The sequence below is a fragment of the Streptomyces plumbidurans genome, from assembly GCF_019857225.1.
Taxonomy (GTDB): Bacteria; Actinomycetota; Actinomycetes; order Streptomycetales; family Streptomycetaceae; genus Streptomyces; species Streptomyces plumbidurans.
The window spans coordinates 1-53,396 of record NZ_JAFJSY010000067.1 but is presented as its reverse complement, the minus strand read 5'-3'; the positions used below and the strand labels follow the sequence as shown (position 1 = coordinate 53,396).

General features: G+C 71.5%; 52 protein-coding genes and 1 pseudogene. 28 read left to right on the top strand and 25 right to left on the bottom strand.

Annotated features, from left to right (window positions below; translation table 11 throughout):
* The first annotated feature begins 680 nt into the window (after positions 1-680).
* Both JYK17_RS31405 and JYK17_RS31400 read left to right on the top strand, forming a co-directional pair.
* Positions 681-3,482: a SpoIIE family protein phosphatase gene (locus JYK17_RS31405; protein WP_222811688.1), complete on the top strand. Its 2,802-nt coding sequence runs from the start codon at positions 681-683 to the stop codon at positions 3,480-3,482.
* Positions 3,483-3,632: 150 nt separating this feature from the next.
* Positions 3,633-4,472: a chitosanase gene (locus JYK17_RS31400; protein ID WP_108015883.1), complete on the top strand. Its 840-nt coding sequence runs from the start codon at positions 3,633-3,635 to the stop codon at positions 4,470-4,472.
* A gap of 52 nt (positions 4,473-4,524) precedes the next feature.
* Here JYK17_RS31400 and JYK17_RS31395 read toward each other — a convergent pair whose 3' ends face one another.
* Complete coding sequence (locus JYK17_RS31395; protein ID WP_108015884.1) at positions 4,525-5,457, bottom strand: CU044_5270 family protein; 933 nt, start codon at positions 5,455-5,457, stop codon at positions 4,525-4,527.
* Positions 5,450-6,130 carry an RNA polymerase sigma factor gene (locus JYK17_RS31390; RefSeq protein ID WP_372465341.1) on the bottom strand — a complete coding sequence of 227 codons (681 nt, stop codon included), beginning with the start codon at positions 6,128-6,130 and terminating at the stop codon, positions 5,450-5,452. Before JYK17_RS31390 ends, JYK17_RS31395 begins: the two co-directional genes overlap by 8 nt.
* A 204-nt stretch (positions 6,131-6,334) precedes the next feature.
* Between JYK17_RS31390 and JYK17_RS31385 the strand changes: the two genes are divergently transcribed.
* The 4 genes from JYK17_RS31385 to JYK17_RS31370 all read left to right on the top strand — a co-directional run bounded on the left by JYK17_RS31385 (position 6,335) and on the right by JYK17_RS31370 (position 11,094).
* Positions 6,335-7,699 carry an FAD-dependent oxidoreductase gene (locus JYK17_RS31385; RefSeq protein ID WP_222811687.1) on the top strand — a complete coding sequence of 455 codons (1,365 nt, stop codon included), beginning with the start codon at positions 6,335-6,337 and terminating at the stop codon, positions 7,697-7,699.
* 115 nt (positions 7,700-7,814) lie between these two features.
* Positions 7,815-8,969, top strand: a complete 1,155-nt coding sequence (locus JYK17_RS31380) for an FAD-dependent oxidoreductase (RefSeq protein WP_222811686.1) — start codon at positions 7,815-7,817, stop codon at positions 8,967-8,969.
* Positions 8,970-9,092: 123 nt separating this feature from the next.
* Positions 9,093-9,584: a lamin tail domain-containing protein gene (locus tag JYK17_RS31375; protein WP_128801038.1), complete on the top strand. Its 492-nt coding sequence runs from the start codon at positions 9,093-9,095 to the stop codon at positions 9,582-9,584.
* Between the two features lie 298 nt (positions 9,585-9,882).
* On the top strand, positions 9,883-11,094 hold the full coding sequence (locus JYK17_RS31370; RefSeq protein ID WP_222811685.1) for a hypothetical protein: 1,212 nt from the start codon (positions 9,883-9,885) through the stop codon (positions 11,092-11,094).
* 65 nt (positions 11,095-11,159) lie between these two features.
* Here the strand turns inward: JYK17_RS31370 and JYK17_RS31365 are convergent, their stop codons facing one another.
* Positions 11,160-12,200, bottom strand: coding sequence for a hypothetical protein (locus JYK17_RS31365; protein ID WP_222811684.1), 1,041 nt, complete (start codon positions 12,198-12,200; stop codon positions 11,160-11,162).
* 210 nt (positions 12,201-12,410) lie between these two features.
* Between JYK17_RS31365 and JYK17_RS31360 the strand changes: the two genes are divergently transcribed.
* From JYK17_RS31360 to tgmB, 3 genes are all read left to right on the top strand, one after another.
* Positions 12,411-12,704, top strand: coding sequence for a DUF1232 domain-containing protein (locus JYK17_RS31360; protein ID WP_128801041.1), 294 nt, complete (start codon positions 12,411-12,413; stop codon positions 12,702-12,704).
* 131 nt (positions 12,705-12,835) lie between these two features.
* Positions 12,836-13,027: a putative ATP-grasp-modified RiPP gene (gene tgmA / locus JYK17_RS31355; protein ID WP_016430618.1), complete on the top strand. Its 192-nt coding sequence runs from the start codon at positions 12,836-12,838 to the stop codon at positions 13,025-13,027.
* Positions 13,028-13,044: 17 nt separating this feature from the next.
* Positions 13,045-14,043: an ATP-grasp ribosomal peptide maturase gene (tgmB, locus tag JYK17_RS31350; protein ID WP_108015891.1), complete on the top strand. Its 999-nt coding sequence runs from the start codon at positions 13,045-13,047 to the stop codon at positions 14,041-14,043.
* Between the two features lie 78 nt (positions 14,044-14,121).
* Here tgmB and JYK17_RS31345 read toward each other — a convergent pair whose 3' ends face one another.
* Positions 14,122-14,340 (bottom strand): hypothetical protein, encoded by a 219-nt coding sequence (locus JYK17_RS31345; RefSeq protein WP_108015892.1) that lies wholly within the window; start codon positions 14,338-14,340, stop codon positions 14,122-14,124.
* A 109-nt stretch (positions 14,341-14,449) separates the two neighbouring features.
* The gene (locus tag JYK17_RS31340; RefSeq protein ID WP_108015893.1) at positions 14,450-14,905 is read right to left on the bottom strand and encodes a hypothetical protein; all 456 of its coding nucleotides are present in this window, start codon (positions 14,903-14,905) and stop codon (positions 14,450-14,452) included.
* Positions 14,906-15,081: 176 nt separating this feature from the next.
* On the opposite strand from JYK17_RS31340, the gene JYK17_RS31335 reads away from it, so the two are divergent.
* The gene (locus tag JYK17_RS31335; RefSeq protein WP_108015894.1) at positions 15,082-16,050 is read left to right on the top strand and encodes a GlxA family transcriptional regulator; all 969 of its coding nucleotides are present in this window, start codon (positions 15,082-15,084) and stop codon (positions 16,048-16,050) included.
* A 39-nt stretch (positions 16,051-16,089) separates the two neighbouring features.
* On the opposite strand, the gene JYK17_RS31330 is transcribed toward JYK17_RS31335, so the two are convergent.
* The gene (locus JYK17_RS31330; RefSeq protein ID WP_108015895.1) at positions 16,090-16,329 is read right to left on the bottom strand and encodes a DUF5133 domain-containing protein; all 240 of its coding nucleotides are present in this window, start codon (positions 16,327-16,329) and stop codon (positions 16,090-16,092) included.
* A 170-nt stretch (positions 16,330-16,499) separates the two neighbouring features.
* Here JYK17_RS31330 and JYK17_RS31325 point away from each other — a divergent pair, with 170 nt between their 5' ends.
* Positions 16,500-16,835, top strand: coding sequence for a hypothetical protein (locus JYK17_RS31325; RefSeq protein WP_108015896.1), 336 nt, complete (start codon positions 16,500-16,502; stop codon positions 16,833-16,835).
* 12 nt (positions 16,836-16,847) lie between these two features.
* Here the strand turns inward: JYK17_RS31325 and JYK17_RS31320 are convergent, their stop codons facing one another.
* The gene (locus JYK17_RS31320; protein ID WP_108015897.1) at positions 16,848-17,705 is read right to left on the bottom strand and encodes an aldo/keto reductase; all 858 of its coding nucleotides are present in this window, start codon (positions 17,703-17,705) and stop codon (positions 16,848-16,850) included.
* 276 nt (positions 17,706-17,981) lie between these two features.
* Here JYK17_RS31320 and JYK17_RS31315 point away from each other — a divergent pair, with 276 nt between their 5' ends.
* On the top strand, positions 17,982-18,875 hold the full coding sequence (locus tag JYK17_RS31315) for a Gfo/Idh/MocA family protein (RefSeq protein ID WP_222811683.1): 894 nt from the start codon (positions 17,982-17,984) through the stop codon (positions 18,873-18,875).
* A gap of 88 nt (positions 18,876-18,963) precedes the next feature.
* Positions 18,964-20,073, top strand: coding sequence for a PP2C family protein-serine/threonine phosphatase (locus JYK17_RS31310; protein WP_222811682.1), 1,110 nt, complete (start codon positions 18,964-18,966; stop codon positions 20,071-20,073).
* Here the strand turns inward: JYK17_RS31310 and JYK17_RS31305 are convergent.
* Complete coding sequence (locus JYK17_RS31305) at positions 20,045-22,306, bottom strand: MMPL family transporter (protein WP_222811681.1); 2,262 nt, start codon at positions 22,304-22,306, stop codon at positions 20,045-20,047. The genes JYK17_RS31310 and JYK17_RS31305 overlap by 29 nt on opposite strands.
* 156 nt (positions 22,307-22,462) lie before the next feature.
* Here JYK17_RS31305 and JYK17_RS31300 point away from each other — a divergent pair, with 156 nt between their 5' ends.
* Together JYK17_RS31300 and sthA are read left to right on the top strand one after the other, a co-directional pair.
* Complete coding sequence (locus JYK17_RS31300; protein WP_108015901.1) at positions 22,463-22,669, top strand: hypothetical protein; 207 nt, start codon at positions 22,463-22,465, stop codon at positions 22,667-22,669.
* A 129-nt stretch (positions 22,670-22,798) separates the two neighbouring features.
* Positions 22,799-24,202, top strand: coding sequence for a Si-specific NAD(P)(+) transhydrogenase (sthA, locus tag JYK17_RS31295; protein ID WP_108015902.1), 1,404 nt, complete (start codon positions 22,799-22,801; stop codon positions 24,200-24,202).
* 22 nt (positions 24,203-24,224) lie between these two features.
* On the opposite strand, the gene JYK17_RS31290 is transcribed toward sthA, so the two are convergent.
* Positions 24,225-24,728: a DUF5709 domain-containing protein gene (locus JYK17_RS31290; RefSeq protein ID WP_164932110.1), complete on the bottom strand. Its 504-nt coding sequence runs from the start codon at positions 24,726-24,728 to the stop codon at positions 24,225-24,227.
* 333 nt (positions 24,729-25,061) lie between these two features.
* Between JYK17_RS31290 and JYK17_RS31285 the strand changes: the two genes are divergently transcribed.
* Together JYK17_RS31285 and JYK17_RS31280 are read left to right on the top strand one after the other, a co-directional pair.
* Positions 25,062-26,534 carry an APC family permease gene (locus tag JYK17_RS31285; RefSeq protein WP_222811680.1) on the top strand — a complete coding sequence of 491 codons (1,473 nt, stop codon included), beginning with the start codon at positions 25,062-25,064 and terminating at the stop codon, positions 26,532-26,534.
* Between the two features lie 11 nt (positions 26,535-26,545).
* Entirely contained in the window at positions 26,546-27,505 is a 960-nt protein-coding gene (locus JYK17_RS31280) for a hypothetical protein (RefSeq protein WP_128801044.1), read from the top strand.
* Between the two features lie 29 nt (positions 27,506-27,534).
* On the opposite strand, the gene prcB is transcribed toward JYK17_RS31280, so the two are convergent.
* The 4 genes from prcB to JYK17_RS31260 form a co-directional block, all read right to left on the bottom strand.
* Positions 27,535-28,389 carry a proteasome subunit beta gene (gene prcB / locus JYK17_RS31275; RefSeq protein ID WP_222811679.1) on the bottom strand — a complete coding sequence of 285 codons (855 nt, stop codon included), beginning with the start codon at positions 28,387-28,389 and terminating at the stop codon, positions 27,535-27,537.
* An 84-nt stretch (positions 28,390-28,473) separates the two neighbouring features.
* Positions 28,474-30,816, bottom strand: a complete 2,343-nt coding sequence (locus JYK17_RS31270) for a glycoside hydrolase family 65 protein (RefSeq protein ID WP_108015906.1) — start codon at positions 30,814-30,816, stop codon at positions 28,474-28,476.
* Positions 30,813-31,553, bottom strand: a complete 741-nt coding sequence (locus JYK17_RS31265; RefSeq protein ID WP_222811678.1) for a beta-phosphoglucomutase family hydrolase — start codon at positions 31,551-31,553, stop codon at positions 30,813-30,815. Before JYK17_RS31265 ends, JYK17_RS31270 begins: the two co-directional genes overlap by 4 nt.
* Positions 31,554-31,642: 89 nt before the next feature.
* Positions 31,643-32,038, bottom strand: a complete 396-nt coding sequence (locus JYK17_RS31260) for a YybH family protein (protein ID WP_222811677.1) — start codon at positions 32,036-32,038, stop codon at positions 31,643-31,645.
* A 104-nt stretch (positions 32,039-32,142) separates the two neighbouring features.
* On the opposite strand from JYK17_RS31260, the gene JYK17_RS31255 reads away from it, so the two are divergent.
* The 6 genes from JYK17_RS31255 to JYK17_RS31230 all read left to right on the top strand — a co-directional run bounded on the left by JYK17_RS31255 (position 32,143) and on the right by JYK17_RS31230 (position 39,591).
* Complete coding sequence (locus tag JYK17_RS31255; RefSeq protein ID WP_222811676.1) at positions 32,143-32,796, top strand: nucleoside/nucleotide kinase family protein; 654 nt, start codon at positions 32,143-32,145, stop codon at positions 32,794-32,796.
* A gap of 204 nt (positions 32,797-33,000) precedes the next feature.
* Positions 33,001-34,695 carry an ArnT family glycosyltransferase gene (locus JYK17_RS31250; protein WP_128801047.1) on the top strand — a complete coding sequence of 565 codons (1,695 nt, stop codon included), beginning with the start codon at positions 33,001-33,003 and terminating at the stop codon, positions 34,693-34,695.
* Between the two features lie 124 nt (positions 34,696-34,819).
* Positions 34,820-35,743: a MurR/RpiR family transcriptional regulator gene (locus tag JYK17_RS31245; RefSeq protein ID WP_164932111.1), complete on the top strand. Its 924-nt coding sequence runs from the start codon at positions 34,820-34,822 to the stop codon at positions 35,741-35,743.
* Between the two features lie 311 nt (positions 35,744-36,054).
* The gene (locus tag JYK17_RS31240; RefSeq protein ID WP_108015912.1) at positions 36,055-36,423 is read left to right on the top strand and encodes a hypothetical protein; all 369 of its coding nucleotides are present in this window, start codon (positions 36,055-36,057) and stop codon (positions 36,421-36,423) included.
* Positions 36,424-36,479: 56 nt separating this feature from the next.
* On the top strand, positions 36,480-37,046 hold the full coding sequence (locus JYK17_RS31235; protein ID WP_222811675.1) for an antibiotic biosynthesis monooxygenase: 567 nt from the start codon (positions 36,480-36,482) through the stop codon (positions 37,044-37,046).
* A 211-nt stretch (positions 37,047-37,257) separates the two neighbouring features.
* Positions 37,258-39,591, top strand: a complete 2,334-nt coding sequence (locus JYK17_RS31230) for a SpoIIE family protein phosphatase (RefSeq protein ID WP_222811689.1) — start codon at positions 37,258-37,260, stop codon at positions 39,589-39,591.
* Here the strand turns inward: JYK17_RS31230 and JYK17_RS31225 are convergent.
* Positions 39,576-40,244, bottom strand: a complete 669-nt coding sequence (locus JYK17_RS31225; protein WP_222811674.1) for a peptidoglycan-binding domain-containing protein — start codon at positions 40,242-40,244, stop codon at positions 39,576-39,578. The two genes, JYK17_RS31230 and JYK17_RS31225, sit on opposite strands and share 16 nt — an antisense overlap.
* 217 nt (positions 40,245-40,461) lie before the next feature.
* On the opposite strand from JYK17_RS31225, the gene JYK17_RS31220 reads away from it, so the two are divergent.
* Both JYK17_RS31220 and JYK17_RS31215 read left to right on the top strand, forming a co-directional pair.
* Entirely contained in the window at positions 40,462-41,130 is a 669-nt protein-coding gene (locus tag JYK17_RS31220; RefSeq protein ID WP_181362672.1) for a TetR family transcriptional regulator, read from the top strand.
* Between the two features lie 136 nt (positions 41,131-41,266).
* Positions 41,267-41,680: a Zn-ribbon domain-containing OB-fold protein gene (locus tag JYK17_RS31215; RefSeq protein ID WP_108015916.1), complete on the top strand. Its 414-nt coding sequence runs from the start codon at positions 41,267-41,269 to the stop codon at positions 41,678-41,680.
* Positions 41,681-41,827: 147 nt separating this feature from the next.
* Here JYK17_RS31215 and JYK17_RS31210 read toward each other — a convergent pair whose 3' ends face one another.
* The 3 genes from JYK17_RS31210 to JYK17_RS31200 are packed head-to-tail and all read right to left on the bottom strand — an operon-like array spanning position 41,828 to position 44,215.
* Complete coding sequence (locus tag JYK17_RS31210; protein WP_108015917.1) at positions 41,828-42,214, bottom strand: PPOX class F420-dependent oxidoreductase; 387 nt, start codon at positions 42,212-42,214, stop codon at positions 41,828-41,830.
* A gap of 9 nt (positions 42,215-42,223) precedes the next feature.
* Entirely contained in the window at positions 42,224-42,982 is a 759-nt protein-coding gene (locus JYK17_RS31205) for a type 1 glutamine amidotransferase domain-containing protein (protein WP_222811673.1), read from the bottom strand.
* Between the two features lie 54 nt (positions 42,983-43,036).
* Entirely contained in the window at positions 43,037-44,215 is a 1,179-nt protein-coding gene (locus JYK17_RS31200) for a MalY/PatB family protein (RefSeq protein ID WP_222811672.1), read from the bottom strand.
* 173 nt (positions 44,216-44,388) lie between these two features.
* Between JYK17_RS31200 and JYK17_RS31195 the strand changes: the two genes are divergently transcribed.
* Positions 44,389-45,216, top strand: coding sequence for an SAM-dependent methyltransferase (locus JYK17_RS31195; protein WP_108015920.1), 828 nt, complete (start codon positions 44,389-44,391; stop codon positions 45,214-45,216).
* A gap of 150 nt (positions 45,217-45,366) precedes the next feature.
* Positions 45,367-46,716 (top strand): S1 family peptidase, encoded by a 1,350-nt coding sequence (locus JYK17_RS31190; RefSeq protein ID WP_443742967.1) that lies wholly within the window; start codon positions 45,367-45,369, stop codon positions 46,714-46,716.
* Between the two features lie 155 nt (positions 46,717-46,871).
* On the opposite strand, the gene JYK17_RS31185 is transcribed toward JYK17_RS31190, so the two are convergent.
* The 3 genes from JYK17_RS31185 to JYK17_RS41295 all read right to left on the bottom strand — a co-directional run bounded on the left by JYK17_RS31185 (position 46,872) and on the right by JYK17_RS41295 (position 48,388).
* Entirely contained in the window at positions 46,872-47,057 is a 186-nt protein-coding gene (locus JYK17_RS31185; RefSeq protein WP_108015922.1) for a hypothetical protein, read from the bottom strand.
* Between the two features lie 100 nt (positions 47,058-47,157).
* Positions 47,158-48,318: an ROK family transcriptional regulator gene (locus JYK17_RS31180; RefSeq protein WP_222811670.1), complete on the bottom strand. Its 1,161-nt coding sequence runs from the start codon at positions 48,316-48,318 to the stop codon at positions 47,158-47,160.
* Positions 48,275-48,388, bottom strand: a complete 114-nt coding sequence (locus tag JYK17_RS41295) for a hypothetical protein (RefSeq protein ID WP_372465342.1) — start codon at positions 48,386-48,388, stop codon at positions 48,275-48,277. Before JYK17_RS41295 ends, JYK17_RS31180 begins: the two co-directional genes overlap by 44 nt.
* Positions 48,389-48,477: 89 nt before the next feature.
* On the opposite strand from JYK17_RS41295, the gene JYK17_RS31170 reads away from it, so the two are divergent.
* Positions 48,478-49,680, top strand: a complete 1,203-nt coding sequence (locus tag JYK17_RS31170) for a Gfo/Idh/MocA family protein (protein ID WP_222811668.1) — start codon at positions 48,478-48,480, stop codon at positions 49,678-49,680.
* 32 nt (positions 49,681-49,712) lie between these two features.
* Here JYK17_RS31170 and JYK17_RS31165 read toward each other — a convergent pair whose 3' ends face one another.
* The 5 genes and pseudogenes from JYK17_RS31165 to JYK17_RS31145 all read right to left on the bottom strand — a co-directional run.
* Complete coding sequence (locus JYK17_RS31165) at positions 49,713-50,411, bottom strand: L,D-transpeptidase family protein (protein ID WP_108015925.1); 699 nt, start codon at positions 50,409-50,411, stop codon at positions 49,713-49,715.
* Positions 50,412-50,557: 146 nt separating this feature from the next.
* Complete coding sequence (locus JYK17_RS31160; protein WP_222811667.1) at positions 50,558-51,355, bottom strand: SDR family NAD(P)-dependent oxidoreductase; 798 nt, start codon at positions 51,353-51,355, stop codon at positions 50,558-50,560.
* 73 nt (positions 51,356-51,428) lie between these two features.
* Positions 51,429-52,343 carry an SDR family oxidoreductase gene (locus tag JYK17_RS31155; RefSeq protein WP_222811666.1) on the bottom strand — a complete coding sequence of 305 codons (915 nt, stop codon included), beginning with the start codon at positions 52,341-52,343 and terminating at the stop codon, positions 51,429-51,431.
* A gap of 121 nt (positions 52,344-52,464) precedes the next feature.
* A complete protein-coding gene (locus tag JYK17_RS31150; RefSeq protein ID WP_108015928.1) occupies positions 52,465-53,094 on the bottom strand; it encodes an MBL fold metallo-hydrolase in 630 nt (209 codons plus the stop codon).
* Positions 53,094-53,396, bottom strand: a pseudogene (locus tag JYK17_RS31145) (S-(hydroxymethyl)mycothiol dehydrogenase); the annotation flags it as partial. The pseudogene JYK17_RS31145 and the gene JYK17_RS31150, both read right to left, overlap by 1 nt.

Below are 53,396 nucleotides of genomic sequence, written 5' to 3'. Positions count from 1 at the left end.
CACCCCGACGCCATGGCCCACCTCCCGGCCACCCGCAAAACGACCAACGGGCAGCGCCACTGAGCCGAACACCGGCACCGCGGGGCGGGGGCAGCGCCGACACACCACCCCGGCAGACCCCGCCCCGGAACCGACCACCACACCGGTGCGGCTCGCCCTGCCACGGCAACCCGAACAACCCCACCCCGCGATCGACCCACTGAACAGCCCGGCCCGCCGCGCCTCGGCCCACCCCGACGCCATGGCCCACTTCCCGGCCCTGGGTCGCGTACCACCCCGACCACCCCTGCCGTCGAGGCACCGCACCTTCCGGGGACGATCGGCCGCGACCCCGCCCTCAGCCGGCGCAGCCCACCCCTCGCCCGCATCGACGACACCGCCCTTCCCCCGGCCACACGCCGCACAACAAACGGCGACCGGCCTTGGCGCCGACACACCGGCCCCGGGCACGATCGACCACGCCCGCACCCTCGAACGCCCTCACCCCGAAACCGCCCCCCACCACAAACACTGTCCGCCGCACCCCCACCCCCCAGAACAAACCACCACCGCCCACCAAAAGCCCCCCGCCCGCCCCAGCACACCCGCCCCCAAAGCACCCCCACCCGCCAAAGCGCAAGCCCTGTGACCGTCTGTGACGCCTCTCGCCTCATGCGGCGCGGCAGTGTAGACATGGGCACATGGTCCGACTTCCGGATCGTTCCGGGGCCCGGTCGCATCGTCGCCCCGGCGGTCCCCGTGCCCGCCGCGCGAGCGTTCGTGCCCACGGAGTGCACGGGCAGCGAGCGACGCGGACGCCGGCGGGGGTGATCAGCCGGCGCAGGGCCCAGGCGGGTGAATCCGAGCCGGGGCGTTTCGGGGCCCTGCGGTCGGCGCTGACCGGACGCAGCATCGCCCGGCAGGTGTTCGTCCTGCAAGTGGTGATCGTGCTGCTGCTGGTGGTCGCCGCGGTGGTGGCGCTGTATCTGCAGGCCCGGCACGACAGCACGCAGGAGGCCCGCAACCGCTCGGTCGCGGTCGCCGAGTCCTTCGCCAACGCCCCCGGCACCCGCGCGGCCCTGACCGCCCCCCATCCCACGGCCATCCTGCAGCCGCGCGCCGAGGCCGCCCGCAAGGCGACGGGCGTGGACTTCATCGTCGTCATGAACACCGACGGCATCCGCTACACGCACCCCAAACCGGACCGCATCGGCAAGAAGTTCGTCGGCACGATCGCGCCCGCGCTGGCCGGGCACACGGTGACCGAGGAGATCAACGGCACGATCGGCCGGCTGGTGCAGGCCGTCGTACCGATCCGGGCCCCCGACAACAAGGTCGTCGGCCTCGTGTCGGCCGGCATCACCACCAAGAACGTGGGCGGCGCCGCCAACCGCCAGCTCCCGCTCGTCCTGATGGCCGCCGCCGTGGGTCTCGCCCTGGCCACGGCGGGCACCGCGCTGGTCAGCAGACGTCTGATGCGCCAGACGCACGGCCTGGGGCCGGACGAGATGACGCGCATGTACGAGCATCACGACGCGGTGCTGCACGCCGTACGCGAAGGGGTCCTCATCGTCAGCGGCGAGGGCCGCCTGCTGCTCGCCAACGACGAGGCGCACCGCCTGCTCGACCTGCCCACGGACGCCGAGGGCCGGCACGCACTCGACCTGGGCCTCGCTCCCGACACCGCGGAGCTGCTGGCCTCCGGGCGCGTGGCCACCGACGAGGTGCACCTGGTCAAGGACCGGCTGCTGGCGGTCAACCAGCGGCCCACCGACCTCGAGGGCGGCCCGCCGGGCGCCGTCGCCACGCTGCGCGACTCGACCGAGCTGCGGGCCCTGTCCGGTCGCGCCGAGACCGCGCGCGAACGCCTCGACATGCTGTACGACGCCGGAGTCGGCATCGGTACGAGCCTGGACGTCACCCGTACCGCGGAGGAGCTGGCGGAACTCGCCGTGCCGCGCTTCGCGGACTTCGCGACGGTCGACCTGTTCGAGGCGGTGCTGGCCGGGGGCCAGCCGGAAGGGTCGACGTCCGTGCGGCGCACCGCCCTGAGCGGCGTACGGGAGGACGCCCCGCTGTACAAGGTGGGCCGGCAGACCAAATTCGTCGACACCTCGCCGCAGGCTCGCAGCCTGCGTTCAGGGCAGGCCGTGCTGGAGCCGGACCTGCGCGTGGCGCCCGGCTGGCACGCGCAGGACCTGGAGCGCACCGCGCAGGTCGTGGAGTACGGCATCCACTCGCTGATCACGGTGCCGCTGCGCGCCGGGACCCTGGTGCTGGGCGTGGTCAGCTTCTGGCGCTCGGACCGGCCGGACCCCTTCGACGCGGAGGAGCTGGCCCTCGCCGAGGAGCTGGTGACCCGCGCCGCGGTCTCCATCGACAACGCCCGCCGCTACACCCGCGAGCACAGCATGGCCGTGACCCTGCAGCGCAGCCTGCTGCCCCGCACACTGCCCGACCAGAGCGCCCTCGACATCGCCTACCGCTATCTGCCCGCGCAGGCGGGCGTCGGCGGCGACTGGTTCGACGTACTGCCGCTCTCGGGCGCCCGCGTCGCCCTCGTCGTCGGGGACGTGGTGGGGCACGGGCTGCACGCGGCGGCCACCATGGGGCGGCTGCGCACCGCGGTGCACAACTTCTCCGCGCTGGACCTGCCGCCCGAGGAACTCCTCGCGCTGCTGGACGAGTTGATCGGCCGCATCGACCAGGACGAGACCACGGACGACAGCGCTCCGGTCATCGGCGCCACCTGTCTGTACGCGATCTACGACCCGGTGACGAGGAACTGCACGATCGCCCGCGCGGGCCACCCGCCGCCCGCTCTGGTGCGGCCCGACGGCACCGTCGACTTCCCCGACGTGCCCGCGGGACCCCCGCTCGGCCTCGGCGGTCTGCCGTTCGAGACGGCCGAGCTCACCCTCGAGGAGGGCAGCCGGCTCGTCCTGTACACGGACGGGCTCGTGGAGGACCGGGAGCGGGACATCGACGAGGGGCTGGCCCTGCTGCGCGGTGCGCTGGAACGTTCCGGTGAGTCGCCGGAGGAGACCTGCCGGACGGTGCTGGACTCGCAGCTGCCGGCCAAACCGAGCGACGACGTCGCCCTGCTCGTCGCCCGCACCCGGGCACTGCCCGCCGACCACATCGCCGAATGGCAGGTGCCGCCCGACCCGGCGAAGGTCGCCGAGGTACGGGCCTCGGTGAGCCGCCGGCTCGACGCGTGGGGGCTCGACGAGCTGGCCTTCACGACGGAGCTGGTCCTGAGCGAGCTGGTCACCAACGCCATCCGCTACGGCACCGACCCCATCCGGGTCCGCGTGCTGCTGGACCGCACCCTGATCTGCGAGGTCTTCGACAGCAGCAGTACCTCGCCGCATCTGCGGTACGCGGCGATGACGGACGAGGGCGGCCGCGGTCTGTTCCTGGTGGCGCAGCTCGCCGAGCGCTGGGGCACCCGGTACACCCCCGAGGGCAAGGTCATCTGGGCCGAGCAGCCGCTGCCCTGACTCACCCCCTTTTGGTCCGTACCTTCCTCGTACATCCCTACGAACTTGTCCCGCGACGGGTGTGCTTCGCGCGCGGCCTCTGATAGGAAACCTTCCTATCAGTGTCTTGCACGGCCAACTCCCCACCCCCCACCACGACTTGGAGCCCCCGTGAGGCATCCCTCGAGCGACCCCGCACGCCCTGCCCGCATATCGCGCCGCACCCTCCTCGTGGCGGCCGGCGCCTCTCTGGCCGCGGTCCCCCTCCTTCGGCCCTCGCACGCGTCGGCGGCCGCCGACTGCGCCGGGCTCGACGACCCGGCGAAGAAGGAGATCGCCATGAAGCTGGTGTCGAGCGCGGAGAACTCCTCGCTCGACTGGAAGGCCCAGTACCAGTACATCGAGGACATCGGCGACGGCCGCGGCTACACCGCCGGGATCATCGGCTTCTGCTCCGGCACCGGCGACATGCTCGACCTGGTCCAGCTCTACACCGACCGCGAGCCGGGCAACGTCCTCGCCAAGTACCTCCCGGCGCTGCGCGAGGTCAACGGCTCCGACTCGCACGACGGCCTGGACCCGGACTTCCCCGGTGACTGGCGCAGGGCCGCCCAGGACGGCGCCTTCCAACAGGCGCAGAACGACGAGCGCGACCGCGTGTACTTCAACCCGGCCGTCAGCCAGGGGAAGACCGACGGCCTGGGCACCCTGGGCCAGTTCGCCTACTACGACGCCATCGTCATGCACGGCGACGGCGACGACCCCACCAGCTTCCGCAGCATCCGCAGGCGCGCCCTGAACAGCGCGCAGCCGCCCGCGCAGGGCGGCGACGAGACGGCGTACCTGAACGCCTTCCTCGACGCGCGCGTGTGGGCGATGAAGCAGGAGGAGGCCCACAGCGACACCAGCCGGGTCGACACCGAGCAGCGGGTCTTCCTGGACGACGGCAATCTGTGCCTGGACACTCCGCTGGACTGGCAGACGTACGGGGACAGTTACCACATCGGCTGAGCACCGGCCGGGCCGCCGCACCGCCCCCCGCGCGGTGCGGCGGCCCCCGGCCTCAGGGGAGTTGGCCGATGCGGTCCACGACGCCCGACTCCTGCAGGCCCCGCATCTCGTAGTACCAATGGGTCTGCCGCCATGCGCCGTCGATCTTCTCCGGACTGCTTCCCTTCAGCCGCAGGCCCAGGTAGGCGTAGGTCTTCGGGTCGAAGACGAACGAGAAGCTGACCTTCGGGTACGAGACCCCGATGCCGTGCCGGCCGAGGGCGTCCACGTCGTGGTGGTCCAGCTTGATGCCGGGGAGCTTCGCGACGGCTTCGAAGGTGGCGGCCTCCAGGCCGGGCGGCATGACGCGCGGCCCCATCATCAGCATGCAGGCGTTCACGAACGCCATGCGTCCGGCGGTCGGTGAATCCTTGTCGGCCATCCTGAGCACATCGAGCAGCTTGTCCGGGTCGGTCGGCCACTTCGCCAGCTCGGCGTACTCGGTCGGCGGCCACCTGACCTCGTGCTTGCCCAGCGGGGGATCGTGGTGGACCTTGCCGTACTCCTCACGCCACGAGGGCTTTCGGCCGTCCACGGACATCCAGCTCTGGTCGGTCCAGGTCTTGGTCCTCTTGCCCTTCACATACGTCCGCGTGATGTAGGTCTTCGTGTACAGGTACTGGTCGTCGCGCGGAATCCGCAGACCGGTCTCCGAGGAACGGGACCGGCTCGCGGCCGTACGGAGCAGGCGCTCCGCGCTCAGCGGGGTCATCCGCGAGGCATCCGTGCCCCCGTCGCGCCCCACCGCGACCACGATGCCCCCCGCGACCGCCGCCGCGGCCGTCCCGGCGACGGTCGCCCTGAGCATCAGCCGCCGGGAGAGCGCATGTGGACGGCGTTCCTGGAGGACCGCGCGCTGCAGGCGGACGCGGGCGGCCGCGCGCGCGTCGTCGGTCAACTGGGGTACGTCGTCGTGCAGTTCGCGCACCGCGGTGAGGTCATCCACGATCGGTCTCCTCCATCGCCTCGGTCGTACCGACCTTGGTGGTCTTCTCGGTCTCCTCATGCAGGGCCGTGGGATCCGACCCGCCCAGCGCCTGCCGCAGCCCGGTCCGCGCCCGGTGCAGCCGCGAACGCACGGTCCCCACCGGCACTCCCAGGGCTTCCGCCGCCTCCGCATAGTCGAGATCGCCCCAGGCGATCAGCAGCAGTACGTCCCGGTGACGGGCCGACAACCCCGCGAGGGCGCCCGCCAGTTGGGCTCGTGAGTGCTCGGCGCTGACCCTGGCGGCCACCCGGTCCGCGAGGGGCTCGGCCTCCGCCGGGGAGAGCACCGCGACGCGCGCGAGGGCCCTGAGCCTGCGGGCCTCCGAACGCCGGTGCCGGCCGACGAGGTTGGTGACGATTCCGTACAGCCAGGGGCGGGCCTGCGGCCGCGACAGGTCGTAGCGGCGGCGCTGCTGGAAGGCGATCACAAAGGTCTCGGCCATCAGGTCGTCGGCCGCCTCGGTGCCGAGGCGCCTGGCCGCGTAGCGGTGGATGTCGTCGGCGTAGCGGTCGAAGAGGACGGCGAACGCATCGGGGTCGTCCCAGGACTGCTCGATGACATGGGCGTCGGAGCGCTCGTCGCCGGACGGGCCGCGGGCCGGGCGGGCTCTGAGGCCCGGCAGGGCGGTCACCTCTCGCCTTTCGGGTTCATGGATGTCCTTCGGGTCGCGGGCATGGTCGACTGTTGTTGGCCGATGCCCGCAGTCGAGTTCCATCCTCAGCTCATAAAGTTGACTTATGGCCTCATAACCGGGACCCGCGTACCGACTTAGGCTTGCCTTAGTTTAGGCTTCCTGTTCGAGTCGATCTTTTTGCCGCTCGAAGGGAACCTGATCATGCCCCGCCCCCTGCGGGTAGCCATCGTCGGAGCCGGCCCCGCCGGGATATACGCCGCCGACGCGTTGCTCAAGTCCGACGTGGCCGCCGACCCCGGTGTGTCCATCGACATCTTCGAGCGCATGCCCGCGCCGTTCGGGCTGATCCGCTACGGCGTAGCCCCCGACCACCCGCGCATCAAGGGCATCGTCACCGCCCTGCACCAGGTGCTCGACAAGCCGCAGATCCGCCTCTTCGGCAACGTCGACTACCCGAACGACATCAGCCTGGACGACCTGCGGGCGTTCTACGACGCCGTGATCTTCTCCACGGGCGCGACCGCCGACCGCGAGCTGCGCATCCCCGGCATCGACCTCGACGGCTCCTACGGCGCGGCCGACTTCGTGTCCTGGTACGACGGCCACCCGGACGTGCCGCGCACCTGGCCGCTGGAGGCGGAGAAGGTCGCGGTGCTCGGCGTCGGCAACGTCGCCCTGGACGTGGCCCGCATCCTCGCCAAGACGGGCGACGAGCTGCTGCCGACCGAGATCCCGCCGAACGTGTACGAGGGCCTGAAGGCCAACAAGGCGCTGGAGATCCATGTGTTCGGCCGCCGCGGCCCGGCGCAGGCGAAGTTCTCCTCGATGGAGCTGCGGGAGCTGGACCACTCCCCCAACATCGAGGTCATTGTCGACCCCGAGGACATCGACTACGACGCCGGTTCGATCGAGACGCGGCGCGGCAACAAGCAGGCCGACATGGTCGCCAAGACGCTGGAGAACTGGGCGATCCGCGACGTCGGCGACCGCCCGCACAAGCTGTTCCTGCACTTCTTCGAGTCGCCCACCGAGGTCCTCGGCGAGGACGGCAGGGTCGTCGGCCTGCGCACCGAGCGCACCGCCCTGGACGGCACCGGCAACGTCAAGGGCACCGGCGAGTTCAAGGACTGGGACGTCACCGCGGTCTACCGCGCGGTCGGCTACCTCTCCGACAAACTCCCCAAGCTGCCCTGGGACATCGAGACGGGCACCGTCCCGGACGCGGGCGGCCGGGTCATCCAGGAGTCCGGCGAGCACCTGCAGTCCACCTACGTCACCGGCTGGATCCGGCGCGGCCCGGTGGGCCTGATCGGCCACACCAAGGGCGACGCCAACGAGACCGTGGCCAACCTGCTGGCCGACCACGCGAGCGGCCGCCTGCACACTCCCACCGCGCCGCAGCCCGAGGCCGTGGAGGCGTTCCTGGGCGAGCGGAACATCCGCTTCACCACCTGGCAGGGCTGGTACGAGCTGGACGCCGCGGAGAAGGCCCTCGGCGAGCCCCAGGGGCGCGAGCGCGTGAAGATCGTCGAGCGCGAGGACATGCTCCGCGCGAGCGGCGCCTGATCACGGGCCGGATCGACCGGATCATGGGGGCAGCGCGGAACCCGCGCTGCCCCCTGGGCGTTTGCACAGGTGCGGGTACGACCACGGGGGCCGTACGGAGACGAACGGGGTGGGTGTGGCTCGCGTACTGGTCATCGGAGGCGGAATCGCCGGTTCGGCGACGGCTCTCGCACTGCACAGGGCGGGACTCGACGTCGAGGTGCACGAGGCCCATCCGGACTCGGCCGAGGACCTGGGCGCCTTCCTCACGCTCGCGAGCAACGGCATGCGCGCGCTCGCGCAGCTCGACGCCTCCGCCGTCGTCACCGCGCTGGGCTTCCCGCTGACGTCGATGCGCGTCCTCGACGCCAGAGGCGCGGAGCTGGCCCACACCCCCATCGGCGAGGCGGACGATCCCCTGCTGCGGTACCGCTGCCTGCGCCGCGGCGACCTCAGTTCGGGCCTGCAGGCGGAGGCGGCACGCCGGGGCATCGCCGTGCGCCACGGTGCCCGGCTGACCGACGTCCGCCAGGACACCGACGGCGTCACCGCGCTCTTCGCCGACGGCAGCACCGCCACCGGCGACCTGCTGATCGGCGCCGACGGCCTCGGCTCCACCGTCCGACGCACCGCCCTCGACGCCGTACAGCCGCTGTACGCCGGCCAGTTCGTCTTCTACGGCCGCACCGACGCTGCCCCCGTGCCGGACGGGGACGCGTGCATCACCATGATCCGCGGCAGCGGTGCCGCCTTCGGCGTGGCGGTGTCGCCGGACGGGGAGGCGTACTGGTTCGCGCGTGTGTCCGGCGACCCGCTGTCCGCCGAACAGCTCGCCCAGGGCACCCCGGCCGGCCGGCGCGCGATGCTGCTCCCGCTGCTGCGCGAGGACGCCACCCCCGCCGCGGACATCGTCGCCGCGACCGGCGAGGACGTCCTGGTCACCAACGCCACCGAGCTCCCCACCGGCACGCCGTGGCGGTCCGGGCGCGTCCTGCTCGTCGGGGACGCCGCGCACGCGGCCTCGCCCGCCACCGGACAGGGCGCGTCGATGGCCCTGGAGGACGCGGTGATCCTCGCCAAGTGCCTGCGCGACGCCCCAGACACCGGCTCCGCGCTCACCCGCTACGAGGAGCTGCGCCGCCCGCGCGTGGAGCACAACATCACCGTCAGCGGCAACATCTCCCGCGGCGTGCGCCCCACGTCCCCCGCAGGCCGGGGCGCGGCCCCTTCGCGGCCCGGCGAGGACGCTCTCGTACGACTGCTGGAATGGGACGCGGACATCTGGGTCTGACGGCCCCTCAGCACAAAACACCCCTGCCGCGCAGCCATTTCGAGGAAGTCCACCCCCCCATACGACCCAGTCGTATAGTCTCCACGTTCTTCACCGAAAATCCACATTGGGGGGAAGATTTACATGCGTATACGTGTTGTCGCCGCGACCGCGGCAGCGGGTGCCCTGGCCGTACTGGCCGCCGTCCCGGCCCACGCCACCGAGTACTCCTCGGCACTGAAGATCAGGGGCGTCCAGTACGACGCACCCGGCAGAGACTCCAACAGCTGCTCGACCGGGAACACGAAGAACGAGTACCTGACGATCAAGAACTACTCGGCCCACACGACCGTGAACCTCAAGGGCTACGTGGTCAAGGACAAGGTCGGCAACCACTTCACGTTCAGCCACACCCACTACCTGCAGCCCGGCGACTACGTGAAGCTCCGCGGCGGCCGCGGCACCGAGTCCGACGCCAAGAACGTCGCCTACCGCAACAACTGCAACTTCATCTGGAACAACGACAAGGACTCGATCTACCTCTACAAGTCCTCCGGCGCGCACGCCGACTCGCACGCGTACACCAAGGCGTCCAACGACCGCGACGGGAACGGGTACATCACGTTCCACGGGTGACGCGCCCGACGCTGAGCGATCCGGTCGGCGAGGGGCGGTGCCGGCCGGACTCCGGCACCGCCTCGGTGTGGCGCGAACAGGCCCCGCCCCGAAGCGGATGGTGGGCGGGTCCTGTTCGCGGCCGCCATTGTGGCGGGCCCGCCGTACGGGGGAACACGCGTGAACTGTCATGTCCTGGAGTGGATCGCTCGCACCCCGTGTGCGCCGCGCACATCCCGTGTGCGGACCCCGTGTGATCCGCGCCGACTCGCCCGGACGATACTGGTGTACGCACGTGCCCCCGCCTTCAGATGGACCCATGCGCATTTCCACCAGCGTCCGACCGGCCCCGTCCCCCACACTGTGGCTCGCCCGGGGCCGCCATACCGGCAGCGACGCCGAGGACGTCGTACGTACGAATCTGCAGCGGCTCAAGGAGCGCACGGTCCTCGACGACCAGCGCGAGCTGCCCCCGCCCGCCGAGGAGTCAGGACCGGCGGGCGGCGAGTACGGCCCCTCGCGGATCTTCGAGGCGCGCTGGAAGGCCGCCGGGACGGTGACGGTGCGGGCCCGGCTGACGCTCACCCCCGCCCCGCAGGGCGGCCACGACTGGGTGCTGGCCGCCGAGGCCGAGCGCTCCTGGAACCAGGAGTGGCCGTCGCCCGTCACCATGTTCTGGCCCGACGACCCGGCCGGCCTCTGGGACCACGAGCCGGAAACGGGGCTGCGGGTGCGGGAGGTCAATCACCTGCCCACCGAGGACAAGGACATCCGGCGCCTGCTGAAGAGCTGTGTGCGCGGCGGCTGGTACATCAACATCGTGGTGCACGAGGCGATGACGCCCGACGAGAAGGGCAGCCGCCCGCTCGGCCCGCTGCTGCCGCCGAGCCTGCGCCACCGGGTGCTGGAACACCGGGCCGCACCCGAGCAGCTGCGCATCGTCAACCGCGCCCTGCGCCCGTTCAAGGTGCAGGTGCCACGCGGCGGCGCCGTACTGCTGCCGCCGGACCCCGCGCCGGAGGGTTTCGCCGCGGACGAGTACTCCGTGCGCACCGTCTTTCTCGACGGCTCGCGACCCGCGGACCTCGTCGACGCCCTGTCCCGTTTCGCCGCCCTGCCCCCGCTGCTCCCGGACGGCGGGGAGGCGGCCGTACGCGCGCTGCGGGACGACTGGCAGCTGATGACGCTGGAGGAGGAACTCGACCACGAACGCCGCCTGGTGGCGATGTACTCCGAGGCGCTGGAGGCGATGACGAAGTCGCGTGACCTGTATCGCGAGGCGGCCGAGCGCGCCCACGAGGCGCTCACCGCCTACCGCGAGTCCGGCGCCGAGGCTCCCGCCCCTGCACCACCCCCGCCACCCGCCCCCGCGCCGGCCGGCTCCCCCTTCCAGCAGCTCACACGCACCTTCGGCCGCCTGAAGGACTCGGCGAAGGCGCTGCGCCCACCGGCCTCCACCGGCCGCGCGCCCGCGCCTGAGCCCGCGCCCGCGCCCGGGCCCGACGACCGGTCCGAGTCACCCGGGAGCTGAGGCACGGATGTCCGGGCGACCCCACGGCCGCCCGGACACCACTGGTCGCCTGCTCCGCTGGTCCCCTACTCCGGTCGGCCCGCCGTCGCCAGGGGCCGGCGCGTCGGTGCGTTCTCGGCCGGCGGGTTCGAGGCGAGGCGTACGACGAAGGCCGTCAGCGCCGCCAGGGCCGCCGTCACGGCGGCCAGACCCGCGACCCAGCTCGGCGCGAGCGTCAGGTCGAGCGCCCGCGAGAGCCACGCCGAGTGGAACCGGCCCTGGTACAACTGGGCCGCCGCGAGCACGCCCGACACCAGCATGGCGAGGGCGAGAGCGGGCGGGACGGGCCGCAGGGTCACCACCACGGCCAGCAGCGCGCACAGGGCCGACACCGCGACCGAGGAGACGTAGAGCGCGACGGGCTCGCCCTCCTGGTACATCGGGAACCACAGCATCGCGCAGAGCAGGAGCGTGCCTGCCGCCACCAGGCCCGGCCACGACAGGCGCTCGGACGGGTTCTTCGGCACTCGGGGCGGCCGGTGGGCCGTCTCGGCGGCGGGGAGGGCGGGCGGGGCCTGGGGAACGGGCGGCGGGAAGGCGCCGGGACCCCACTCGGTCAGACCGTGCGGCGGTGCCGCCGGCTCCGTCTCCGGCAGGGCGGCGAGCGCCTCGCGCTCCTCGCGCTCCTCGCTCAGTCTGCCTATGAGTTCGACGAGTTCCTCGACGGGCCGGGCCAGTGCGGCGGCCCGGGCCGCCTCCTGTCCGAAGTGGCGCTCCGTCTGCGTCCGGTGCAGCAGCGCCATCAGCTGGGTCACTTCCGCCACCGGTCGGTGCTCCGCCGCCGCGCGGATGGCTTCGTCGGCACTGGCCGCGTCGCGCGGTGGACGGGTCAGCAGGGTGACCAGACGGGTGATGTCCTCCACCGAGCGGTCCGTGCCGACCGCGCGCAGGGCGTCGACGGTGGCCTGGGCGTACTGGGGGGACTCCTCCAGCATCGTGATCAGGTTGGCGACCTCCTCCAGCGGACGGTCGGCGACCGCTGCGTGCACCAGAGCGCTGACGGGGTCGTCCAGCGTGGCGGCTATGGAGGGGTCGTTGGACGTGGATGATGACGAGCGGATGCTCATGACTCTCCTCCATGGAAGAGACGAAAAGGTACGCCAGGCCCCGCGTCCTTCGACGCTGGTCACGACGTTGCAGTGCAGTGCCATTACTAGGGGCAGCCCCTGACCCGTGCCACCCGGGTGGGCCACAGGTATGAAGGCGGGCTCTACGAACGCCGGATGCGGGAATCCGCAAGGAGAGCGCCCGCTCGCCCCGCCCGACGAGGAGGTCCCGTGAAACCGTCCACGACGGTGATCGTCATCACACTTTCCATCGCCGCCCTCCTCATCCTCGCCACAGCCGTCGTCCTGTTCACCAGGCTGCTGCGGGCCCGGCGCGATCTGCGGCGCGCGGGGCTCCCGGCCGGTCCGCGGTGGGTGTTTTGGGGCGCTGTCCTTTACTTTTTCCTGCCGACTGACCTGTTGCCCGATCCGATCTATCTGGACGATGTCGGCGTCCTCCTTCTCGCTCTGCGCACGATGCACACCTCCCTCAGCGGGCCGAATCGTCACGAATCTTCCCTGTGATTACGGAGAGTAAGGAAACCAATCACTCGTTCGATTCGTATAACTGACTGGAAGGGCAAGGCAGTCGGCGGGCCGGGCCGCGCCGTAGCGGGTGGGGCGCTCGGTCGCGCAGCACTGACGAGGGAGAGACCATGCAACCGTTCGCGCTCAACTACGCACGTCCGGCGGTGAAGTTGGAGGCTACGACTCCGTATGTCTACGACCCCGGGCTGCAGTTGAACGTGCTCATGGACGGCCGGGTCGCCGCGGGTGACCACGCCCTGCTCAGAGAGCTGGGCACCACGACGTCCACCGCGGGGTCCAAGACACACTTCGACGACTGAACGCATCACAGCCGACCATGACCGTCCTGATCCTCACCTCTGAAGAGGACGTGACCGCCGACATGGTGGTCGTGCACCTGAACGCAACCGGGGTCCCGGTCGTCCGCCTGGACCCCGCCGACCTCCCCGGCGGTGTCGCGCTGTCGGGCGAGTTCGTGCACGGCGCCTTTCGCGGGCATCTCCAGTCCGCCGGACGTCTGGTGAGCATCTCCGGGCTGCGGTCGGTGTGGGTGCGCAGGCCCGGGCAGGCCGCCGCACACGTCGCGGAGCCCTCCGCCTGGTTGAGCGAGGAGTCCTCCCAGGCGCTCTTCGGCATGCTGCGCGGCTGCGACGCCCGCTGGATGAACCACCCCGACGCGGCCCACCGGGCCCGCCACAAGCCTTGGCAGCTGCGGCACGCCCAGCGCTGCGGACTGCCGGTCCCTGCCACCCTCATCACCACGTTTCCGCAGGCGGCCCGCGAGTTCGCCGACCGCTTCCCCGATCTGGTGGTCAAGCCGGTCTCCGGCGCACACCCGCAGGATCCGCCACGAGCCGTGCCGACCAGCCGAGTTGCGCCCGGCACGGACTTCTCCGCCGTGGCGTACGGGCCCACGCTGCTGCAGCGCAGGGTCGGGAAGAAGGCCGACATACGGCTGACCGCGGTCGGCGACGAACTGCTGGCGGCCCGCAAGGAGGTCGACGCCGACGCGGACCCCGACGACCCGGGCGCCGTGGACGTCCGCTTCGCGTCGTCCGACATACCGTGGCGCCCGACGGACGTACCGCCGCGCATCGCCGACGCCGTCCGCCGCTATCTCCGTGATGCCGAACTGGCCTACGGCGCCTTCGACTTCGCCGAGGACGCCGACGGGACCTGGTGGTTCCTGGAGTGCAATCAGGCCGGGCAGTTCGGCTTCGTCGAGGTGGAGACGGGCCAGCCGATCGCCCGGACCGTCGCGCAGTGGCTGGCCCGCCCGGGCGCGACGGAGCAGACACACGCCGACGTCAACGGCGCCAACCGCACGGCGTGTTGAGGCCCGGTCAGGCGAGACCAGGTCAGGCGAGACCGCGTCAGGTGAGGCCCGTTCAGGTGCGGTCGGTCAGGCCCGGCGTCAGGCGGGAAGCGAGCCGGGCAGCAGTGCGGTGCGCTGCCATCCCGCCCCCGCGTGCCCCCGCCGGTGGTCGGGGGACGGTGCGGCCTGGAAGGACTGCAGCGACCGCATGGCGTACTCCAGTTCCCGGCTCACCCGCTCGGCCTCCCGTCGCGCCTGGGTGGGGACGTCGCCGCGCTCGGCGACGAGTCGGTCGTAGATGGGGGAATCCTGGAACACCCGACATGCCTTTCGTGTGGCGGCCCATGCGCATGGGCACGGCTGTCGAGTGTAAACGCCCCGGAGGTCCGGGATGTGAATTCCCCGGGTGCGCTTGACGACGGCACACTCAGGCCCCCGTCGTCGAACCCGGCCGCACGATCATCAGCACCGTGACGGTCGCCCACAGCAGGTTGAACAGGCCGGTGAACATGGACAGTTGAACGGTGCTCGACCGTTCGACGGACTGCTGCGCGTCCAGTTGTCCGAGCAGTTCCTCCTGGCGGGGCAGGACGAAGGCGATCAGCAGGCCGGCGGCGGCCGTGGTCAGGATGATGGACGCGATCAGCCAGCCGCTGCCCAGGACGCCCATGGCCCCGGCGGTGGCGAACCCGAAGGCGGGTACCGCGATGCCGATGCCGGAGTAGATCCGGCAGATGCGGTGCAGCAGGCGGACCGTGCCCACCGCCGTCGCGTCGGAGCCGGCCCGCCGCACCGCCGGCGGCACCATGCTCGCGGCGACCGTGACGGGTCCTACGGCCACGATGGCGGCCAGGACGTGGAGGATGAGCAGGACCTTCGTCATCGGGAGCCTTCCAAGGGTGCGATCAGCGGTGCGCGGCTCACGCTAGGGATCTTCGAAGTGATCGCACAGGGGCGGAAATGACAGATCCCAACGGATTCTCGCCAACCCACCGGTATGCCGTGCATCGCGCCGTCCCAGGTCAGCGCCCTGGCGGGAACCCGCCTATCGTTGCTCTCATGCACACGGTGGCGATTCTGGTCATGGACCATGTGGTGCCGTTCGACATGGCGGCCCCGATGGAGGTGTTCGGCCGTACGCGGCTGCCCGACGGGCGCCGCCCGTACCGGGTGCGGCTGTGCGCCGAGTCGCCGGACGTACGCACGGAGGGTTTCGAACTCCGTGTCGCCCACGGCCTGGAGGCGCTCGAGGACGCCGACACCGTCGTCGTCCCGGGCTGCTCGCAGCTCGTCGAGGAGTTCTCACCCGGTGCGCTGGCCGCGCTGCGCAAGGCGGCCGAGGCCGGTGCCCGCATCGCGTCGGTGTGTGCCGGGGCGTTCGTGCTGGCCGAGGCCGGGCTGCTGGACGGTCTGCGCGCCACCACGCACTGGGTGGCCGCCGGTGAACTGGCCCGCCGCTACCCGGACATCGAGGTGGAGCCCGACGTGCTGTACGTCGACAACGGGCAGATCCTCACCTCGGCGGGCGCCGCCGCCGCCATGGACCTGTGCCTGCACATGATCCGCGGCGACCTGGGGTCGGCCGTCGCCGCGGACGCCGCCCGCCTCTCCGTGATGCCCCTCGAACGCGAGGGCGGGCAGGCCCAGTTCATCGTGCACGAGCAGCCGCCCGTGCCGCGCGGCTCGACGCTCGAACCGGTCCTGGAGTGGATCGAGGACAACCTCGCGGGCGAGATCACCCTGGGCATGCTGGCGGGGCGCTCGGGGATGAGCGAGCGCACCTTCAGCCGGCGGTTCCGCGAACAGACGGGGACGACTCCGCTGCAGTGGCTGCTGCGGGCACGGGTGCGCCGGGCCCAGTATCTGCTGGAGAACAGCGACCGCCCGATCGAACGGATCGCGCAGCAGGCGGGGTTCGGGTCACCGACGGCGTTTCGCGAGCGGTTCCGGCGGGTGGTCGGCACCACGCCGCAGGCGTACCGCTCCGCGTTCCACGGTAAGGAGCGCGTCCCGGTCGCACGTGCCTGAGGTCGTCGGTCCGGGCCCCGCGCCCTCACGAAAGGGATGTCACACGGCGAGCGACAGGCCCGCTCCCCCGCCCGCCGTGCGCCACGAGGCGATCAGCAGCGCGTCGGCCTTCACGATCGCCTCCTCGACGCTCGCGGCTCCCATCACGGCGCACAGTGCGCGGCAGACCTCCGCCAGCTCCCGCGCCGCCTGTGGCTTCTCCCGCTCCGCCTGCGCGATGCGCAGTGACGCGTATCTGGTGAGCAACGTTCTGACGACCTTCGGGTCCGGAACGAGCACGAAGCGCCCCTCTCTCGGTTTCCGCCTCGTGTTCCCGGCCACGGCCGGACCAATCACATCTTCCGCACCTCGGGACCTCAATTGACGAAATACCGTCGCTCGACCCGATTCCCGGCGCGCCGCGAGGCGTTGAGCAGAGGGTAACCCTCCCAGCACGAACGGTGAAGCCCATGACTCGCTCCGGCCGCCTCCTGTGCGCCCTCTACCTCACCACCAGCGGCGGGCTCGTCTCGACCACGTTCCTCGAGTTCCTGCACGGTCCCCGGTGGGCCGCCTGCCTGTTCGCCGCGGCGAGTCTGGTTCCGGTCATCGCGGTTGTCCGGGAGACGCTGGTCCGCGACCTGCGCAGGGCAGCCGCCGCACCGCGGCGTCCGGTACGGCCGGCCGCCGACGACGTCGTGCGCACGGAGCTGGAGGGCGCGTGCTGCGAACGCTGGTGGACGAGTCTGGGCACCCGGCACGACACCGGGTGCCCGCACCCCACGCGACGCAGCAGCGCCGCTTGAGCCCGCGCCGTGTCAGACGGCGTCGAGCTGTGCGAGGTCCTCGGCGGTGAGTTCGAGTTCCGTGGCGGCGAGGGAGTCACGGATGGTCTCCGGGCGGCTGGCACCCGGAATGGGCACCACCACGGGCGACTTGGCGAGCATCCAGGCCAGGCACACACGCTGCGGGCTGACTCCGTGGGCCTCGGCGATCCGTGCGAACGGCGCGAAGGCGGAGCCGAGTTCACCGGCGCGGGAGATACCGCCGAGCGGGCTCCAGGGCAGGAAGGCGATGCCGAGTTCGTCGCACAGGTCGAGCTCGGGCTCGCTGGAGCGGAAGGCCGGGGAGAACTGGTTCTGCACGGAGACCAGCCGGCCGCCGAGGATCTCGTTCGCCTCCTTGATCCGGTCCGGGTCGGCGTTGGAGATGCCCGCCATGCGGATCTTGCCCTCGTCGAGCAGGTCGCGGATCGCGCCGACGGACTCGGCGTAGGGCACCTTCGGGTCGGGGCGGTGGAACTGGTAGAGCCCGATGGCCTCCACACCGAGCCGCCGCAGGGACGCCTCGCAGGCCTCCTTGAGATACCGGGGGCTGCCGTCGAGGGTCCAGCTGCCGTCGCCGGGACGCAGATGGCCGCCCTTGGTGGCGACCAGGACATCCTTGCCGCGGTCGTGGGAAGCGAGAGCCTTGGCGATCAGGGTCTCGTTGTGGCCGACTTCGTGGGCGTCCCGGTGATAGGCGTCCGCGGTGTCGATCAGCGTGACGCCGGCGTCGAGGGCGGCGTGGATCGTGGCGAGGGAGCGTGCCTCGTCCGGGCGTCCCTCGATCGACATGGGCATCCCGCCCAGGCCGATCGCGCTGACTTCGACGTCACCGATACGACGGTTCTGCATGGGGGTTTGACCTCTCTCGGCGTCGCGGGACCGAATGCCGTTCGACCCGCCGCACGGGGCGCACGGCGAGCAGCGAACGCCTTCCAGCGTGACCAACGCCCTCCAGCGTCACTCGCCCGTGTGCCAAAGGTCCAATAGAGGAATGAGAACGCATTCAGCACCCGCGCCACTGAATCGCGCAATGCCCGATCCGGCTTGCGTGACCCGCCGGCCGGTGTGCGAGGCTCGCTGACGACCGGCCGTCACCTCGGACGGCTCTGCGGGAGAGGCGGCGGCATGCGCATCGGACTGCTCGGCACCGGCCCCTGGGCGGGGATGGCACACGCGCCCGCCCTGAGCGAGCACACCTCACTGGACTTCGCCGGGGTCTGGGGCCGCCGCCCCGAGGCCGCCAAGGAGCTCGCCGACCGGCACGGCACACGTGCCTACGACGACGTCGACGCACTGCTGGCCGACGTGGACGCGGTCGCCGTGGCCCTGCCGCCCGCCGTGCAGGCGGACCTCGCGGTGCGTGCGGCACGCGCCGGACGCCATCTGCTGCTGGACAAGCCCCTCGCGACGACCGTGGAGCAGGGGCGGGCGGTGGCCGACGCCGTGCGGGAGGCCGGTGTCGCCTCGGTGGTCTTCTTCACCAGCCGCTTCACGGCCCGAACCGCGGCGTGGATCAGCGCGCAGGCCGAGGCCGGGGGCTGGTTCACGGCACGCGCGCAGTGGCTGGGGTCGTTGTTCGCCGGCGACAGCGACAGCCCGTTCGCCGATTCGCCTTGGCGGCAGGAGAAGGGCGCGCTGTGGGACGTGGGGCCGCACGCGCTGTCGATGCTGCTGCCCGTCCTCGGTGACGTCCGGCGGGTGACGGCCGCCGCGCCGGGCCCCGGCGACACCGTCCATCTGGTCCTCGACCATGCCGGTGGCGCGTCGAGCACCGTCACCCTCAGCCTGTCGGCCCCGGCCGCGGCGGCCGGGAACGCCGTCGAACTGCGGGGCGAGAAGGGCGTGTCCGTGCTCCCGGACAGCGACGAGGGAGCGGTCACCGCACTCCTGCACGCCGCCGACGCGCTGATCTCCGCCGCCCGCACCGGACGCCCGCACCCCTGCGACGCGTCCTTCGCGCTGCGCGTCACGGAGATCCTCGTGGAGGCGGAGGCCCTGCTGGAGCGCGGCACGCGCTGACCGCGTTCCCGCGGCCGGGTGACGGGTCGGGGCGCTCGCCGGGGGCGTCCGGCATGCGGGACCCGTTGCGGCGTAGGAGCGTGGTGGTGTGCGAAACGTGCCCGTACTGCCGGCGCGCCGCGACCACACCCGGCGTGGCTGGCTGCGGGGCGCGCCGCCGCCGTGGTGGGTGAAGATCCTGCCGGTGCTGCTGATCGCGGGCGTGTGCGTGGCGGCGCTGGTGAGCCCCAGCCCCCTCGACATCGGCTTCCTGCTGGGCGCGATCCCGCCGCTGGCGGTGCTGTCGTACAGCCCGTGGTCGACCGCGATCCTCGGCGGTGCCGTGATCACCGTGCTCATGGTGCCGGCGTTCCAGCTCAACCGCCCCGGCAACACCGACCTGCTGACCGTCGTCTTCGTGGCCGTGCTGAGCGTCTTCGTGTCCTACGTCCGCAGCCGCCGCGACGCCCAGTTGGACCTGGAGCGCACGGTGGCCGAGGCCGCGCAGCGCGCCGTGCTGCCGCCGCTGCCGGAGCGGGTCGGCGCGGTGCGCTGCGCCGGTCTGTACCGGGCGGCCGAGCGGGGGACGCTGGTGGGCGGCGACTTCTTCGACGTCCGTGAGGGGCCGTACGGCGTGCGGGCCGTGCTCGGCGATGTGCAGGGACACGGTCTGTCGGCGATCGCGACGGTGGCCTCGCTGCTGGGCGCGTTCCGGGAGGCGGTGCTCGACCAGCCGGACCTGGAGTCGGTGGCCGCCCGGCTGGATCGCAGGCTGGTGGCGGACTCGGCGTCCTCGCGTTACGCCGAACTGTTCGCGACGGCCGTCCTGCTGGAGTTCTCCAGGGACGCGCGCTCGGTGCGGCTGGTGTCCTGCGGGCATCCGGCGCCGCTGCTGCTGCGCGGGCGGCAGGCCACCGAGATCGAGCTCACCGCGTGGACGCCGCTCGGGCTCGGCCTGCCCGCGAGCGGCCCGCCCGCCGCGCTCACCCTGCGGCTGGAGCCCGGCCACAGTCTGTTCCTGGCCTCGGACGGGGTGAGCGAGGGGCGGGACGCCGTCGGCACCTTCTATCCGCTGACCGACCGCCTGGCCGCATTGGCCGACACCGACCCGGCCGTGCTCGCCGACCGGGTCTGGGCGGATCTCGTACGGTACTGCCCCGCCGTCGTCGACGACGTGACGATGCTCGTCCTCACGCCCGCGTCACCGGACGCTCGCTGACGTTGTCGGCGGCGCCCTGCTCGTTCTCGCCCTCGGCGTCGATGTGCGGCAGCACCCGGTCGAGCCACCGCGGCGTCCACCAGGCGTGCCGGCCCAGCAGGGTCATCACGGCGGGCACCATCAGCAGACGCACCACGGTCGCGTCGATCAGCACGCTCACCGCGAGGCCCAGGCCGAGCATCTTGACCACGATGTTGTCGCTGAGGATGAACGCGGCGAAGACGCTCACCATGATCAGTGCCGCGCAGGTGATGACCCGTGCCGTGATCTCCAGGGCATGGGCGACCGAGGCCTTGGCGTCTCCGGTGCGCAGCCACGCCTCGTGGACGCGGGAGAGCAGGAAGATCTCGTAGTCCATGCTCAGGCCGAAGATGATGGCGAACATCATCATCGGCACATAGCTCTCGATGGGCACCTTGCCCGCGACACCGAGGCCGGGGCCGCCCCAGCCCCACTGGAAGACGGCCACGACGACCCCGTAGGAGGCCGCGATCGACAGGACGTTGAGGACGGCGGCCTTCACGGCGACGAGCAGGCCGCGGAAGACGGCGAGGATGATCAGGAAGGCCAGCGCGACCACGACGCCGATGATCAGCGGCAGCCGGCTCGCCACGATGTCGCGGAAGTCGACCTGGGCCGCCGTCGTGCCGGTCACATAGCCCTTGGCGTCCGTGCCGGAGACCGCGTCCGGGAGGGTGTGGTGGACCAGGCGGTTGGTCAGGTCCGTGGTGGTGGCGCTCTGCGGGGACTGCTCGGAGTAGACCGTGCCGATCAGGACGTCCCCGTCCTTGGTGGGGGTCAGCGAGGTGACGGTGGAGGCGCCGGCCACGGAGTTGAGGGTCTTCTGCGCCTGGGAGGACAGGTCCGAGCGCTGCGAGGAGGACACCTTGCTCTGGTCGATCACCACGGTGAGGGGGCCGTTGGAGCCGGGGCCGAAGGCGTTGGTCATCAGGTCGTAGGCGCGCCGGTCGGTGAAGGACGTGGGGTCGGCGCCGTCGCCGATGTGGCCGAGCTGGATGGAGAACACCGGGATGGCCAGGACGATCACGGCCGCGACCCCGGCCGCCAGGAACTGCCAGGGCCTGCGCTCGACGCGCAGGGCGTAGCGGTGCCAGGTGCCGTGGGGAGTGGCGCCCGGTTCGGCGTCGGTCTCGGCGACGGGCCTGCGCACCCGGAAGCGGTCGATGTGCCGGCCGATCAGCCCGAGCAGGGCCGGGACCAGGGTGAGCGCGCCGAGTACCGCCGAGACCACGGTGACCGCCGCGGCCAGGCCCAGTTTGCCGATGAAGCTGACGCCGGACGCGTACAGGCCCGCCAGCGCGATGATGACCGTGGTGCCGGAGACGAGGACCGCCCGTCCGCTGGTGGCGGTGGCGTGGCCCGCGGAGTGCACCGGGTCGGCGCCGTTCATGAGGTTCTGCCGGTGCCGAGTGATCAGGAACAGCGCGTAGTCGATGCCGACGCCGAGGCCGATCATCGTGGCCAGGGTCGGCGAGACGGTGGCGAAGGTGAAGGCCGAGGCGAGCAGCCCGAGGATCGCGAGGCCGCCGATCGCGCTCAGCAGCGCGGTCAGCAGCGGCAGTCCGGCGGCGATCACACTGCCGAAGCCGACGAGCAGGACGACGATGGCGACCCCGAAGCCGATGAGTTCGCTCACGCGGTCGTCGGCGGCGGGCCGGGCCAGCTCGCCCAGCGGCCCGCCGTACTCGACCGTCGCGCCGGCCGAGCGCAGCGGCTGCACAGCCTTGTCGACACCGTTCAGGTAGTCGTCGCCCAGGGTCGAGGGCTGGACGTCGAAGCGCACGGCGACGTACGCGGTCTTCCCGTCGGAGGAGAGGGGGCCGATTTTCGAGGCGGGTGCGGACAGCGGGTTCTGCGCGGACAGGACGTGCGGCAGCTTCTGCAGGTCGCTCACCGCGGTGGACATCTGCGAGCCGAAGCCGGTCAGCGACTTCTGTCCGTCGTGCAGGACGATCTGGCTGCTGTAGCCGCCCGCCGCGGGGTCGTGCTTCTTCAGCACGTCGAGCCCCTGCTGCGACTGCGTGCCCGGGAGCGAGAAGTTGTCGGAATAGTCGCCGCCGAAGGACCTGTTGAGGACCTGCAGCGCCACGAGGGCGATCAGCCAGGCGACGATGACGATCACGAAGTGGCGGGCGCACCATCGTCCGAGCCCTCGCAGCACCCCTCCGGCCGCGGTGCCCGATGCCTCCGCCTCATTGCGGGTCGCTGACATGGCTTGGGTCTTCTCTGCCGGTCGAGACGGTCGTTGCCTCTCATTAGACGCCCGCTGATACGTCCCGGCATCTCGGACCGGTTCCCGTTCGGGATGCAGGTCGCGCCGGGGCGTTGAATGGTGTTAGCAGAAGCGTTCCGGACCCGAGGAGCCAAGATGCCGACATCACAGTCCGACGCGTCCGGGTCGTCCGAGGACCGCGTCACCCCGGACGACCTTCTCCACACCAGCACCGGCACCGATGTGTCGCCGGAGGACCTCGTCCTCGCCACCGGCAGGGACGTCACCCCGCGCAGTCTCGAGTGGGCCCGGCACAAGCTGGAGGCGGAGGGCCCCGCGGCCCTCGAGAAGCTGCTGCCGTAGCGCTCGCCGGACACTGGACGGCCCGGAGGCTCAACTCCCGGGCGATCAGCGGGACATCCGGTCGGTCATTGCCCGGCCGTTGCCCGTTCGCCCTTTCGAAGAGGGGGTTCGGGCTGACAGACTCCCCAGGTGCGCGACTTCGACATGCTTGTGATCGGATCCGGCCCGGGTGGCCAGAAGGCCGCCATCGCCGCGGCCAAACTCGGCCGCCGGGTCGCCGTCATCGACCGCCCCGACATGGTCGGCGGGGTCTCCATCCATACCGGCACCATCCCCTCCAAGACCCTGCGCGAGGCGGTGCTGTATCTGACCGGACTCACCCAGCGCGATCTCTACGGGCAGAGCTACCGGCTGAAGGAGGACATCACCGTCGCCGACCTGACCGCGCGTACCCAGCACGTGGTCAGCCGCGAGGTCGACGTCATCCGCAGCCAGCTCTCCCGCAACCACGTCTCCCTGTTCGCCGGCACCGGACGCTTCGTCGACCCGCACACGGTCGCGCTGCGCGAGGTCACCGGCCAGGAACGCATGCTCAGCGCCGAGCACGTCGTCATCGCGACCGGCACCCGTCCGGCCCGGCCCGACAGCGTCGAGTTCGACGGCCGTACGATCATGGACTCCGACAACGTCCTGGCCCTCGAACGCGTCCCGCGCTCCATGGTCATCGTCGGCGCCGGGGTGATCGGCATGGAGTACGCCTCCATGTTCGCCGCGCTGGGCAGCAAGGTGACGGTCGTCGAGAGGCGGGCCGGAATGCTCGACATGTGCGACGTGGAGATCATCGAGTCGCTCAAGTACCACCTGCGGGACCTCGCCGTGACGTTCCGCTTCGGCGAGACGGTCGCCGCGGTGGAGCGTCATCAGAACGGCACGCTCACCGTCCTGGAGAGCGGCAAGAAGATACCGGCCGACGCCGTGATGTACTCGGCGGGCCGGCAGGGTCTGACCGATGAACTGGACCTGGCCAAGGCCGGGTTGACCGCGGACCGGCGCGGCCGGATCAAGGTCGACGAGAACTACCGCACCGAGGTGCCGCACATCTACGCGGTCGGTGACGTGATCGGCTTCCCCGCGCTGGCTGCGACGTCGATGGAGCAGGGCAGGGCTGCGGCCTATCACGCCTGCGGCGAGCCGGTCGGGCAGATGCAGAACCTGCAGCCCATCGGCATCTACACCATCCCGGAGATCAGCTTCGTCGGCCGCACCGAGGACCAACTCACCGAGGACAGCGTGCCGTTCGAGGTCGGCGTCTCACGCTACCGGGAACTCGCGCGCGGCCAGATCGTCGGTGACAGCCACGGCATGTTGAAGCTGCTGGTCTCCCCCGAGGACCGCACACTGCTAGGGGTGCACTGCTTCGGCTCCGGCGCCACCGAGCTGATCCACATCGGCCAGACCGTGATGGGCTGCGGCGGCACGGTCGACTATCTGGTCGACGCGGTGTTCAACTACCCGACGCTGGCCGAGTCCTACAAGGTCGCCGCCCTCGACGCCACGAACAAGCTCCGGCAGATCGACCACATCGGGGACTGACGCCGGGCGCCGGACGGCCGGTTCAGCCGTCCCGTCCGGCGCCGGGCAACTCCGCGTCGTCCTCGACGACATGGACGGCCGCCTCCTCCGCGCCGGCGGCCCCGCCGTCGATGCCCACGTCGGAGGCGACGGACTCCTTCGTGGTGTCGGGACGAAGGCCCTCGTCCGGAGCGACCAGCCGGCCCGCGCGGTCGGCACCCGCCTCGGGGTCGACGGGCTCGCCCTCGCCCCCGGGCAGGTCGCCCGTCCCGTCACCCGGCGGCGCCGTCACGTCCGGGACCTCCTCGGCGAGCCGTTCGTCGAGGCTCTCGCCCTCCTGCTGCTCGGCGGCCGTCGTGCCGTGCCGGGTGACGCCGAGCGGCTTCTCCGGCGGGGAGTACCCCTCGTCGAGGGTGTCGTCGTAGGTGCGTTCACCGAGGGCGTCCTGCAGGTCGAGCGGCGCCGCGTCCTCCTGCTCCTCGTTGGTCCCGGTGGGCTGGTGGACGTCGTCCGCCATCGCTTCGGGGCGGCCTTCCTCGCTGCTCATGGCAGCCTCCTTCGCGCACTGCGCCGGGTCGCCGTTCGACCCGTACCCGGTCCGCGTTTCCCGTTGCGCAGGGTCCAACCTCACCCGCCCCCGGCGACCCGGGAGATTACCCCCTGGTCAATCTTGAATGCACAGAGCGTGGGGCTATCATCACTCGCACACACGCTGTGACTGCCCGGCGACGCACCGGCCGAGCGCGCTCCACCATGTCTTCCTCCGCCCCTGACGCAAGGCCAACCCTCCTGCGTCCGGGGCGGATTCACCACCCCCCACCCCTCCCTACGTCGTCGGGGTCAGGTCGCCCCGCGTCGTGCAGGACGGAAAGCAGCGCACATGACCAACATCAGGGGCAGAGGGCTGCAGGCCAATGTCCTCGGTACGTTCGACACCGTGGTGATGGCCGTGGCGGGCAGCGCCCCGGCCTACTCCATCGCCGCCACCACGGCCGTGCTCGTCGGCGCGGTGGGCATGGCCGGCCCCGCGGCCCTGCTGTACTGCGCGATACCCATGCTGGGCATCGCGCTCGCGTTCAGCTATCTGGGCCGTATCGACGTGAACGCGGGCGCCAGTTACTCATGGGTGGGCCGTACGCTCCATCCCTTTCTCGGGTTCATCAGCGGCTGGGCGCTGGTGATCTCGGCGACCATCTTCATGGTGGCGGGATCGCTGCCGGCCGGCGCGATGACGCTCGCCCTCTTCGACGAGGGCCTCGCGGACGACACCGCGCTCGCGACGGTGGTCGGCGCGGCCTGGTTCGTGCTCATGCTGCTCGTCGTGCTGGGCGGCGCCCGGCTCACGGTGCGCGCCCAATTGCTCATGTCCGGCATCGAGTTGACGATTCTCGCGCTGTTCGCGGTGCTCGCCCTTTTCCACACCCACCATGCCGCCGACTTCGAGTGGTCCTGGCTGGGCTTCGGCCACTTCCACGGGATGTCCGGCTTCGCGTCGGGCGCGCTGGTCGCCGCCTTCTACTACTGGGGCTGGGACGTCACCAGCAACCTCAGTGAGGAGACCCGCAACAGCCGTCGCACGACCGGACTCGCGGGCCTGATCGGGGTGGGCATCGTCTTCCTGCTGTTCGAGGTGTTCACCATCGCGGTGAACGTCATCCTGACCTCGCGGCAGATCGAGGAGAACGATGCGAACGTCCTTGGCGCGCTCGGTGAGGAGATCTGGCCCGGCTGGGGCGGCAAGCTGCTCGTCGTGGCCGTGATGCTGTCGACCATCGCCACCCTGGAGACCACGCTCCTCCAGGTCACCCGCTCGCTGTTCGCGATGGGACGGGACCGTACGATGCCCTCCGCGCTCGGCCGGGTGCACCGCACCTGGAACACCCCGTGGGTGGCGATCACGGTGGTGGGCGGGGTGGCGCTGGCGATGTTCATCGCCTCCAACACCCTTGGTTCGGTGGGCGACATCCTCTCCGACGCCATCTCGGCGATCGGTCTGCAGATCGCCGTGTACTACGGCCTCGCGGGGCTCGCGGTGGTCGTGGCGTACCGCAGGATGCTGCTGAAGTCGCCCGCCGACTTCCTGCTCGGCGGGCTGTGGCCGCTGTTCGGCGCCGGGTTCATGTTCTGGATCTTCGTCGAGTCGCTGAGCGAGCTGGACCCGGCCGCGATCGTGATCGGCATCGGCGGGCTGGCCGTCGGCCTGGTCCCGATGCTCTGGTACTGGCGGCAGGGCAGCGACTACTACCGGCCCGCACGCCTCGACGCCTCCCGCGCCGTCGAGACGGCGTACGTCCCCGACGACCGGCAGTCCGCGAACTCCCGTGTCCACGAGGGTCTCTCCACCGACTTCTGAGGGGCCGCCCCATGGCGAGAGACCGATTCGCGCCCGACTTCGACCCGCACTGCGGCGACACGGCCCTCACCGACGCCTGCCACGACATCGTCATCGGCCGCTGGCAGGGCGTCAGGGACCTGCTGCGGGTCACCGGCGCGCAGTGGCTCGCGCGCGGTCACCGCGTCCGGCTGCTCGCGCAGGCCTGCGCGAGCAGTTCGACGGTGGAGTCGTGGCTCGCCGCCGAACCGACCAGCGGGGACGCGCTGGTGCTGCGGGCTGCGACGGAGACGGCTCGGGCGTTCAACCTGGCCATCGCCGCGGGCCGAGGCATGCATATCGACCAGCGGCGCATCGACGCCGCCGTGACGGCGTGCCTGCAGGCCACAGAGGCGTATCTGGACGACCCGACGCCCTGGATCTCACTGATCTCGGTGGCCCGGCTGTACCCCTCGGGGGTGCGCAGGCAGGAACTGGCGCGCTGGTGGGACGAGTTGCACCGGCGCGATCCGTACAGCGTGGAGGGCCACCTGCAGATCCTGCACTACTACTCGGCACGCTGGCACGGCACACACGGCCTGATGTACGACTTCGCCCGTGACGCGGCGGGGGTGGCGCCTCCGGGCTGTGCGCTGCCGGTTCTGGTGCAGTACGCGCGCGTGGAGGAGTACCGCTATGCCCTCGACGCGGCGCAGGGCAGCCGGTCGGCGATGGGTCTCGGGCAGCACTGGGACCATGACGGTGCCGTCGGCGACGTACGCCGGACGTGGCAGCGCTGGATCATGGGCCGCACGCACGACGGCATCGCGCCCGGCGAGGTGCGCGACCTCAACTACCTTGCGCACGCGGCCTGCAACGCCGATGCGCCGGACGTCGCCGCGCCCCTGCTGCGGATGCTGGGGCGTCGGGCCACCCGGACTCCCTGGTCGTACTCGGGAGATCCGGAGCAGCAGATCGTGAAGTGGCGCAAGGACCTGAAGGTGCGCGACTGACGGACGGCGGGCCTGCCCGGCGCACGCGCTCAGGGGGCCGCGGTCGGTCCGTCCGGACTGCTGCGGCGCTGCTGCACCATCTGCCGGGTCAGCTCCTCTGTCTCCGGCTCGGACAGCCGCTCGAAGCCCTCCTCGGTGATCACGGAGACGATGGGGAAGATACGGCGGTTGAGGTCCGGGCCGCCGGTCGCGGAGTCGTCGTCGGCCGCGTCGTAGAGCGCCTGGAGGGCGGTCAGGGCGGCCTCCCGCCGGTCCATGCCCGTGTGGAAGAGCTTCTTCAGCGCGCCGCGTGCGTACGGCGACCCGGAGCCCTCGGCGTGGAAGCCGTCCTTCTCGTACAGGCCGCCGACGACGTCGAAGCTGAAGATGCGGCCCTGCTCGCCGTCCGGCCGGGACGCGTCGTAGCCGGTCAGGAGGGGGACGACGGCGAGACCCTGCATGGCCTGGCCGAGGTTCTGCCGGATCATGCCGGCGAGGCGCCTCGCCTTCGCGTTGAGGGTCATGGGGATGCCCTCGATCTTCTCGAAGTGCTTCAGCTCGACCTGGTACAGCTTCACCATGTCCAGCGCGAGTCCGACGGAGCCCGCGAAGGCCACGGCCGTGTGGTCGTCGGCGGGGTGCACCTTCTCCAGGTCGCGCTGGGCGATCAGGCTGCCCATGGTGGCGCGGCGGTCGCCCGCGATCATCACGCCGTCGCGGTAGGTGAGGGCGAGCACGGTGGTGCCGTGCGGGAATTGCCCCTCCTCGGCCCGCACGCCGTCGGGGAAGGGGCGGCGCGTGGGCAGCAGTTCGGGCCGGTGCGCCGCCAGGAACTCCGTGAACGACGAGGTTCCCGGCGTGAAGAACTCGTCCCCCAGCCGACCGTCCGTCTCCCGCTCCGTCATGCCACTCCCCCTTTGTGCCGGACCGACATCCGGACTCCTACCTGAAGCGGGGCCGCGGGAAACGCGCGGCCGTGAAGGGGGCGGTCAGCGGACGTTGGGGCGTCGGTGCGGCGGCTGCTCGGGCGTCGGGCCGGCCGATGCCCGCGGGACCGCGCGGACGGCCGGGCTGTCGTCGTGCAGGGTCAGCGGGACCCCGTGGTGGCTGATCGTCAGCGGCGCTCCCGCCAGCAGGGTGTAGGTGGCCTTGTCCGGGCCGATCTCCACCCGCAGCCGGCGGCCGAGGACCTGGAGGCTGAAGGCGAGGCGGCTGAACTTCTCGGGCAGGCGCGGTGCGAAGCGCAGGGATGCGCCGTCGCGGCGCAGTCCGCCGAAGCCGGCGACCAGCGCCATCCAGGTGCCCGCGAGCGAGGCGATGTGCAGTCCGTCGCGGGTGTTGTGCTCCAGGTCCTTCAGGTCCATCAGCGCCGCCTCGGCCGTGTAGTCGTAGGCGAGGCGCAGATGGCCGGTCTGGGCGGCGATGACGGCCTGGACGCACGCCGAGAGCGAGGAGTCCCGGACGGTGAGGGGTTCGTAGTAGGCGAAGTTGCGGGCGATCTGCTCCTCGTCGAAGTAGCTGCCGCAGGTGTACATCGCCAGCACCAGGTCAGCCTGTTTGACGACCTGCTTGCGGTAGAGGTCGAAGTACGGGTAGTGCAGCATCAGCGGGTAGTGGTCCGGGCCGGTGGCCGCGAAGTCCCAGCGCTGGTAGCGGGTGAAGCCGGCGTTCTGCTCGTGCACGCCGAGCTCGCTGTTGTACGGGATGTGCATCGCCTCGGCGGCGTCCCGCCAGGCCGCGCTCTCCTCGTCGTCGACACCGAGCCGCGCCGCCTCGTCCGGGTGGCGTTCGCAGGCGTCGGCGGCGGCCCGCAGGTTCACCCGGGCCATGAGGTTGGTGTACGTGTTGTCGTCCGCGATCGCGCTGTACTCGTCCGGGCCGGTGACGCCGTCGATGTGGAAGGCGCCCTGGTGGTCGTGGTGCCCGAGGGACCGCCACAGCCGGGCCGTCTCCACCAGCAGTTCGACCCCGGCCTCGCGCTCGAAGCGTTCGTCCCCGGTGGCCGCCGTGTAGCGCACGACGGCGTCGGCGACGGCGGCGTTGACGTGGAAGGCCGCGGTGCCGGCCGGCCAGTACGCCGAGCCCTCCGAGCCCTCGATGGTGCGCCAGGGGAACGCCGCCCCGCCCAGGCCCAGTTGGGCGGCGCGGTCCCGGGCGGCGGGCAGCGTGCTGTGCCGCCAGCGCAGCGCCTCGGCCACGGCGTCGGGCGCGGTGTAGGTGAGCAGGGGCAGGACGAAGGTCTCGGTGTCCCAGAAGGCGTGGCCGTCGTAGCCGGAGCCGGTCAGGCCCTTCGCGGCGATCGCGCGCTGCTCGGCGCGGGCACCGGCCTGCAGGACGTGGAAGAGCGCGAACCGGACGGCCTGCTGGATCTCCTCGTCGCCCTCGACCTCGACGTCCGCGCGCGCCCAGAAGTCGTCGAGATAGGCCCGCTGGTCAGCCAGGAGGCCGTCCCAGCCGCTGTGCCCGGCCGCCGCGAGGGCCGCCTCGACCTGGTCGCTCATCGCGGGCCGGGAGCGGACGGCGGACCAGCCGTGGGCGACGAGCTTCTCCACGCGCAGCCGTTCGCCGGGTTCCAGCACGGCGGTGACCGTCAGCCGGGCCACGTCCACGTTGCTCTCGCTGCTGGTCGTGGTCCGGTGCGGGCCGGTGACGTTGTGGTCGGCGGCCACCGCCACCCGCAGCCCGCTGTGTCTGGTGCGGTGCACCAGGCGCAGCCGGTGGCCGACGGCGACGTCCTCCTCGGCCTCCAGCGGCGATTCCAGTGTCTTGGCGGCGCGCGGGTCGCCGTCCGGCCCGGGCAGGCTCTCGTTGGCGACCAGCTCCGACTGGATGACCACGCGGGTGCGGCTGTCGACGGCCTCCACCTCGTAGGCGATGGCGGCCATGGCCCGCTGGGTGAGGGAGACCATGCGGGTGGAGCGCACCCGGACGGTGGATCCGGCCGGCGAGGTCCATTCGCAGGTCCGCTCCAGCACGCCGCGCCGCAGGTCGAGGACCCGCTCGTGGGAGACGAGGCGGCCGTAGCGCAGGTCGAAGGGCTCGTCGTCGACGAGCAGCCGCAGCACCTTGCCGTTGGTGACGTTGATGACGGTCTGGCCGGACTCCGGGTAGCCGTAGCCGGCCTCCGCGTAGGGCAGCGGATGCACCTCGTGCACGCCGCTGAGATAGGAGCCGGGCAGGCCGTGCGGCTCGCCCTCGTCGAGGTTGCCGCGCCAGCCGACATGGCCGTTGGAGAGCGCGAAGACGGACTCGCTCTGTGCGAGGACGTCCAGATCGAGGCGGGTCTCGCGCACGGTCCACGGTTCGACGGAGTACGACCTGTGGGTGATCACGCGCGGCCTCCCAGTTCGGAGAGGTCCTTCACGACCCGGTCCGCGCCGTGCTCGTAGAGCGCGTCGGTCTGTCCTGTGCGGTCGACGCCGACGACGTAGCCGAAGTGGCCCGAGCGCCCGGCGTCCATGCCGGCGAGGGCGTCCTCGAAGACGGCCGCACGGGACGGTTCGACGCCGAGGTCTTGGGCGGCCGCGAGGAAGGTGTCGGGGTGCGGCTTGCCGGGCAGTTCGCGCTCGGCGGCCACCACGCCGTCGATCCGCACCTCGAAGAGGTGTTCCGCCTTGATGGAGCGCAGCACGTCACGGGTGTTGGCGCTGGAGGAGACGATCGCGGTGTGCAGGCCCTGGGCGCGCACCGCCTCGATGTAGCGCAGGGTGTCGTCGTAGGCCTCGACGCCCTCGGTGCGGATCTTCTTCAGGACCAGGGCGTTCTTGCGGTTGCCGACGCCGTTGACCGTCGCCGCGTCCGGCGGATCGTCCGGGCTCCCCTCAGGCAGTTCGATGCCGCGGGAGGCGAGGAAGGTGCGGACGCCGTCGGCGCGTGGTCGCCCGTCGACGTATTCGTCGTAGTCGGCGCCGGAGTCGAAGGGGCGGAAGTCCTCGCCGTCCCGCTCGCGCAGGAAGGCGTCGAACGTCTCCTTCCAGGCGGCCGCGTGCACGACGGCCGTCCGTGTCACGACCCCGTCGAGGTCGAAGAGACAGGCCTGGATGTCTTCGGGAAGACCGAGCTGCGTCATACGGGATCCGTTCCCCTCTCTGCACCATCCACGGTGTGGTGCGCGCCACATGGCCTAGAGATCGTCCGGTCGTGCGTCTGGTCGTGCGTCTAGTCGTGCGGGAAGGAGTGGTGCTCGTGGGCGACCAGCCAGCGGCCGCTCTCCTTGCGCAGGCCGAGCGTCAACCGGAGCCGGAGGGTGGGGCGTTCGGCCAGTTCCTCGGGGGTCCCGCAGCGCAGCAGCGCGTGCGCGTAGGCGACGTCGTGGCCGGCGGTGACGTCGAGGGTGTCGATGTCGAAGCAGGCGCCCTGTGCCTGCCACTGGAAGAACGGCGGCCAGCTGGCGCGGTAGGCGGCGAGGCCGTGGATGCCCTCGTGCGGCGGGGGGACGTCATACATCACGATGTCCTCGCTGTGGCCGGCGAGGACGCCGTCGAGGTCGCCGCGGTGCACGGCCTCGGCCCAGTTCTCGATCAGTGTGCGGATCAGTGCTGCGTCGTCGGGCACGGCAGCGGCTCCTTGCCTCGGCAGGGACGGGTCCCCTGTACAGGGACGACTCCCCGCGGTCCCATGGTTCATCGCACGGCCGTACGGGTGACACACTCTGCTGTGTGCCGCTGACTTTCGACGACCTCCTCGCCCGTGTCCGCGCTCTTCCCCGGGGTGAGGGGCGCGCGGTACTCGGCATCACCGGCAGCCCCGGGGCGGGCAAGACCACGCTCGCCGAGAACCTGGTGCGCGAGCTGAACGGCTCCGGCCCGCCGTGGGCCGCTCATGTCCCGATGGACGGCTTCCATCTCGCCGACGCCGAGCTGGAGCGGCTCGGCCTGCGCGACCGCAAGGGCGCTCCCGACACCTTCGACGCGGCCGGGTACGCGGCGCTGCTGCAGCGCCTGCGCGAGGACGAGCACGGCGACGTGGTGTACGCGCCCGGTTTCGAGCGGGTCCTCGAGCAGCCGCTCGCCGGAGCGGTCGCCGTGCCGCCGCAGGCCCGGCTGATCGTGACGGAGGGCAACTACCTGCTGCTGGGCACGGGCGTGTGGCCGCGGGTGCGCGCCCGGCTCGACGAGGTGTGGTTCTGCGAGCTGGACGAGCGGGAGCGGCTGCGCCGCCTGATCGCCCGGCACGAGCAGTTCGGCAAGGGGCACGAGCAGGCCGTGGACTGGGTGATGCGCAGCGACCAGCACAACGCCGAACTGGTCGCCGCGACCCGGGAGCGCGCGGATCTGGTGATACCGCTGGGCGAACTCGCGCTCAAGTACTGACGCGCGCGTCGTCGACCGCGGCTCTGAACGCATGCGACTGAACTCCGACCGGCTGCGGGCCGTACCCGTCTGTACGGCGGAAGGTCTGCCGGTACGACTCCTGAAGCGGTGACGCCCGGGGGCGGGCGCTGATGCGAGAGTAGGGCCCATGAGACGGGCCCGGATCGCTCCCGCCCGCTCGCGGTCGGTGTCACCGCGGGGCGGATGATGGCGCACGAACAGCACTCGGTCCTCGAACCGACGACACCCGACGACCAGGAGCACCCGCCTCCACGGGCGGCGGCCCCCCGGCCGCCGCGCCGTCCCGGCAGGCGGTGGCTGGAGCCGCTGCTGGTGGTCGTGCTGCTGGCCCAGATGGCGGCGGCGATGGTCACCACGGCCGTGCAGCAGACCCCGACGATCGACGAGCCCATCTACGTCGCCACCGCCGCCGACTATCTGCACGAGCACCGCGTGCGCTTCAACCCCGAGCACCCGCCGCTCGGCAAGCTGGTCATCGCGGCCGGGGTGGCGATCGCCCACCCGCACGTCGACACCTCGTACCAGGGCGACCAGAGCCGGTTCGGCCGGCATGTGCTCTACGAGTCCGGCAACGACCCCTGGCGGCTGATGTTCTGGGCCCGGCTGCCGATGATCGTGCTGACGCTGCTGTTCGGACTCGTAGCCTTCGCCTTCGCTCGCGAACTCGCGGGCCGGGTGGCCGGGTTGACGGCTCTTGCGCTGTACGCCTTCTCCCCCGACGTCATCGCACACGGCTCGCTGGCCACGCTCGACGTGCCCGCGGCCGGGTTCGTGCTGACGTCGGCGTGGCTGCTGTGGCGTGCGCGCAGCAGGCCGCGCCTTTATGTGCCGCTCGCCGGTGTCGCGCTCGGGGCCGCGCTGGCCACGAAGATGAACGTTCTGCCGGCGGTTCCCGTGCTGATGGCGCTGGCCGCCTGGTCGGTGTGGCGGGCGGGCGCGCGGGACCGGCGCAGGACGCTGGTGCGGGCCGCGGTGGCGGCGCTGGTGACCGCCGTGGCGGCCGTCGCCGTCGTATGGGTGTCGTACCTGGTCGTCGATCCGGCGCTGCGCCCGCAGACCTCGCAGCCGGTGCCGGCGGTGCACGGCCTGAAGGGGCTGCTCGTGCAGCTGATGCCGTTCCCGCGGTCCTACCGGGACGGCATGCGCATCCAGTTCGGGCTGGAGAACTATCCCTGGCAGGGCTTCCTCTTCGGCCATCTGTACACCGGCTCGCGCTGGTACTACCTGCCGGCCGCGCTGCTGGTGAAGACCCCGCTGGGCATGCTCGCGCTGTGGGTGGCCGGCGTTGTCGTGATGGTGACGGTACGGCGGCTGCGGCCCGCGGCGCCGTATGTGCTCGTGCCCGCCGCGGTGCTGCTGGCGGCCGCCATGACCGGGTCACGGGACTTCGGCACCCGGTACGCCGTCTTCGTGCCGATGTTCCTGGCCGTGGCCGCGGGCTGTGTCCTCGCCGTGCGCTGGAGGTGGACGCGGCTGGTCACGGGGGCGCTCCTGCTGTTCGTCGCGGTGAGTTCGCTGCTGACGTTCCCCTACTATCTGCCGTACTCCAACGAGGCGTTCGGCGGTCCGGCCAAGACGCATCTGCGGCTGCACGACTCCAACGTGGACTGGGGCCAGGACCTCGGCCGGCTCGCCGACCGGCTGCACGAGCGGTACCGCGGCGAGCGGGTCTGGCTGGTGTACAAGGGCAGCGGTGTGCCCTCGTACTACGGCATCCACGCCGCCGACCCGCGCAAGGTGCCGACGCGTCAGGTGCACGGGCTGCTGGTCGTGTCGGACTCGGCGGCGGCCAAGGCCCGGGGCCGGCTGGCCGCGTTGCTCCACAGCAGCCGTGCGATCGACGACGTGGGGCACTCGATCACCCTCTACCGGCGCTGACACACCGCCCGTCGCGACCGCCCCGCACTCGTGCCGGGCGGTTCCGGATGCCGCCGTACAAGCCCTGGTCACGACGGTGCGTGAGCTATGTTGAAGCACTGTGGGAGACAAAGGAGGCGCACCGGTGCCATCGCCGCAGCAGGCACGCGCACAGGCATCCGCGATCACCTCGGGCAAGAGCGCACCCGAGGTCGAGGCCGCCCCGGCCTCCCAGCTCAGGACGCTCTTCGACCGGCCCCGGCTCTCCCCCGGCCAGCGGCGCATCGCCCAGTATCTGATCGAGCACATCACCGAGGCGGCGTTCCTGTCGATCACGGATCTCGCCGAGCGGGTCGGCGTGAGCCAGCCCTCGGTGACGCGGTTCGCCGCGGCGGTCGGCTTCAGCGGGTATCCGGCGCTGCGCGAGAAGCTCCAGTCGATCGCGCTCGGCACCCTGGCGGGCGGACCCGCCGCGACCGAGGAGAACGGCAGCAACGAGCTGCAGGCGGCGGTCGACGCCGAGATCGAGAACCTGGAGAACCTGCGGCGCGACTTCGCCGACCCCGACCAGGTGATCGAGCTCGGCCGCAAGCTGTCGTCGTCCACTCCGCTGACGGTCCTGGGCTTGCGGATCTCGGTCTCCCTCGCGGAGTACTTCGCCTACGCCGCGCGCCGTATCCATCCGGACGTCCGGCTGGTGACGCGGGGCGGCAGCGTCGCCTACGACGCGCTGTTGCAGTCGCGGGAAGCGGGCGGCACCTGGGTGCTGGCGTTCTCGATGCCCCGGCACGCCCAGGAGACCCTCACGGCGGTGCGGGTCGCGCGCAGTGCCGGGCTGCGGATCGCCCTGGTCACGGACCTGGCGCTCGGTCCGGTGGCCGCCGAGGCGGACATCGTCTTCGCCACCGGCACCGGCTCGCGCCTGGTCTTCGACTCCTACGCGGCCCCCGGTGTGATCGCCGCCGCGCTGCTGCAGGCGATGACGGACGCCGATCCCGAGCGCACCCAGGCCCGCCTTGAGGAGTACGAGCAGATCTCCGACCAGCACCAGTTCTTCCTGCGCGACTGAGGGTCCGCGCAGGCACCCGAGGGGCACATCACCACCCACTCCGGCTTTCGCACCTTACAAAGGGACCTTTCATTACATATCGCGCATGAATGTTTTCATGCGTCTTGCAAACCGGACGGCATATATAAATACTGCTCACGCGTCACCCCGGACACCCCGGAGCCGCCGTCTCCTACCCGCGTCGGCGCTCGTCGTGTCCGGTCGGGCCTCGTCCGCGCGAGGCCCTTGGCGGTCCCGGTCATCCCCTAGGCCGGGGCCGCCCGCCCCATGTCGGACCACCCTTCCGACGCCGCACACCGGAAGCGACGATCATGCAGACGACGACCACGCGCATCAGCCCGGACTGGCCGTGCCAGGTCAAGCACCCCGGCTCGTACGACTGGGAGCGCTCGGCGGCCAGGTGGCTGCGCGAGCTGGTACCCGCGCGCTACGCCGGCTACCCGGCCCTGATCCGCCACCCCGTGCTCCTCGCCCGCCATGCGCAGATCCAGGTCCAGCAGGAGATGCGGGTGGCCCGCACCGCCCTGCAGACCGCACGCGCCGATCTGCCCGCGCTCGGCCTGCCCGAGTCGGTCATCGAGCACACGATCAAGATGTACGCGGCCGAGGTGATGCAGCTCCAGCACATCGCGCGCAGCGTGCGGGCGGTCTCCCAGGCGCTGATCGGGTCCGGGCGCTGACGGCGCCCGCCGTGGCCGATGCATGATCCGGGCCACGCGTGGCACACGTGGTGAGCATGAGCACCACCCAGCGGCGCGGCGTCGGGCCGGTCACCAGCGTCCTCACCTGGCAGGTGCGTCCCGGCCGGGAGGACGAGTTCGAGGACTGGACCCACGGGGTCACCCGTTGCGCCACGCGGTTCCCGGGCAACGAGGGCGTCTCGTGGCTGCGCCCCGAGGAAGGTCACCGCTTCCACGCGGTGATCCGCTTCCGTGACGCACGCCGGCTGGCCGACTGGCTGGAGTCCGACGAGCGGGCGTCCTGGCACGCGCGGCTCGACGGAATCGCCACCGAGGTCGACAGCGAACGGCAGTCGACGACGGGTATGGAGACCTGGTTCAGCCTGCCGGGTACCACGACCCGGTCGCCCCCGCACTGGAAGATGGTGCTCACCACGTTCCTCGGTGCCTATCCGTGCACGCTGCTGATCCAGTGGCTGGTGGCACCCCGCACCGCCCTGTGGCCACTGCCGCTGCGCGCGGCCGTGTTCCCGGTGGTCCTGCTTCCGGTGCTGACCTACCTGATCATGCCGCGGCTGAGCCGGCTGCTTCGGCTGTGGCTGTACCGACCGCCCGGAGACTGACCGCGGCCGTTCGCTCCCGACGCCGGGCGTACCGGATCCGGGTCGGGCCGGGCCCTGTCGTGGTTCTGTCGGGGTCCGCAAGACCACGATCAAAACGGCCGTGTTGTGCCATGCTCGACCCGTGACGAGGGAGCCCGCATCGCCGGCCGAGTCCAGCTCGGCGCCGGACACCGTTGCACTGGCCAAGGTTGTCGCCAGACAGCGCGCCGAGATGGACCGGCTGCGCGACCAGGCAGCGCAGTCGGCCGTCGTCGAGCAGGCCAAGGGCGTCGTGATGGCCCAGACCCGGTGCACACCCGACGCCGCGGAGGAGGAGCTGCAGCGGCGCGCCGAGACGGAGGGCCACTCGCTCCTGGAGGAGTGCTGGCTCACCCTCGGCAGCCTGGCTCCTGCCCCGGTCCACGCGGCCCCCGAGCCGGACCCCGTCGTCCCCGCCGCCACGGCCGTACCGCCGCCCGAAGCCGCGGCCGACGATGCCGGACCGGTCGACCTCGGCCCGCTCGGCAGGGAACTCGTCCGGGTCGCGACCTCGCAGGACCTCGCCCGGTGCCTGCTGGACCATCTCGCGCCGGCCGTGGACGCCGACGCCGTCATGATCTACTCACGGCTGCCCACGGGAGGTCTCGAACTGGTCGGGCACGCCGGCGTCGACGACACCCTGGCCGCCCAGTGGCAGCAGGTTCCGCCGCTGAGCGGGATCGCCGTGCTCGACGCGCTGCGGGCGGGCGAACCGCTGTGGCTGGAGGACGTGGAGGCCGACAGGGAGCGGTACCTGTTGTCCGATCCGCCCGAACGATGGCGCTCCCGCGCCTGGCTGCCCGTGCCCAACGGCGACTCTCCCGACGTGTGCATCGGCGTCCTGCGCTCCCGCGTCGGGCCGTTCTCCGCGCACATCCGGGAGCATCTGCAGGCGGTGGCCCGGCTCTGCGCCGGCCGGCTGCTCGCCTTCGCCACGCGCCCCGAGGACACCGCCGATGCCTCCGCGACCGCCGTACAGGCCGTGTTCGACGCGCTGTCCGGCGCCGCGATGCTGCTGGCACCGCTGTCCTCCGCACCGGGCAACATCGAGGACTACCGCATCGACGCCGCCACGGAGGAGACCGTCGACGTCGTCGGGCGCGCCGGGCGCGAACTGCTCGGCCGCCGGTTCCGGGAGTGCTGTCCGGCACTGGCGGGCGAACCCATGTGGCAGGGCCTCAGACGGACGCTCGTCACCGGGAACCCGTACGAGAGCGAGCCGTTCGGCCTCCAGGAGTTGGTGGACGGGATCGCCGAACTGTTCACCTACACGGTGCAGGCGGCGCGGCTGGGCGAGAAGCTGGTCGTCACCTGGGTGCGGCACAGTTCCTCGGACCGGCAGGAGCAGCGGCTGGCGGATCTGCAGCGCCTGGGCGGCCTCGGCTGGGCGAGCTGGAACCTCGTCACGCACGAGGTCACCTGGTCGTCCCAGGTGTTCGCGCTCTTCGACCGGGACCCGGCGCACGGACCGGTCGGGCTGACCGAACTGCCCGACCTCGCGCTGCCCAAGGACGGGTCGGCGCTGCGCCACGCCATCGGTGAACTCCTCGTCGAGGGGCGGACGTTCGACGTCCCCTTCCGGGTCAGAAGGGCGGACGGGCTACGGCATCTTCGGGCGGTGGCCGAGGCCGTGCCGGACTCCTCAGGTACGACAGTCGAGGTGCACGGCGTCATCCAGGACCTCACCGCACAGCGCAGCGCGGAACTCGCCCTCGTCGAGAGCGAGCGGGCCATGCTCACCCAGCACGACGTGCTGCGCGCCGAGCGGACGCTGGCCGGCCGGCTGCAGGACACCCTGCTCCCGCTGCCCACCAGGCCGGTGCGGCTGGCGGGGCTGCGCGTCGAAGTCGCCTATCTGCCCGCGCAGTCGGGCGTCCATGTCGGCGGTGACTGGTTCAGCGTGGTCGAACTGCCCGACGGGGACGCGGTGTTCGTGGTCGGTGACGTCGCCGGGCACGGTCTCGACGCGGTCGCCACGATGGCCCTGCTCCGCTTCACCGCGAAGGGCATGGTGATCACCGGATCCTCGCTGACGGGTGCACTCGCCCGGCTCAACACCCTGCTGCTGCACTCCCGGGACTCGCACGGCACCGCGACCCTGATCCTCGCCCGCTACCACCCGGCCGAGCACCGCCTGGTCTGGGCGCAGGCCGGGCATCCGCCGCCGCTGCTGGTGCGCGACGGCGAGGCGCGCTTTCTCGAGCGGCCCCGCGGCATGCTGCTCGGGGCGAGCCCGGCGCCGGTCTACGCGGAGGCGGAGTGCCGTCTCGAACCCGGCGACCGCGTCATCCTCTACACCGACGGCCTGGTCGAGCGGCCCGCGGAGGGCATCGACCGGGGTCTGCAGCGGCTGTCGGACGCCGTCCTGACCCAGCACACGCAAGGGCCGGATTCCCTGCCCCTGGGACCGCTGCTCGCCTCGATGCTGGAGGGCGAGCACCGCGACGACGTCTGCGTGCTCGACATCAGGGCTCCGCTGGAGCCCGCGGTGGCCCGCGAGCGGGCGCGTCGTCAGCCGGTGCCGTAGGACGTCCGCGACTCCAGCGCGCGCCGGGTGTCGTCGCCGTAGACGCCGGTCTCGTCGCCGCGGATGCCGTACCAGAGCTGGAAGCGGGCCACCGCGGCCTTGAGGGTGGCGTCGAAGGTGCCGCTCGTGGAGCCGCCGGGGTAGATGTCCGGGACGTTCAGCAGGCGTTGCTGCAGGTCCGTCACCTCGGGGCCGCTGTCGCCCTCGCGGAGGGTGCCGGGGCCGTCGGGGTCGGCCGCGCCGGCGACGGTCGCGGTCGGGGACGCGGTGGTCTCGGCGGACGCCGTGGGGCGGGGTTCCTGCGCGGCGGCGTGGTCGTTCCTCATGGACAGCAGCAGGGCGCAGCCGAAGCCGACGAGCGCTGCCGCGGCGACGGCGATCACCACGGCGGCGCGGCGCAGCCCGGACCCGGACCCGGGTGTGCCGCCGCGCGACGCACCGTCCTCGTCGCTCGGCACGCGGGGGATCTCCTGCGTCTCGCCCTCGTCCCAGGACCGCGGGTCCTGCACGGCGACGGTCTCCATGTCGTCGCGTCCCTGCTCCATCTCCCGGAACAGCTCCGCCAGGGCGTCGGTGCGGCGCGGCCGCAGCACATGGATGGGCTCAAGAGGCGGGCGTTCGTGCGGCGACCCCGATTCGGGCGGTGTGGGCACAGTGCTCTCCTTCCGTCCCCTGCCGGGACCTCCGCCGTCCCCCGACGAGAGATACGCGGCCGCCGCCCCGGAAGTTCAGCCCCGGACGTCCCGCCCTTTCACCGTGACGGCGGCGAGAGCACTGAGTTCCCCGCCGACCGTGCACCGAGTGCCATGGGTGGCACACCGGTGCTACGTTCCGTCCATGACGACGGAGCCGGCCGCCGTGAGGCCACCGATGCGGGACGCCCTGGTCACGGCGGCGTTCCAGCTGTTCCTGGAGCGGGGCTACGAGCAGACGACCATCGACGACATCGTGGCGCTGGCCGGTGTCGGACGACGGTCGTTCTTCCGCTACTTCCCCTCCAAGGAGGACGTGGTCTTCCCCGACCACGAGCGGTGCCTGGCCGACATGACGGCCTTTCTCGACGCGAGCGGCGAGGAGGACGAGCCCGTGCAGCGGGTCTGCGACGCGGCCCGGCTCGTGCTGCGGATGTACGCCGAGAACCCGGCCTTCTCCGTGCAGCGTTACCGCCTCACCAAGCGGGTGCCGGGGCTGCGGGCGTACGAGCTGTCCGTGGTGTGGCGCTACGAGCGCGCCCTCGCCGAGTACCTGCGCGCGCGTTTCGCCGGCCGACGCGACGGGATCCTGCGGGCCGACGTGATCGCCGCCGCGGTGGTGGCCGCGCACAACAACGCGCTGCGGTCGTGGCTGCGTTCGGACGGCAAGGACGACGCGGAGGCCGCGGTGGACCACGCCCTCGGGTACGTACGGTCGGCCTTCGGGGCGTCGGCCCCGCAGCGCAGCGCCGGTCCGGCCGAGGACGTGGTGGTCGTCGTGGCGCGGCGCGATGCGCCCCTGTGGCGGGTCGTGAAGGAGATCGAGTCCGAACTCGGAGGAAATTGAGGGTACGGAGTGCCTTTACCTGTGGCACTGAGTGCCATACATTGATGCCGTGCACGGTGGCACGGTGAACCGGGCACGTGCGTGCACGGTTGACCCGGCACGCGGGATTCCGGCCGAGCGCAGGGAGTTGACCAGCGTGTACCACCACTCAGGAATCGTTGCTCGTGAAACAGCCGGCTCCGCGACAGGCGTCCTCGAACCCGCGGCAGCCGATACGGACTCCCTCGAATTCCAGCGCTGCACCTGGTGCGGCACCGCCATGTACCACCGGCTGCTGTGTCCGGTCTGCCAGGGCGGTGACCTGCGCACCGAGCGCAGCAGCGGCACCGGCACGGTCCGCCACGCGACGATCGTGCACCGCAACACCCCCGCCGCCCGCAATGTCTCGCTCGTGGAGATGGCCGAGGGCTTCGTCGTGCGCGGCCGGGTCATGGGCCCGCTGATCGCCATTCACAGCGGCGACCGGGTACGGCTGTCGACGGCGAAGGACCCGGTCCGCGGCGAGCCCGTCTTCCAACTGGTCGACGAGCCCTACCGCGCCTGGACCTGAGACCTCACCGCAGTCGCGGTCCCGGCCCGTGCTCGCCGATCGGATCCCTGAACACAGGCAACCCGCACGCCCTTCCTGCCGTCCTCCAGGGCACACCGGGCGGGCGGCGCTTCGCGGCGGTTGCGCCGCCCGCCCGGCCGCTTCGTCTCACGGAGCGAGCGTCACCCGGATCCCGACCGTCCCCTTCAGCCCCCGTCGCAGCCGGCTGCCGAGCAGGGTCAGACGGCCCGTGATCCCGTACTTGCGGGCGATGAGCCGGCGGTAGCGGGCGACGGTCTCCTCGTCGCCGATCTCTGCCGTGGCGGGCAGCTGGGTGCCCGTCGGATTGCCGCGCAGGTCGCATGGGCCGATGAGGATGTCCTTGCGGGCCCTGATCCGCTTCACCTTCCCGGAGTCGGCGGCCGACCACGCGCCGAGGGTGTCGCCGTCGCGCACCACCCACACCGGTGTGGCGACCGGGGTGCCGTTCTTGCGGTAGCTGGTGATCAGCACGTACTTGCCCGCACCGAGCCGTTCCAGCGCAGTGGAGTCCATACCGGAAGTCTAGGCACCCGTGGCAGCGCCGAGGAGTTCCAGGTAGCGGCGGGCGAAGAGGTAGGCGTCGCCCGGCCAGCGCGCCGACACATAGCCGCCGTCCTGGACGACGAAGGCGTGCGAGTCGTCCTTCGCCGTGCCGCGCCGGGTCAGCTCCCGGGGACCGCGCTCGAACTGGGCGGCCGGGTCGGCGAGCGCGGAGCGCACCTCGTCCTCCACGTACGCCGGGTAGGTGCGGTAGTAGCGGCCCAGGCGCCAGGCGGTGGTCAGGTAGGCGGTGCGCTCCATGTACTTGGGCAGGCAGGTCGTCCGGCGGTCCGCGAGGACGCTGCGTCCCGTCCGCGGGTCCCGGGTCCGGGCCAGGACCAGCACGCCGTGGCAGATCGCGCCGACCGGGCGGCCCAGTGCCCAGAACCGGGCGACCTGCTCCCGCAGCTCCTCGGAGCCGAGGTACTGCCGCATGCCGGGCGCGTGTCCGCCGGGCAGCAGCAGTCCGTCGTACGCCGTCACGTCCACGTCGGCCCATCCGGCGGTGGCGCCGAACTCCGGTGACTCGGTGAGCTGTTCGTAGAAGCGCTTGGGCTCGTCCTCCGCGCCCAGCTGTCCGAAGAGCACGCCGGTCAGCAGGCGCGGGTCGGCCGCGGGGCGGGTGCCGGCCCGCTCGGTGGCGAGGACGACCTCGTGCCCGGCGTCGGTGAGCAGCCGCCAGGGCACGGCGACCTCGGTGACGTCGAAGTCGTGGTCGGGGACCGGCATCAGCACGCGCATGGGGCCATCATGCCGCGCCGTCTCGTGTCCATGACACCCTCACCCGAGCTCTGCTCAGGCGAGCGCCGCCACCATCCGCCGTACGCCCTCCGTGATCACCTCGGGCGACGTCGCCAGGTTCAGGCGTACGTGTCCGGCCCCGCCGGTGCCGAAGGGGATGCCCGAGTTCAGGGCCACTCTGCCGCGCTCCAGGAACACCTGGGCCGGATCGTCGCCGAGGCCGAGGGCGCGGCAGTCGAGCCAGGCCAGGTAGGTGGCCTCGCCGGGGCGGTGGGTGACGGCCGGCAGGTGTTCGGCGAGCAGGACGGCCAGCAGCCGCCGGTTGTCGTCGAGGCCGGCGAGCAGCGCGTCCAGCCAGGCGGTGCCGTCGGTCAGGGCGGCCGTGTGGGCGAGCACGCCGAGGTGGCTGGGTCCGTGGCTGACCTCCTCGGGCAGCCGGGCGAGGTCGGCTGCGGCCGCAGGGCCCACGATCGCGAGCGCGGCCTTCAGTCCCGCCAGGTTCCACGCCTTCGACGCGGACATGAGGGACAGCCCGTTCTCCGCGCCGGGGACGCTCAGATACGGCACGAAGTCGACTCCGCCGGCGGTCAGCGGGGCGTGGATCTCGTCCACGACCACGCGCACGCCGTAGTGGCCGGCGAGGGCGGCGACGGCGGACAGCTCCTCCGCCGTGTGCACGGTGCCGGTCGGGTTGTGCGGGCTGCACAGCAGATGGGCGGCCCGGCGTCCACCGGCGACGGCCTGCCGGAAGGTCTCCTCCAGGACGTCGAGGTCGAGGCGCAGATCCGTCCCGAGCGGGGCCTCGACGACCCGGCGGTCCAAGTGCGCGACGAAGCTGTAGAACGGCGGATACACCGGCGGGTTCACGATCACCGCGTCCCCGGGCCCGGTGACCAGCTTGAGCATCTCGACGACGCCGAGCATGACGTCCGGCACGATCGCCGTCCGCTGGACCGCGAGCCCGTCCCAGCCCCAGCGCTTCGCGGCGAAGGCGGCCAGCGCCCCGGCGTAGGCCGTGCCCGCCGGATAGCCGGTGTCCCCGAGCGCGAGCGCGTCGGCGACCGCGCGGACTACGGGTTCCGCGAGAGGGACGTCCATCTCGGCCACCCACAGGGGCAGTACGTCGGCCGGGTAGGTGCGCCATTTCATGCTCGTACGGCGGCGGAGGTCGTCGAGGGTCAGTGCGCGCAGCGGATCGGGTTCACCGGACGGGTCGGGCGCAATCCTCTTCATGCGGCTCAAGATAAGGGGCACACCTCTCACCTGGAACGACTCGGTGCAGGACCGGCACAACGGTGAAACCACCGCCTCCTGGCCCTCGGCAAACATCAACTACGGTGGTTTGATGGCCGGTTGATGCCACCCCCTCGTAAGTCACGACCGGCACCACTCCAGGAGCGGAACCCTTGACGGACAACCCGGCATGCACCGGCGATCCTGCCGCCACGCTGCGCAGACGCATCGACACCCTCCGCCCGCACACGGCCCGGATCTGGAACTACTGGCTCGGCGGTGGCGACTACTACGAGGTCGACCGGGTGGCCGGGGACCGTATCCGTGAGCTTCATCCGGCCATCGGCGACTACGCCCGGGCCGACCGTCTCTTCCTGGGGCGCGCCGTGCGGCATCTCGTGATGGACGCGGGGATCCGCCAGTTCCTCGACATCGGCACCGGTCTGCCCACCGCCGAGAACACGCACGAGGTCGCCCAGCGCCTCGCTCCGGACGCACGGGTCGTCTACGTCGACAACGACCCGCTCGTGCTGGCCCACGCCCGCGCCCTGCTCACCAGTACGCCCGAGGGCCGCACCGAGCATCTGGACGACGACCTGCGCAATGTCGAGTCGATCCTGGAGCGGGCCGCCGCCACACTGGACCTCACCCGGCCGGTGGCGGTGCTGCTGCTCGGCGTGGTCATCTTCCTGCGCGACGACGAGGATCCGTACGGCGTCGTACGGCGGCTAATGGACGCGCTGCCGTCCGGCAGCCATCTGGTGCTGTCGCACACCATCACCAGCCCCGCGCTGCCCGAGGTGGACGCGGCGGTGCACTTCTGGAACGAGCACGGCACCCCTGAGCTGACGCAGCGCACGCCCGACGACGTCGCCCGCTTCTTCGACGGCCTGGAGCTGCTGGAGCCGGGCGTGGTGCCGTGCTCGCGCTGGCGCCCCGGGCGTGCGGAGGCGGCCGAGCCGGAAGTGGCCCTGTACGGAGGTGTGGGCCGCAAGGGGTGAGAAGGCACGCGTGCGCTGAACGGGATCGTCCACCGCCACGTATGAGGTGAGGAGGGCGCTCAACGACCGGAGGGCCCCGTGGCGTTGACGCCGCGCGTACGGGTTCGGGAGCCATGCATGAGGCACGCACGACGACGGATGGTCCGGCGAGTGACACGGCTGGCGGCCGTCGGCGGACTCCTCCTCGGAGGAGCGATGGTCACGCAGGCGGCCATGGCGAGCGAGACGCCCGGCACCTCGGCTCTTCCGTTCAGCGCCTCGGGCACCTCCGACGCCCCCGGTGCCGCGCTCGTCTCCCGGCTCGGGACCGCCCGCACGGCGGGCACCTGGATCGGCACGGACGGGCGCCCGGTCGTCGCGGTGACCGACCAGGACGCGGCGGCGCAGGTCGAGCGCGCCGGCGCCGAGGCGAAGATGGTCGGGCACAGCATGAACGACCTCAAGAAGGCGGCCGCGACGCTGCGTTCGGCGCCCCGGGTGCCCGGCACGGCCTGGGTGATGGACTACCGCACGAACGAGGTCGTGGTGCAGGGCGACAGCACCGTGTCGGCCTCCGACTGGGCGGGCATGACGAAGGTCGCGAGCGGCATCGGCGACTACGTCCGCATGGAGCGCACGCAGGGCCGGTTCACGACCCGGCTGAACGGGGCGCAGCCGATCCTGTCGACCGGCGGGCGCTGCTCGGCGGGGTTCAACGTGACCGACGGCAAGAGCGACTTCATCCTCACCGCGGGACATTGCGGGCCGACCGGGTCGATCTGGTTCGGGGACAATCAGGGCAACCAGCAGCTGGGCAGGACGGTCCGGCAGAACTTCCCCGGCAGTGACTTCTCCCTCGTTCAGTACGCGAACGGCTCGGCTGGCGCCGGGGCCGACGTCGTGGCGATCGGCAAGGGCAAGGGCGTGCGGATCACGGGCGTGGGCGATCCGGCCGTCGGACAGCGGGTGTTCCGCAGCGGCAGCACCAGCGGGCTGCACGACGGCGAGGTCAAGGGGCTCGACGCCACGGTCAACTACCCGGAGGGCACGGTCACCGGACTGATCGAGACGAATGTGTGCGCGGAGCCCGGGGACAGCGGCGGCCCGCTGTTCTCCGACGGGATCGCGCTGGGTGTGACCTCGGGCGGCAGCGGTGACTGCACCTCGGGCGGTACGACGTTCTTCCAGCCGGTGACCAAGGCGATGCAGGCGCTCGGCGTGGAGATGATCGTGTCGAAGCAGGCCGTCGGACAGGGCTCCACGGCGTCGCCCGCCCCGTCCGGCTCGGCCACGCACAGCGCGATCGCCCCCGGCGCGAGCTCACCCGGCTCCTCGGGCCCCCTCGCGGGCATCACGGACGACGGCGAGACGCTGCTGAGCAAGCTCGCGGACCCCAGCAACGTCGGCCCCGGGATGCTGGTGATCGGCGGCAGTCTGCTGGCCCTGGTGGCCACCCGCTACATCCGCGCCGAGCAGGACCGCAAGGAGTACCGGCGCTACTACTCGGCCACCTGGAGCTGACCGCGCGGAAAAGAGCCGGCAGGCCGCCGAGGCTCCAGGAGCCCGGCAGCCTGCCGTGAGGTGATGCGTCCGGGCCGCGGGGCCGGGCAACGAGGAGGGCGGCGACGCGGGCGAGGACATGCTCGCCGAGCCGGCCGAGAAGGGTGGACTTCCGCTCAGGCGGCGCGCACCGCACGCGGGCTCGCGGAGGCCCACTCGAGGACGAGGCGCCGGTACTCCTCGCGCTGTTCGCCGTTCAGTGTCCCGCCCGACCGGTGCCACAGGGCCCGGATCTCCTCGTTGACCTCGTCTGCCGAGCGATCGGAGGCGGGTTCAACGGTAGTGGACATGCTGTGAAGCATACGGGGCTCAACGTGAAGGCACCGTGAGCAAGATGGAACGAACCGGACATATAGGACCGTGTTACTGGTCACGTCGATCTGCCATGTCCAGAAGCGGAGTTCACGCCTCCGCCGTCCCCAGCACCAGCACCTGAATGGCCAGCACGGCGGCCCCGCGGGCCCAGTCGTGGAAGTCGGACACCTTGGTCTCCAGCGGGACCGGCGCGGCCAGCGGATGCCGCTGCGCGGTGATGGTTTCGCGCACCGTGTTCCCAGCCACATCCATCAGCCCGACCCCCTCACCGGCGAGCAGGATCTTCTGCGGCATAGCGAAGTTGGCGATCTGGGCGACGAGGGTGCCGAGCGCGCGGGCCGCCTCGTCGACGACCCGGGCGGGCATGGGTTCGCCCGCGGAGGCCGCGGCCAAAATCTCCTCGTACGTACGGTCGCGGCCGGTGGCGGCGCGGACCTGGTAGCGGATGCTGGGGATGGCCAGCAGCGAGACGGCGCTGCCGCGTTCCCCGTCGGGGGTGAGCGGGCCGTTGGGGTTGATGATCCAGTGCCGGCCGAACCCCCGGTTCTCCTCGACGCAGGGCACCCGCTTGCCGCCGAGGACCAGGCCGTAGCCGATGCCGGCGCCGATGGTGAGGACGACGAAGCGGTCCAGGCCCCGGCCCGCCCCGAACCAGGTCTCGGCCTCGACGAGGGCGGCGACGTCGTTCTCGACGACGACGGGCAGCCCCGTGCGCTCCTGGACCAGTGCGGCCAGCGGAACGTCCCGCCAGTGCAGGAACGGCGACTCCCCCACCACGGCCCGGCCCTCGACCAGACCGCCGACGCCGATGCCGATACCTGCGAGGTGCGGGTGCTCACGGGCGAGTTCGGCCGTCATCTCCGCGAGCAGATCGGCGACTTCGGCCGGGTCGTGGCTGGTGAGCGGGCGGTGGTGGCGGGCGACGACATCGCTTCTGAGGGTGGTGACGACGCCGTAGACCATGTCGTCGGTGACCTTGAAGCCGAGGAAGGAGCAGGCCTCGGCGACGACGTCGAGCGGCTGCGAGGGGCGGCCCTGCCGCCCCTCGGCGGGCGTACCGGCCTCGGCGACCTCTTCGAGCAGGCCCGACTCGATCAGCGGCTTGGTCAGGCGAGTGAGGCTGCCCGCGGAGAGACGGAGCCGCCGGGCCAGTTCGGTGCGCGACAGGGGACCGTTGACGAGGACCTCGATCGCCACCGAACGCTCACCCGCGCTGAGCGGTAGCCAGCTGGCGGCCACTGTGGTCATGACGGTCGGACTCCCCACAATTTTTTCGCCGTAAAAGCAACCAGCTCACCCTAGCGCCCCAGACCCACACGAAGCAGATAAGCACGGCCCCCTTGACGGCACGATTCTTTCGCAGCGAAAGTAAATCACCTCTCTCGTCCAGTGAAGGGCACGCCTCACATGACGTTCTCGCTCGGCATCGTCGGAGCCGGCCAGTTCTCCGGCCAGTTCGCCATGCTGTTCCAGGCCCACCCCGGCGTCAGCGACGTCTACGTGACCGACCTGCTGCCCGAACGGGCGGAGCAACTCGCCGCCGCCAAGGGGCTCGCGGGCACCTTCTCCTCGTACCGGGAGATGCTGGAGTCGGAGGCGGTCGACGCCGTCGCGATCTTCACGCAGCGCTGGACGCACGGACCGCTCGTGCTGCAGGGCCTGAACGCGGGCAAGCACGTCTACTCCGCGGTCCCCATGGCGATCACCACGGAGGAGATCGCCGCCATCATCGACGCGGTCAGGGCGACCGGGCTGACGTACATGATGGGCGAGACCAGTCAGTACAACCCGGCCACCGTGCACGCCCGCAACCAGATCGCCGAGGGCGCCTTCGGGCGGCTCTTCTACGCCGAGGGCGACTACGTCCACGACATGGACCTGGGGTTCTACGAGGCCTACCAGTACAGCGGCGGCGAGAACTGGAAGCAGACCGCCAGCTATCCCCCGCTGCTGTATCCCACGCACTCGGTGGGCGGCGTGCTCGGCGCCTGGCAGACGTACGCCACGAGCGTGTCGGCGATCGGTGTGGTCGACGAGCGCGGCGACGGCGTCTTCGACAAGGAGATCAGCCAGTTCGGCAACGACTTCTCCAACGCGACCGCGCTGTTCGAGGTGGCGGGCGGCGGGTCGTTCCGCACCAACGAGTTCCGGCGGGTCGGCTACCCCTCGCAGATCAGGGAGTCGCGCTTCAGGTTCTTCGGCACCGAGGCGAGCATGGAGCAGCTGGCGACGGTCGCGTTCTGGCAGGACAAGAAGGGCGTGAAGGACATCAGCGAACTGCTGGAGCCCAAGCCCAGCATGGCTCCTGACGATCCGTCACTTCAGCACATCGCCCCGGAGCTGCGGGCCGCCTTCACCTCCGGCTCGGCGCCGGTGCACGACCGGGCCCGGCTGCCGCGGGAGTTCGACACCCTGCACAACGGGCACGAGGGCAGCCACCACTTCCTGGTCGACGACTTCGTGACCGCGGTCAACTCGCGGTCACTGCCGTCCGTCAACGCGTGGGTGGCCGCCCGCTACACCCTGCCGGGCATCATCGCGCACGAGTCCGCGCGGCAGGGCGGGGCCAGGCTGGACATACCGGACTTCGGGGACGCCCCCGAGGTGTGACCCTCGCGAGCGAGCCGGGTGCCCGGGATCGGTCAGGTGCCCGGCTTGCGGCCGTAGACGTAGACGTCGTCGCCGGTCTTCAGCAGCGACCAGTACTTCTTCGCGTCGGTCGTGGTCATGTTGACGCAGCCGTGCGAGCCGGGCGGGTTCCACATGCTGAGGCCCACCGAGTGGAAGGCCTGGCCGCCGTCGAAGAACTGGCTGTAGGGCATGGCCACGTGGTAGATGCTCGACACGTGGTTCTTGTGCCGCCAGTAGATCTTCTTCAGGCCGGTGCGGGTCTCGTAGCCGTTGCGGCCGGTGCGGACCGGGACGGGGCCGTAGACGAGCCGGCTGCCGTCCTGGATCCAGCTGAGCTGGAGGGTGAGGTTCACACAGGCGATGCGGCCCTTGTTGGTCGGGCACTTGTGGTCCCGGTTGGGGTTGTGCCCGACGGCCTTCTGCTTGTTCATGAGGTCCATCACGCCCCAGGTGACGGGCCCCGCGTAGCCGATGTTGGGCGTGATGCCGTGCTTGGTCTGGAAGGCCTTGATGGCCTTGCAGTCGGTGGCCGACTGGCGGCCGTCGACCGGCCGACCGAGAAACTTCTCCACCTGCTTCTGGTAGGGCCCGGTGCTCGTGGTGCAGCTCGTGGCCGCCTGCGCGGGCGCGGTGCCCAAGGCGAGCGTGAGCGGTGCCACCATCCCGGCGATCCCGAGCGCGACGGCGCCCCGTCTGCGTATGTCCCCCATGGCCGGCCTTGCCTTTCGTACGGAAGGGTCGTCTGATCTGCGAACTCAGCCAGCTAGACCGGCGTGCGGCGCGATCGGTTGCACGAGCCCCTCACGATGCGACGAAACGGTGACATTCGCAGTGCCTCAGGTCACAGGGTGAGTTGTCAGACATCCCGCTCCTGACGGGTGGTGCGGAGGAATCCGGTGTTGACCGCGGTGACGCCGCCGTCGACGGTGAGCGAGGTGCCGGTGATCCAGCCGGCCTCGCGGGAGGCGAGGAAGGCGACGGCGGCGGCGATGTCGTCCGGCTCGCCGACCCGGCCGAGGGGGTACAGCGCGCGCAGGGCCTCGAGTTCCTCGTCGCGGCCCTCCCAGGCGGAGGTGCGTACGGTGCCCGGCACCACCAGGTTGACGCGGACGCCCCGTGCGGCGACGTGCGCGGCCATGGTGCGGGTGAGAGAGACAAGTCCCGCCTTGGCGGCGCTGTAGGCGTGGTTGCCGAAGTCCTGCAGGGCGTTGACGGAGCCGATGCTGACGACGGCGCCGCGGCCGGAGGCGGCCAGGTGCGGCATCGCGGCGCGGCAGCAGCGGTAGGTGCCGGTCAGGGTGATGTCGAGGTCCCGCTCCCAGGCGTCGTCGGGGCCGTCCTCGAAGAGCGGGGTGTCGGGGGTGCAGCTCGCCGCGCAGTTGACCAGGACGTCCAGCGACCCGAACGCGTCAACGGCGTGGGCGACGGCCGCCTCCACGGAGGCCCGGTCGGCGACGTCGCACGCCAACGCCTCGGCGGTGAGGCCGAGTTGGCGCAAGGCGTCGGCGGTCTTCGTCACCTCGGCCGGGTCGGCGTCGGTCAGCAGGACACGCGCGCCCTCGCCGGCCAGCCGCCGTGCGATCGCGGCACCGATGCCGCGGGCCGCCCCCGTGACGAGGACTCCGTACCCCTCGAAGCGCTTCGTGTCAGCCATGGGCCGAATTTACTCGCCCGGCGATCATCACGGCAGACGGCGTGCGGCCGGTCTCAGCGGAAGGCGGCCGGTCTCAGCGGTAGCCGGTCACGTCCGCCGGTTTGCCCGCGTCCTGCACCTCGACGAGATAGCGCCAGGCGTCCGGACGGCTGCCGTCGAGGTCGGTGAAGCCGTACTCCCGGGCCAGGGCGCCGCTGGAGAGGGAGTCGCCGTTCCAGCGGGCCCGGTCGGGGTCGCATGCGAGCGCGGCGACGGCGCGGCCCACGTAGCGCGGGGTCTCGGAGATGGCGAAGTGCGGCACCTCGCTGAGGGCGTCGCGCCAGTTCTCCTCCTCCACGCCGAAGTGGCCGAGCATGATCTCCGAGCGCATCCAGCCCGGGGTGAGGGCGACAGCGGTGGCCCCGCGCGGTCCGAGTTCGTGGCCCAGCGCGAAGGCCATCCGCAGCACGGACGCCTTGGCGAGGTCGTAGAAGAAGGAGACGCGGTAGGTGTCGCGGTTGTACTCGGCGGTGCCGTCGGTGACCTCGACGACCAGTCCGCCGGGGTGGCGCAGGAGCAGCGGCAGGGCGTGGTGGCTGGTGATGGCATGGGTCTCGACGGCGAGCCGCAGCAGCCTGAGCCCCTTGTCGAGGTCGTGCTCCCAGACCGGCTTTTCCCATTCGAAGAGGTTCTCGCCGCCCCAGATGTCGTTGACGAGGACGTCGAGGCGGCCCCGTTCGCCGTCGATGCGGTCCACGAGAGCGCGGACCTGTGCGGGGTCGAGGTGGTCGGTCGGTACGGCGATGCCCCGCCCGCCCGCCCCGGTGACGAGGTCGGCGGTGTCCTCGATGGTCTCGGGGCGGTCGTACTCGGAGCGCCGCGCCCGGGTGGTGCGTCCCGTGACGTAGACGGTGGCGCCCGCCGCACCCAGTTCCACCGCGATCCCGCGGCCCGCGCCCCGCGTCGCCCCGGCGACCAGCGCCACCTTGCCCTTCAGCGGTTCGGACATGTCCGGCCTCCCGTTTCCCTTGGACTGCTGTCGGAGTCGAGGGTGCCGGGAAAACCGGACATCTTCTGTCGCCCTTCTTTGAGTACGGCATCGGGCAACGGCGCCGACCGCTCGCCCGTGCTCAATGCCCCCGGGCGATCCACTCCTGCAGATGCGGCGCCTCGGCACCCACCGTGGTCGGATCGCCGTGGCCGGTGAGGACCTTCGTCTCCGGTGGCAGGGTGAGCAGGCGGTCGCGGATGGAGTCGATGATCGTCGGGAAGTGGGAGTACGAGCGCCCGGTCGCGCCGGGGCCGCCCTGGAAGAGGGTGTCGCCCGTGAAGACCGTGCCCAGCGCGGGGTCGTAGAGGCAGACGGCGCCCGGCGCGTGCCCGGGGGTGTGCAGCACGGTGAGGTCGGCGCCCGCGGACTCGATGACCTGGCCGTCGGCCAGATGCGCGTCGGGGTCCCGGTCGGGGTGGGTCAGCTTCCACAGCGGCAGGTCGTCCGGGTGCAGCCAGATGGTGGCGCCCGTGCGGTCGGCGAGCGCGGGAGCGGCGTCGATGTGGTCGTTGTGGGCATGGGTGCACACGATGGCGCTGAGGCGGCGGTCCCCGACGGCCTCGGCGATGGCGTCGGCGTCATGGGCCGCGTCGATGACGATCACCTCGTGGTCGTCGCCGACGATCCAGACGTTGTTGTCGACGTCCCAGGTGCCGCCGTCGAGGGTGAACTGCCCTGAGGTGACGAGGCGTTCGATGCGCGCGGCCATCAGAACACCACCACCGAGCGCAGCACGTCGCCGTGGTGCATCCGCTCGAACGCCTTCTCCACGTCGGTGAGTTCGATCGTCTCGGAGACGAACTTGTCCAGCGGCAGGCGCCCTTGCAGATGCAGGTCGATCAGCATGGGGAAGTCGCGGGAGGGCAGGCAGTCGCCGTACCAGGAGGACTTCAGGGAGCCGCCACGTCCGAACACGTCCAGCAGCGGCAGTTCGAGCTTCATCTCGGGGGTGGGCACGCCGACCAGCACGACGGTCCCGGCGAGGTCGCGGGCGTAGAAGGCCTGCTGGTA

What these genes read in the sequence shown, in the direction of transcription:
- JYK17_RS31405 (WP_222811688.1), top strand. Translation starts at nt 681, where the DNA reads ATGGTCCGACTTCCGGATCGTTCCGGGGCCCGGTCGCATCGTCGCCCC.
- JYK17_RS31385 (WP_222811687.1), top strand. Translation starts at nt 6,335, where the DNA reads ATGCCCCGCCCCCTGCGGGTAGCCATCGTCGGAGCCGGCCCCGCCGGG.
- JYK17_RS31375 (WP_128801038.1), top strand. Translation starts at nt 9,093, where the DNA reads ATGCGTATACGTGTTGTCGCCGCGACCGCGGCAGCGGGTGCCCTGGCC.
- JYK17_RS31370 (WP_222811685.1), top strand. Translation starts at nt 9,883, where the DNA reads ATGCGCATTTCCACCAGCGTCCGACCGGCCCCGTCCCCCACACTGTGG.
- JYK17_RS31365 (WP_222811684.1), bottom strand. Translation starts at nt 12,200, where the DNA reads ATGAGCATCCGCTCGTCATCATCCACGTCCAACGACCCCTCCATAGCC.
- tgmA (WP_016430618.1), top strand. Translation starts at nt 12,836, where the DNA reads ATGCAACCGTTCGCGCTCAACTACGCACGTCCGGCGGTGAAGTTGGAG.
- tgmB (WP_108015891.1), top strand. Translation starts at nt 13,045, where the DNA reads ATGACCGTCCTGATCCTCACCTCTGAAGAGGACGTGACCGCCGACATG.
- JYK17_RS31340 (WP_108015893.1), bottom strand. Translation starts at nt 14,905, where the DNA reads ATGACGAAGGTCCTGCTCATCCTCCACGTCCTGGCCGCCATCGTGGCC.
- JYK17_RS31335 (WP_108015894.1), top strand. Translation starts at nt 15,082, where the DNA reads ATGCACACGGTGGCGATTCTGGTCATGGACCATGTGGTGCCGTTCGAC.
- JYK17_RS31325 (WP_108015896.1), top strand. Translation starts at nt 16,500, where the DNA reads ATGACTCGCTCCGGCCGCCTCCTGTGCGCCCTCTACCTCACCACCAGC.
- JYK17_RS31320 (WP_108015897.1), bottom strand. Translation starts at nt 17,705, where the DNA reads ATGCAGAACCGTCGTATCGGTGACGTCGAAGTCAGCGCGATCGGCCTG.
- JYK17_RS31315 (WP_222811683.1), top strand. Translation starts at nt 17,982, where the DNA reads ATGCGCATCGGACTGCTCGGCACCGGCCCCTGGGCGGGGATGGCACAC.
- JYK17_RS31305 (WP_222811681.1), bottom strand. Translation starts at nt 22,306, where the DNA reads ATGTCAGCGACCCGCAATGAGGCGGAGGCATCGGGCACCGCGGCCGGA.
- JYK17_RS31300 (WP_108015901.1), top strand. Translation starts at nt 22,463, where the DNA reads ATGCCGACATCACAGTCCGACGCGTCCGGGTCGTCCGAGGACCGCGTC.
- JYK17_RS31290 (WP_164932110.1), bottom strand. Translation starts at nt 24,728, where the DNA reads ATGAGCAGCGAGGAAGGCCGCCCCGAAGCGATGGCGGACGACGTCCAC.
- JYK17_RS31285 (WP_222811680.1), top strand. Translation starts at nt 25,062, where the DNA reads ATGACCAACATCAGGGGCAGAGGGCTGCAGGCCAATGTCCTCGGTACG.
- JYK17_RS31280 (WP_128801044.1), top strand. Translation starts at nt 26,546, where the DNA reads ATGGCGAGAGACCGATTCGCGCCCGACTTCGACCCGCACTGCGGCGAC.
- prcB (WP_222811679.1), bottom strand. Translation starts at nt 28,389, where the DNA reads ATGACGGAGCGGGAGACGGACGGTCGGCTGGGGGACGAGTTCTTCACG.
- JYK17_RS31265 (WP_222811678.1), bottom strand. Translation starts at nt 31,553, where the DNA reads ATGACGCAGCTCGGTCTTCCCGAAGACATCCAGGCCTGTCTCTTCGAC.
- JYK17_RS31250 (WP_128801047.1), top strand. Translation starts at nt 33,001, where the DNA reads ATGATGGCGCACGAACAGCACTCGGTCCTCGAACCGACGACACCCGAC.
- JYK17_RS31240 (WP_108015912.1), top strand. Translation starts at nt 36,055, where the DNA reads ATGCAGACGACGACCACGCGCATCAGCCCGGACTGGCCGTGCCAGGTC.
- JYK17_RS31235 (WP_222811675.1), top strand. Translation starts at nt 36,480, where the DNA reads ATGAGCACCACCCAGCGGCGCGGCGTCGGGCCGGTCACCAGCGTCCTC.
- JYK17_RS31230 (WP_222811689.1), top strand. Translation starts at nt 37,258, where the DNA reads ATGGACCGGCTGCGCGACCAGGCAGCGCAGTCGGCCGTCGTCGAGCAG.
- JYK17_RS31220 (WP_181362672.1), top strand. Translation starts at nt 40,462, where the DNA reads ATGCGGGACGCCCTGGTCACGGCGGCGTTCCAGCTGTTCCTGGAGCGG.
- JYK17_RS31210 (WP_108015917.1), bottom strand. Translation starts at nt 42,214, where the DNA reads ATGGACTCCACTGCGCTGGAACGGCTCGGTGCGGGCAAGTACGTGCTG.
- JYK17_RS31205 (WP_222811673.1), bottom strand. Translation starts at nt 42,982, where the DNA reads ATGCGCGTGCTGATGCCGGTCCCCGACCACGACTTCGACGTCACCGAG.
- JYK17_RS31200 (WP_222811672.1), bottom strand. Translation starts at nt 44,215, where the DNA reads ATGAAGAGGATTGCGCCCGACCCGTCCGGTGAACCCGATCCGCTGCGC.
- JYK17_RS31185 (WP_108015922.1), bottom strand. Translation starts at nt 47,057, where the DNA reads ATGCTTCACAGCATGTCCACTACCGTTGAACCCGCCTCCGATCGCTCG.
- JYK17_RS31180 (WP_222811670.1), bottom strand. Translation starts at nt 48,318, where the DNA reads ATGACCACAGTGGCCGCCAGCTGGCTACCGCTCAGCGCGGGTGAGCGT.
- JYK17_RS31170 (WP_222811668.1), top strand. Translation starts at nt 48,478, where the DNA reads ATGACGTTCTCGCTCGGCATCGTCGGAGCCGGCCAGTTCTCCGGCCAG.
- JYK17_RS31165 (WP_108015925.1), bottom strand. Translation starts at nt 50,411, where the DNA reads ATGGGGGACATACGCAGACGGGGCGCCGTCGCGCTCGGGATCGCCGGG.
- JYK17_RS31160 (WP_222811667.1), bottom strand. Translation starts at nt 51,355, where the DNA reads ATGGCTGACACGAAGCGCTTCGAGGGGTACGGAGTCCTCGTCACGGGG.
- JYK17_RS31155 (WP_222811666.1), bottom strand. Translation starts at nt 52,343, where the DNA reads ATGTCCGAACCGCTGAAGGGCAAGGTGGCGCTGGTCGCCGGGGCGACG.
- JYK17_RS31150 (WP_108015928.1), bottom strand. Translation starts at nt 53,094, where the DNA reads ATGGCCGCGCGCATCGAACGCCTCGTCACCTCAGGGCAGTTCACCCTC.